Annotated in this window: 59 protein-coding genes, 1 tRNA gene and 1 pseudogene (2 of these 61 cut by a window edge); 33 read left to right on the forward strand and 28 right to left on the reverse strand. The window is 31.6% G+C overall.

Going from position 1 to position 57,671, the window contains the following annotated elements; all coding sequences use genetic code 11:
- Positions 1–973 carry the 5' portion of a 3-dehydroquinate synthase II gene (locus MFS40622_RS03430; RefSeq protein ID WP_012980283.1) on the reverse strand. 113 nt of this gene lie to the left of the window's left edge, so the window shows 973 of its 1,086 coding nt (coding positions 1–973); it begins with the start codon at positions 971–973; the stop codon falls past the left edge of the window.
- Between the two features lie 191 nt (positions 974–1,164).
- Here MFS40622_RS03430 and MFS40622_RS03435 point away from each other — a divergent pair, with 191 nt between their 5' ends.
- A complete protein-coding gene (locus MFS40622_RS03435) occupies positions 1,165–1,623 on the forward strand; it encodes a hypothetical protein (RefSeq protein WP_012980284.1) in 459 nt (152 codons plus the stop codon).
- A gap of 4 nt (positions 1,624–1,627) precedes the next feature.
- On the opposite strand, the gene hxlB is transcribed toward MFS40622_RS03435, so the two are convergent.
- Both hxlB and MFS40622_RS03445 read right to left on the reverse strand, forming a co-directional pair.
- The gene (gene hxlB / locus MFS40622_RS03440; protein WP_198003854.1) at positions 1,628–2,170 is read right to left on the reverse strand and encodes a 6-phospho-3-hexuloisomerase; all 543 of its coding nucleotides are present in this window, start codon (positions 2,168–2,170) and stop codon (positions 1,628–1,630) included.
- Positions 2,171–2,257: 87 nt separating this feature from the next.
- Positions 2,258–2,368, reverse strand: a tRNA-Trp gene (locus MFS40622_RS03445).
- Between the two features lie 73 nt (positions 2,369–2,441).
- Between MFS40622_RS03445 and sucD the strand changes: the two genes are divergently transcribed.
- Positions 2,442–3,308: a succinate--CoA ligase subunit alpha gene (gene sucD, locus MFS40622_RS03450; protein ID WP_012980286.1), complete on the forward strand. Its 867-nt coding sequence runs from the start codon at positions 2,442–2,444 to the stop codon at positions 3,306–3,308.
- 26 nt (positions 3,309–3,334) lie between these two features.
- Here sucD and MFS40622_RS03455 read toward each other — a convergent pair whose 3' ends face one another.
- Positions 3,335–3,925: a DUF4352 domain-containing protein gene (locus MFS40622_RS03455; protein ID WP_232217826.1), complete on the reverse strand. Its 591-nt coding sequence runs from the start codon at positions 3,923–3,925 to the stop codon at positions 3,335–3,337.
- Between the two features lie 158 nt (positions 3,926–4,083).
- Between MFS40622_RS03455 and MFS40622_RS03460 the strand changes: the two genes are divergently transcribed.
- The 6 genes from MFS40622_RS03460 to MFS40622_RS03485 all read left to right on the forward strand — a co-directional run bounded on the left by MFS40622_RS03460 (position 4,084) and on the right by MFS40622_RS03485 (position 11,089).
- Complete coding sequence (locus MFS40622_RS03460; protein ID WP_012980288.1) at positions 4,084–4,422, forward strand: MJ1244 family protein; 339 nt, start codon at positions 4,084–4,086, stop codon at positions 4,420–4,422.
- An 11-nt stretch (positions 4,423–4,433) separates the two neighbouring features.
- Positions 4,434–4,760 carry an MJ1244 family protein gene (locus MFS40622_RS03465; protein ID WP_012980289.1) on the forward strand — a complete coding sequence of 109 codons (327 nt, stop codon included), beginning with the start codon at positions 4,434–4,436 and terminating at the stop codon, positions 4,758–4,760.
- Positions 4,761–4,774: 14 nt separating this feature from the next.
- Positions 4,775–5,146, forward strand: a complete 372-nt coding sequence (locus MFS40622_RS03470; protein ID WP_012980290.1) for a DUF134 domain-containing protein — start codon at positions 4,775–4,777, stop codon at positions 5,144–5,146.
- A complete protein-coding gene (atwA, locus tag MFS40622_RS03475; RefSeq protein WP_012980291.1) occupies positions 5,143–6,747 on the forward strand; it encodes a methyl coenzyme M reductase system, component A2 in 1,605 nt (534 codons plus the stop codon). Before MFS40622_RS03470 ends, atwA begins: the two co-directional genes overlap by 4 nt.
- Positions 6,748–6,808: 61 nt before the next feature.
- Positions 6,809–7,858, forward strand: a complete 1,050-nt coding sequence (locus MFS40622_RS03480; RefSeq protein WP_012980292.1) for an ATP-binding protein — start codon at positions 6,809–6,811, stop codon at positions 7,856–7,858.
- Positions 7,859–7,975: 117 nt separating this feature from the next.
- Positions 7,976–11,089, forward strand: a complete 3,114-nt coding sequence (locus MFS40622_RS03485; protein ID WP_048197447.1) for a hypothetical protein — start codon at positions 7,976–7,978, stop codon at positions 11,087–11,089.
- Positions 11,090–11,365: 276 nt separating this feature from the next.
- Here the strand turns inward: MFS40622_RS03485 and MFS40622_RS03490 are convergent, their stop codons facing one another.
- Positions 11,366–12,058, reverse strand: coding sequence for a hypothetical protein (locus MFS40622_RS03490; RefSeq protein WP_012980294.1), 693 nt, complete (start codon positions 12,056–12,058; stop codon positions 11,366–11,368).
- Positions 12,059–12,139: 81 nt separating this feature from the next.
- Here MFS40622_RS03490 and proS point away from each other — a divergent pair, with 81 nt between their 5' ends.
- From proS to MFS40622_RS03540, 10 genes are all read left to right on the forward strand, one after another.
- On the forward strand, positions 12,140–13,507 hold the full coding sequence (proS, locus tag MFS40622_RS03495) for a proline--tRNA ligase (protein ID WP_012980295.1): 1,368 nt from the start codon (positions 12,140–12,142) through the stop codon (positions 13,505–13,507).
- Positions 13,508–13,685: 178 nt separating this feature from the next.
- Positions 13,686–14,156: an acylphosphatase gene (locus MFS40622_RS03500; protein WP_012980296.1), complete on the forward strand. Its 471-nt coding sequence runs from the start codon at positions 13,686–13,688 to the stop codon at positions 14,154–14,156.
- Between the two features lie 4 nt (positions 14,157–14,160).
- Positions 14,161–14,835 carry an archaeal proteasome endopeptidase complex subunit beta gene (gene psmB / locus MFS40622_RS03505; protein WP_012980297.1) on the forward strand — a complete coding sequence of 225 codons (675 nt, stop codon included), beginning with the start codon at positions 14,161–14,163 and terminating at the stop codon, positions 14,833–14,835.
- Positions 14,836–15,063: 228 nt separating this feature from the next.
- A complete protein-coding gene (locus tag MFS40622_RS03510) occupies positions 15,064–16,968 on the forward strand; it encodes a beta-CASP ribonuclease aCPSF1 (protein WP_012980298.1) in 1,905 nt (634 codons plus the stop codon).
- A gap of 102 nt (positions 16,969–17,070) precedes the next feature.
- Positions 17,071–17,256, forward strand: a complete 186-nt coding sequence (locus tag MFS40622_RS03515) for a 50S ribosomal protein L37e (protein WP_012980299.1) — start codon at positions 17,071–17,073, stop codon at positions 17,254–17,256.
- Positions 17,257–17,363: 107 nt separating this feature from the next.
- A complete protein-coding gene (locus MFS40622_RS03520) occupies positions 17,364–17,795 on the forward strand; it encodes a translation initiation factor IF-2 subunit beta (RefSeq protein ID WP_012980300.1) in 432 nt (143 codons plus the stop codon).
- A gap of 9 nt (positions 17,796–17,804) precedes the next feature.
- Positions 17,805–18,593, forward strand: coding sequence for a hypothetical protein (locus MFS40622_RS03525; protein ID WP_012980301.1), 789 nt, complete (start codon positions 17,805–17,807; stop codon positions 18,591–18,593).
- A gap of 6 nt (positions 18,594–18,599) precedes the next feature.
- Positions 18,600–18,992, forward strand: coding sequence for a DUF2209 domain-containing protein (locus MFS40622_RS03530; protein ID WP_012980302.1), 393 nt, complete (start codon positions 18,600–18,602; stop codon positions 18,990–18,992).
- A 119-nt stretch (positions 18,993–19,111) separates the two neighbouring features.
- Complete coding sequence (locus MFS40622_RS03535; protein ID WP_012980303.1) at positions 19,112–20,032, forward strand: methanogenesis marker 7 protein; 921 nt, start codon at positions 19,112–19,114, stop codon at positions 20,030–20,032.
- A gap of 53 nt (positions 20,033–20,085) precedes the next feature.
- Positions 20,086–20,514: a hypothetical protein gene (locus MFS40622_RS03540; RefSeq protein ID WP_012980304.1), complete on the forward strand. Its 429-nt coding sequence runs from the start codon at positions 20,086–20,088 to the stop codon at positions 20,512–20,514.
- A gap of 173 nt (positions 20,515–20,687) precedes the next feature.
- Here the strand turns inward: MFS40622_RS03540 and MFS40622_RS03545 are convergent, their stop codons facing one another.
- Entirely contained in the window at positions 20,688–20,939 is a 252-nt protein-coding gene (locus tag MFS40622_RS03545; protein ID WP_012980305.1) for a hypothetical protein, read from the reverse strand.
- Positions 20,940–21,068: 129 nt separating this feature from the next.
- Here MFS40622_RS03545 and MFS40622_RS03550 point away from each other — a divergent pair, with 129 nt between their 5' ends.
- Positions 21,069–22,244, forward strand: coding sequence for a redox-regulated ATPase YchF (locus MFS40622_RS03550; RefSeq protein WP_012980306.1), 1,176 nt, complete (start codon positions 21,069–21,071; stop codon positions 22,242–22,244).
- Positions 22,245–22,263: 19 nt separating this feature from the next.
- On the forward strand, positions 22,264–22,686 hold the full coding sequence (locus MFS40622_RS03555) for an acylphosphatase (RefSeq protein WP_012980307.1): 423 nt from the start codon (positions 22,264–22,266) through the stop codon (positions 22,684–22,686).
- Positions 22,687–22,689: 3 nt separating this feature from the next.
- Here the strand turns inward: MFS40622_RS03555 and cobZ are convergent, their stop codons facing one another.
- Entirely contained in the window at positions 22,690–23,121 is a 432-nt protein-coding gene (gene cobZ, locus MFS40622_RS03560) for an alpha-ribazole phosphatase CobZ (RefSeq protein ID WP_012980308.1), read from the reverse strand.
- A 4-nt stretch (positions 23,122–23,125) separates the two neighbouring features.
- Positions 23,126–24,136, reverse strand: a complete 1,011-nt coding sequence (locus MFS40622_RS03565; RefSeq protein WP_012980309.1) for an ATP-binding protein — start codon at positions 24,134–24,136, stop codon at positions 23,126–23,128.
- 138 nt (positions 24,137–24,274) lie between these two features.
- Between MFS40622_RS03565 and MFS40622_RS03570 the strand changes: the two genes are divergently transcribed.
- Entirely contained in the window at positions 24,275–26,911 is a 2,637-nt protein-coding gene (locus tag MFS40622_RS03570) for a DEAD/DEAH box helicase (RefSeq protein ID WP_012980310.1), read from the forward strand.
- Between the two features lie 70 nt (positions 26,912–26,981).
- Here MFS40622_RS03570 and MFS40622_RS03575 read toward each other — a convergent pair whose 3' ends face one another.
- From MFS40622_RS03575 to cbiM, 4 genes are all read right to left on the reverse strand, one after another.
- Positions 26,982–27,815 carry an energy-coupling factor ABC transporter ATP-binding protein gene (locus MFS40622_RS03575; RefSeq protein WP_012980311.1) on the reverse strand — a complete coding sequence of 278 codons (834 nt, stop codon included), beginning with the start codon at positions 27,813–27,815 and terminating at the stop codon, positions 26,982–26,984.
- Positions 27,812–28,645 carry a cobalt ECF transporter T component CbiQ gene (cbiQ, locus tag MFS40622_RS03580; RefSeq protein ID WP_012980312.1) on the reverse strand — a complete coding sequence of 278 codons (834 nt, stop codon included), beginning with the start codon at positions 28,643–28,645 and terminating at the stop codon, positions 27,812–27,814. Before cbiQ ends, MFS40622_RS03575 begins: the two co-directional genes overlap by 4 nt.
- Before the next feature lie 161 nt (positions 28,646–28,806).
- The gene (locus tag MFS40622_RS03585) at positions 28,807–29,154 is read right to left on the reverse strand and encodes a PDGLE domain-containing protein (protein ID WP_012980313.1); all 348 of its coding nucleotides are present in this window, start codon (positions 29,152–29,154) and stop codon (positions 28,807–28,809) included.
- Positions 29,151–29,819 carry a cobalt transporter CbiM gene (gene cbiM, locus MFS40622_RS03590; protein WP_012980314.1) on the reverse strand — a complete coding sequence of 223 codons (669 nt, stop codon included), beginning with the start codon at positions 29,817–29,819 and terminating at the stop codon, positions 29,151–29,153. Before cbiM ends, MFS40622_RS03585 begins: the two co-directional genes overlap by 4 nt.
- 336 nt (positions 29,820–30,155) lie before the next feature.
- Here cbiM and MFS40622_RS09385 point away from each other — a divergent pair, with 336 nt between their 5' ends.
- The 4 genes from MFS40622_RS09385 to MFS40622_RS03605 are packed head-to-tail and all read left to right on the forward strand — an operon-like array spanning position 30,156 to position 32,684.
- On the forward strand, positions 30,156–30,308 hold the full coding sequence (locus MFS40622_RS09385; protein ID WP_083771411.1) for a Trm112 family protein: 153 nt from the start codon (positions 30,156–30,158) through the stop codon (positions 30,306–30,308).
- Positions 30,309–30,316: 8 nt separating this feature from the next.
- Positions 30,317–30,838 carry an RNA 2',3'-cyclic phosphodiesterase gene (gene thpR, locus MFS40622_RS03595; protein WP_012980316.1) on the forward strand — a complete coding sequence of 174 codons (522 nt, stop codon included), beginning with the start codon at positions 30,317–30,319 and terminating at the stop codon, positions 30,836–30,838.
- Between the two features lie 2 nt (positions 30,839–30,840).
- Positions 30,841–31,359, forward strand: a complete 519-nt coding sequence (locus MFS40622_RS03600) for a hypothetical protein (protein WP_012980317.1) — start codon at positions 30,841–30,843, stop codon at positions 31,357–31,359.
- Positions 31,341–32,684: a hypothetical protein gene (locus MFS40622_RS03605; RefSeq protein WP_012980318.1), complete on the forward strand. Its 1,344-nt coding sequence runs from the start codon at positions 31,341–31,343 to the stop codon at positions 32,682–32,684. Before MFS40622_RS03600 ends, MFS40622_RS03605 begins: the two co-directional genes overlap by 19 nt.
- On the opposite strand, the gene MFS40622_RS03610 is transcribed toward MFS40622_RS03605, so the two are convergent.
- Positions 32,673–34,229: a helicase HerA-like domain-containing protein gene (locus MFS40622_RS03610; RefSeq protein ID WP_012980319.1), complete on the reverse strand. Its 1,557-nt coding sequence runs from the start codon at positions 34,227–34,229 to the stop codon at positions 32,673–32,675. The two genes, MFS40622_RS03605 and MFS40622_RS03610, sit on opposite strands and share 12 nt — an antisense overlap.
- Complete coding sequence (locus MFS40622_RS03615; RefSeq protein ID WP_012980320.1) at positions 34,230–34,736, reverse strand: RNA-binding domain-containing protein; 507 nt, start codon at positions 34,734–34,736, stop codon at positions 34,230–34,232. It lies immediately after the preceding gene.
- Positions 34,737–35,073: 337 nt separating this feature from the next.
- Here MFS40622_RS03615 and MFS40622_RS03620 point away from each other — a divergent pair, with 337 nt between their 5' ends.
- The 4 genes from MFS40622_RS03620 to MFS40622_RS03635 all read left to right on the forward strand — a co-directional run bounded on the left by MFS40622_RS03620 (position 35,074) and on the right by MFS40622_RS03635 (position 39,816).
- On the forward strand, positions 35,074–35,532 hold the full coding sequence (locus MFS40622_RS03620; RefSeq protein WP_012980321.1) for a GbsR/MarR family transcriptional regulator: 459 nt from the start codon (positions 35,074–35,076) through the stop codon (positions 35,530–35,532).
- Positions 35,533–35,543: 11 nt separating this feature from the next.
- Positions 35,544–36,701, forward strand: a complete 1,158-nt coding sequence (locus MFS40622_RS03625) for an RND family transporter (protein ID WP_012980322.1) — start codon at positions 35,544–35,546, stop codon at positions 36,699–36,701.
- Positions 36,702–36,749: 48 nt separating this feature from the next.
- Entirely contained in the window at positions 36,750–38,474 is a 1,725-nt protein-coding gene (locus MFS40622_RS03630; RefSeq protein ID WP_156769990.1) for a COG1361 S-layer family protein, read from the forward strand.
- 208 nt (positions 38,475–38,682) lie between these two features.
- Positions 38,683–39,816, forward strand: coding sequence for an MFS transporter (locus tag MFS40622_RS03635; protein WP_012980324.1), 1,134 nt, complete (start codon positions 38,683–38,685; stop codon positions 39,814–39,816).
- Here MFS40622_RS03635 and MFS40622_RS03640 read toward each other — a convergent pair.
- Positions 39,778–40,311 carry an NTPase gene (locus MFS40622_RS03640; RefSeq protein ID WP_012980325.1) on the reverse strand — a complete coding sequence of 178 codons (534 nt, stop codon included), beginning with the start codon at positions 40,309–40,311 and terminating at the stop codon, positions 39,778–39,780. The two genes, MFS40622_RS03635 and MFS40622_RS03640, sit on opposite strands and share 39 nt — an antisense overlap.
- A gap of 97 nt (positions 40,312–40,408) precedes the next feature.
- Between MFS40622_RS03640 and MFS40622_RS03645 the strand changes: the two genes are divergently transcribed.
- Positions 40,409–40,681, forward strand: a complete 273-nt coding sequence (locus MFS40622_RS03645) for an ACT domain-containing protein (RefSeq protein ID WP_012980326.1) — start codon at positions 40,409–40,411, stop codon at positions 40,679–40,681.
- Here MFS40622_RS03645 and MFS40622_RS03650 read toward each other — a convergent pair.
- Together MFS40622_RS03650 and MFS40622_RS03655 are read right to left on the reverse strand one after the other, a co-directional pair.
- A complete protein-coding gene (locus MFS40622_RS03650) occupies positions 40,659–41,405 on the reverse strand; it encodes a class I SAM-dependent methyltransferase family protein (RefSeq protein ID WP_012980327.1) in 747 nt (248 codons plus the stop codon). The two genes, MFS40622_RS03645 and MFS40622_RS03650, sit on opposite strands and share 23 nt — an antisense overlap.
- A 5-nt stretch (positions 41,406–41,410) precedes the next feature.
- On the reverse strand, positions 41,411–42,349 hold the full coding sequence (locus tag MFS40622_RS03655; RefSeq protein ID WP_012980328.1) for a hypothetical protein: 939 nt from the start codon (positions 42,347–42,349) through the stop codon (positions 41,411–41,413).
- 127 nt (positions 42,350–42,476) lie between these two features.
- Here MFS40622_RS03655 and MFS40622_RS03660 point away from each other — a divergent pair, with 127 nt between their 5' ends.
- Entirely contained in the window at positions 42,477–44,384 is a 1,908-nt protein-coding gene (locus MFS40622_RS03660) for a lipopolysaccharide assembly protein LapB (protein WP_012980329.1), read from the forward strand.
- A gap of 8 nt (positions 44,385–44,392) precedes the next feature.
- Here the strand turns inward: MFS40622_RS03660 and aspS are convergent, their stop codons facing one another.
- The 10 genes and pseudogenes from aspS to ilvC form a co-directional block, all read right to left on the reverse strand.
- A complete protein-coding gene (gene aspS / locus MFS40622_RS03665) occupies positions 44,393–45,697 on the reverse strand; it encodes an aspartate--tRNA(Asn) ligase (RefSeq protein ID WP_012980330.1) in 1,305 nt (434 codons plus the stop codon).
- Positions 45,698–45,972: 275 nt separating this feature from the next.
- Positions 45,973–47,843 (reverse strand): annotated as a pseudogene (locus MFS40622_RS03670) (beta-propeller domain-containing protein).
- A gap of 80 nt (positions 47,844–47,923) precedes the next feature.
- A complete protein-coding gene (locus MFS40622_RS03675) occupies positions 47,924–48,400 on the reverse strand; it encodes a winged helix-turn-helix domain-containing protein (protein WP_012980331.1) in 477 nt (158 codons plus the stop codon).
- 29 nt (positions 48,401–48,429) lie between these two features.
- Entirely contained in the window at positions 48,430–48,825 is a 396-nt protein-coding gene (locus MFS40622_RS03680) for a Zn-ribbon domain-containing OB-fold protein (protein WP_012980332.1), read from the reverse strand.
- 77 nt (positions 48,826–48,902) lie between these two features.
- Entirely contained in the window at positions 48,903–49,076 is a 174-nt protein-coding gene (locus tag MFS40622_RS03685) for a CooT family nickel-binding protein (protein ID WP_083771422.1), read from the reverse strand.
- A gap of 5 nt (positions 49,077–49,081) precedes the next feature.
- The gene (locus tag MFS40622_RS03690) at positions 49,082–49,267 is read right to left on the reverse strand and encodes a hypothetical protein (RefSeq protein WP_012980334.1); all 186 of its coding nucleotides are present in this window, start codon (positions 49,265–49,267) and stop codon (positions 49,082–49,084) included.
- A gap of 239 nt (positions 49,268–49,506) precedes the next feature.
- Positions 49,507–50,685: a thiolase domain-containing protein gene (locus MFS40622_RS03695; RefSeq protein WP_012980336.1), complete on the reverse strand. Its 1,179-nt coding sequence runs from the start codon at positions 50,683–50,685 to the stop codon at positions 49,507–49,509.
- Positions 50,686–50,708: 23 nt separating this feature from the next.
- The gene (locus MFS40622_RS03700; RefSeq protein WP_012980337.1) at positions 50,709–51,746 is read right to left on the reverse strand and encodes a hydroxymethylglutaryl-CoA synthase; all 1,038 of its coding nucleotides are present in this window, start codon (positions 51,744–51,746) and stop codon (positions 50,709–50,711) included.
- A 9-nt stretch (positions 51,747–51,755) separates the two neighbouring features.
- Positions 51,756–52,454, reverse strand: a complete 699-nt coding sequence (locus MFS40622_RS03705; protein ID WP_012980338.1) for a helix-turn-helix domain-containing protein — start codon at positions 52,452–52,454, stop codon at positions 51,756–51,758.
- 114 nt (positions 52,455–52,568) lie between these two features.
- The gene (gene ilvC / locus MFS40622_RS03710) at positions 52,569–53,561 is read right to left on the reverse strand and encodes a ketol-acid reductoisomerase (protein WP_048197450.1); all 993 of its coding nucleotides are present in this window, start codon (positions 53,559–53,561) and stop codon (positions 52,569–52,571) included.
- Between the two features lie 235 nt (positions 53,562–53,796).
- On the opposite strand from ilvC, the gene MFS40622_RS03715 reads away from it, so the two are divergent.
- Positions 53,797–56,208 carry an AAA family ATPase gene (locus tag MFS40622_RS03715; RefSeq protein ID WP_012980340.1) on the forward strand — a complete coding sequence of 804 codons (2,412 nt, stop codon included), beginning with the start codon at positions 53,797–53,799 and terminating at the stop codon, positions 56,206–56,208.
- 13 nt (positions 56,209–56,221) lie between these two features.
- A complete protein-coding gene (gene dadD / locus MFS40622_RS03720) occupies positions 56,222–57,484 on the forward strand; it encodes a multifunctional 5'-deoxyadenosine/S-adenosyl-L-homocysteine/5'-methylthioadenosine deaminase (RefSeq protein WP_012980341.1) in 1,263 nt (420 codons plus the stop codon).
- On the opposite strand, the gene MFS40622_RS03725 is transcribed toward dadD, so the two are convergent.
- Positions 57,481–57,671 carry the final stretch of a hypothetical protein gene (locus MFS40622_RS03725; RefSeq protein WP_012980342.1) on the reverse strand. It continues 220 nt past the right edge of the window, so only the last 191 of its 411 coding nucleotides appear in the window; its start codon lies off the right edge, out of view — the gene reads right to left on this strand; the stop codon is at positions 57,481–57,483. The two genes, dadD and MFS40622_RS03725, sit on opposite strands and share 4 nt — an antisense overlap.

Here is a 57,671-nt window from a genome sequence, read left to right on the forward strand (position 1 = left end):
CTTTTTCATTAACTAATCTTATTGTCTCAGCGTTCTGTAGGATGGTTCTAATTATATCTCCCTTATATTCTGCTTCAATTAACACTAAAGGCCTTTTCTCAATCTTTACCCTGCCAACTATAGCTTCTCTTGCATTTCCATCCTTATCAACAATTAAAACTTTATCTCCTGCCTTTAATTCACTGAGATACTTTGTTTTATTTCCTGGGCATAAAATGTATGCATGAACAGGGCCGGCATTAACTCTGAATGGCCTTGTAGCTACATAAGGGTTTTCTACTGTTTCAGAATGCACCAAGAATAAAGCCCTTGAGTAGGAGCCAATTAACATCCCCTCTCCAATCTCCATTAGTGAGCAGGTGTCAATACAAACCCTGTCTCCACTACCTATTGGCTCAACCTTTGTTATTGTCGCCACATCTAAGGCTACTTTCTCTTTATTCATCTCTTCAATTAATTTAGATAACTCCTTTATATCCTCCAAGTTTTTTGGATTTAAGAGGACTCCATCAGTTCCTTTCTCCAAAATTTCATAAGCAACCTTTGCTTCATCAACTGAATTAACGCTCGCTATAATCTTTACATCTCTATGGAACAAATCAGCTATTAAATTTTCTAACGGAATAATTGTCCAGTCTCTTCCCTCTAAGATGATGTTATCAACAAAACCAAACCTTGCAACTTCAGAGGCAAATTCTTCATCCTCCTTTGATTCTATTGGGATGTATATAGCTGTCTCTTTGCCTAAGTTCTTTGCCTCTTTCAAAAACTCTATATTGTCATCTTTGTTTATTAAAACGATATCAGCATCTAAGGAATGAGATGCAACTTTGATATTTCCAAGCTCTTTAATTTTTTCAATATCCTCTGGTTCAGCAACAACCACGGGAATTGATGACTCCAAAGCCATTTTTACAATTTCCTTTTTATCTTCCCAGTTATCTCCAATAACATTAACCCATCCGAATTTCATAGTTTCACCTTAAGTTATTGTTTTAGATTATTGTCTATTACACATATTTAGTTTCTTAGTTTAATAATTTTCTTATTTTTACAGTTACTTATATAATTATATTCCAAAAATAGGAAAATTTATATACTATTAGAGAATAATATATCATAGTTTATGATATACAATAACATACATAGATTGGAGGGATTAGTATGGAGGTTATAGAAAAGTTGTCTGAAATTTCTGGGATTGACAAAAAGTCATTGAGGAGGATATTAATTATATTGGAGTTTTCTTTAAGAAAAAAAGATGGCTCTCCAACAAGTTTCGCTGAGAAGTTTAATATAAAATCATTTAGCGATTTATACAATTATATAAGAGAGGTAAAAGCAAATTTAAAGAGAGACCATGAAATTGAGGGATTTATTGGATTGACTGAAATGTGGAAAAGTGTAGCTCCAAGAGCCCAATATTGGATTATGGAAACATTTGGAGAAGAAAATCCAAGAGACGCATTGTTTTCTGCAAGCGTATTTACGATGAGAACATTTGGAATAATGTTGGATAACTTACTATTACTAAAAAAGATAATTAAAATATTAGATGAGTATCAAAAAGAAGTTACGGAATATGTTTCAGCTCAGAGATTTGAGGCTGAAGATTTAGAATAAATATTTAAAGCAAGTTACAATGTCTTTTTATTATTTCGCTCTCATCTAAATTTAACCTTTTCATAAGCTCAGCTATAACTAAATCTAAAAATATTAAAGCTGTTTCTTCAAAAGTAGTTCCCATTGGTAAATATTTTGATTTTTTAACTTCCAATGGAATTGTTAAATCAGCAAAATCTATAATATTCCCACATTCACATACAATTGCGACAATATTATTATTTATACCCTTTGCCTTTTTGGCCACTGTTAAAACGCTCTCTGTTCTTCCACTACCTGATATTAAAATCAGTAAGTCATCTTTTTCATAAGAGGGAGTTGTAGTTTCTCCAACAAAATATGATTTAAAGCCAAGATGCATTAATCTCATAGCAAAACATCTTCCAATATATCCACTCCTTCCTACTCCAAAAACAAAGATTTTTTTAGCTTTTATAATCCTATCTATTAAAGAATTCAGCTTATTTTTCCATTCGTCGTTTGTATAAAACTTTTTTAATATCAATATATTGTTAAATACTATATCAAGTTCGTCCAATTTCGACACCTATCGAAGTTATTTTCACAAATGTATCCAAATCTATGAATTAATTATTGAAAAATAAATCAGAAAAATTCTAAGTTATTTAAAAAATGGTGGGGGTGCTGGGATTTGAACCCAGGTCCAGGGATTTCTCCTGCCATAGTCCAGTGCCCTATAGGCAACTGGAGTCCCCGATGATAGACCTGGCTACACCACACCCCCTCATCAACGACACATATAAAAAGTAAAAGGGGATATATAAATTTTACGGTTTAAAGGATTTCAGAGGGATAAAATGATTTTACTAACAGAGGATACAAAAGCAATAGTTCAAGGAATTACTGGAAAGCAGGGAAGCTTCCATACAAAGAAAATGTTAGATTGTGGAACCAAAATCGTTGGAGGAGTTACGCCAGGAAAAGGAGGAAAAGAAGTTTATGGAGTCCCCGTTTTTGATACAGTTAAAGAGGCAGTTGAAGAAACAGATGCTAATGCGTCAGTGATTTTTGTTCCAGCTCCATTTGCTAAAGATGCAGTTTTTGAGGCAATAGATGCTGGGATTGAGTTGATAGTTGTTATCACCGAACACATCCCAGTTCATGATACCATGGAATTTGTAAATTATGCTGAGGATGTTGGAGTTAAGATTATCGGGCCTAATACACCAGGTATTGCCTCACCAAAAGTTGGTAAATTGGGGATTATACCAATGGAGGTCTTACAAGAAGGAAGTGTAGGAATGGTTTCAAGAAGTGGAACACTAACTTATGAGATAGCTCATCAAATAAAAAAGGCTGGTTTTGGAGTTTCAACTTGCGTAGGGATTGGAGGAGACCCAATAGTTGGATTAAGATATAAAGAGGTTTTAGATTTATTTGAAAAGGATGATGAAACAGAGGCTATAGTTATGATTGGAGAGATTGGTGGAGGGGCAGAGGAAGAGGCATCTAAGTTTATAAAAAAGATGAAAAAGCCAGTTATTGGTTATATTGCTGGGCAGTCAGCTCCAGAAGGAAAAAGAATGGGGCATGCTGGTGCTATAGTTGAAAAAGGAAAAGGAACTGCTGAAAGTAAGATGAAGGCTTTAGAAGAAGCAGGAGCTTATGTAGCAAAAAATATATCTGATATCCCAAAGTTACTGACAGAGATTTTGAAGAAGTAAAAGAGATTTTAATATTTTTAATATTTTTATGGAAATTCCTCAATATATGGAATATCAGACATGTTTATTTCCCAAATTGCTGTGTGGGAATCAAAAATATTTTGAACATTTCTAAAGTTATAGATTATTTTCACTGTTTTTATATTCTTTGGAACTTTATAGATTATATAACCCTCTACATATCTATGTGGAGGAATTGTGGTAATTGTAAGTGCATCCTTAACATCAAGCACATTCATTTCACAGTCATATTTTTTGCCATTTTCATCAATAAGAAAGAAGTCCATATTTGAAATGTAGTAAGATGAATTTTCTCTTAGGTTATCTACTCTAACTTTTACTATAATAAAAGTTTCGTTATCTTTTATTTTTCTAAAACCCATAACTCCCTTAACCTTCTGGGTTTTGTATATTCTCTCAACTAGAATTCTAATATTAGAAGATTCAGTAGACTCACCAATTTTTAGATTTATTTCTTTTATAGAGTCTTCATCCACATAGATTGATATGTTTTTTATATCTTTTCCATAGAAGGACTTATATAAAAAATTTGATATATTAGCCCCCACAAGTAATAATATAATTAGTGATATCCCCAATATTATTAAAGACTTCAAGCCCAAAACTTAATCACCCTAATACAATATTTCAAAAAACTATTATTATTTATTGTTTTGCTACTTATATATAATAGTATTAGGAAAACTAAATGAAAAACTTTATATTCTATATGTTTAACAGTTAAAATGTAACTTTTCCACATAAGGGGGATATTATGACAAAGAGAGTTTTGTTTAAATTGTTTGTTGAAGAGAAAAATGTGGGCAAAGCAATAAATATCATGACCTTAGCAGGAATTACAGGATTTTTCTTACATAAATATAGAGGATTGTCCCCAGATAAATTTAAAAATTTAAGTAAAGAGGAGTTGGAGGATATTGAGAAAGTTTATGAGATTATAGAGAAAGGGTCAGATAGGGCTGTCGTTATTGGGACTGTGGTTAAAGAGGAAAAAGCTAAAAAAATAGAAGAACTATTAAAAGAAAAAATGAACAATGAGAGATGGACAGTAATGAAGGTTCCAATATTAAAAGTTAAAGTCCATAGGGTTTAAAGGTGGGATGGATGAAAATTCTGTTGTATTTATTCGTTGAAAGTGAAAATGTTGGAAAGGCAATAAATGCTCTATCAGAAGGAGGAATTACTGGATTTTTCTTATACGATTATAAGGGGATGTCCCCACAAGATTGGCAGGGATTTTTGTTGGATGAAGACCCAGAAATGGCTATAAAAGCGGTTAGCGATTTAGCACAAAATGCTGTGTTGATTGGAACAGTTGTCAGTGAAAATAAACTCATGGAAATTGAAAAGCTAATCGATGAAAAATTAGCTGATTGTAAATATACAATAATTGAGATTCCAATTGAAGGGATAATTGTAAATATGCCTTAAAATGAGGAGATTATATGAGTAGAAGAGGAAGACCAAAGATTCCAAGGTTTATATCTGAAGAACCAAAATTTAGAATATTTAAACCACATGGAACTTCTCTTACAGAGGTGGATAAAGTTATATTAAGGGTGGATGAGTTAGAGGCAATTAGATTGGTTGATTATCTCGACTACACTCAAGAAGAGGCATCTAAGCTGATGGGTATTTCAAGGAGAGTGTTGTGGAGCTTATTGACAGAGGGCAGGAAAAAGATTGCAGATGCATTAATAAATGGAAAAGCCATTGTAATTGAAGGAGGAGAATATAAGATTAGAGAATGTGGTTTCTGTATGAGGCATAGATTTGGTATAAAAAAGCACTGTAGAACTTGGAGGGAGGAGCTATGATACTATTGGAAGTTAAAAATGTCACAAAAAAATTTGGAGATAAGGTAGTTTTAAAAAACATATCATTTACATTAGAGGAAGGAGAGTCATTAGGGATTTTGGGAAAGAGTGGAGCTGGAAAATCAGTTCTGTTGCATATGTTAAGGGGAATGGATGGTTATGAGCCAACTGAGGGACAAATAATTTATCACGTCTCTTACTGTGAAAAATGTGGCTATGTTGATGTCCCTTCAAAAGCTGGAAGCCCATGTAAAAAATGTGGAAATGAGCTAAAAAAAATAGAAGTGGATTTTTGGAATGACAAAAAATACACCTACAATTTAAAAAGAAAAATTGCTATAATGCTTCAGAGAACTTTCGCTTTATATGGGGAAAAAACTGTTCTTGAAAATATCTTAGAGGCTTTACATCAAGCAGGTTATGAAGGAAAAGAGGCAATTGATTTGGCAGTAAAGTTAATTAAAATGGTTAAGTTAGAGCATAGAATAACACACATTGCGAGAGATTTAAGTGGAGGGGAAAAGCAGAGAGTTGTTTTAGCAAGACAAATAGCTAAAGAGCCGTTTATATTTTTAGCTGATGAACCAACTGGGACTTTAGACCCTCAAACTGCTAAATTGGTTCATTCTGCCTTAAAAGACCTTGTTATTAAGAATAAGATAAGCTTAATTTTAACATCTCACTGGCCAGAGGTTATTGCTGAGCTAACGGAGAAAGCAATCTGGTTAGATAAGGGAGAAATTATAATGGAAGGAACTTCAGAGGAAGTTGTTAATAAATTCATGGAAACAGTTAAAGAGTTTAAGAAACCAGAAATAGGTGTAGAGATTAAAGAAGATATTATAAAGTTAGAAAATATCTCAAAACACTACTGTTCTGTTGAAAGAGGAGTTGTCAAAGCAGTTGATGGTGTAACCTTAAATATTAGAGAGATGGAAATCTTCGGTTTAGTAGGAACAAGTGGTGCTGGAAAAACAACATTAGCAAAGATTATCGCTGGAGTTCTTCCTCCATCAAAAGGTAAGTATTGGTTTAGAGTTGGAGATGAATGGGTTGATATGACCAAACCCGGCCCTATGGGAAGAGGAAGGGCTAAGAGATATATTGGTATATTATTCCAAGAATATGCCCTCTATCCACACAGAACTATACTGCAAAACTTAACAGAGGCTATAGGTTTAGAGCTTCCAGATGAATTTGCAAGGATGAAGGCGGTTTATACATTAGTGTCAGTAGGATTTAGTGAAGAAGAGGCAGAGGAAATTTTAGATAAGTATCCTCATGAATTGAGTGTTGGAGAAAGGCATAGATGTGCTTTAGCACAAGTTTTAATAAAAGAGCCAAGGGTTGTTATCTTAGATGAACCAACAGGAACAATGGACCCAATAACAAGAAATACCGTTGCTGAATCAATCCATAAATCAAGGGCTGAGCTGGAGCAAACATATATTATTGTTTCACACGACATGGACTTTGTTTTGAATGTCTGTGATAGAGCTGGATTGATGAGAAATGGTAAGTTAATTAAAGTTGGTAAGCCAGAGGAGATAGTTGCTTTATTAACTGAGGAGGAGAAGCAGGAGATGTTTGGGCAGAAGTGATTTTAAATACTTTTTTATTTTTAAGACTTTTAAAATATTAATAAGATATTGGTGGTTTTTTATGAAGTTTTTTGATAGGGAGAAGGAGATTCATAAGATTTTGTCTATTATTGAGGGAGAGCCAAATTTGATTTATTTTATCTATGGCTCTATAAATAGTGGTAAAACTGCCTTAATAAATGAGATTATTAATAATAGGTTAAATAGGGATAAGTATGTTGTGTTTTATATAAATCTTAGAGGAATTTTTATTTCTAAATATGATGATTTTATTGAGGTCTTGTTTGAGGAGTATGAGGATGATAAAAAGCCTATTGAAATTATAAAGAGTTTAATAAAAGATGTTCCTTCTCTATGTGGCATTCCAACACCAAAAAATACATTAGAGGAAATTCTAAAAAAGAAGACTACTAAAAATGTCTTTAAGTATATAACTAAAGTATTAATGGATATTAAAAAAGAAGAAAAACAACCAATTTTAATTATAGATGAACTGCAAAAGATTGGAGATTTAAAAATAAATGGATTCTTAATCTATGAGTTGTTTAATTATTTTGTCGATTTAACTAAAGAGTTACACTTATGTCATGTCTTCTGCCTATCATCAGATAGTTTATTCATAGAGAAGGTTTATAATGAAGCAATGTTGGAGAATAGAGCAAGTTATATCTTGGTGGATGATTTTGATAAAGAACATGCTTTAAAGTTTATGGATTTTTTAGCTGAAGAAATTTTAAATAGAAGACTCTCTGATGATGAGAAGGAACTTATTTATAGCTATGTTGGAGGGAAGCCAATATTAATAGAAACAGTTATTAACAGCTTAAGATATGAAAGCTTAGATGAGATTTTAGATTTTATGCTTAAGGATGCCACTCAAAAACTAAAATACTTCTTAGAGGATGTTAAGGAGGAAGATGAAGAGCTTTATAAAAAAGTTGTTGATGCATTAAAAATATTTAAGGAAAATTATGAGGTTGAAGATATAACAATAAATAAAAAGATTAGGGAGCTTTTAATTAAAAGAAATATCTTATTTTTAAATCCTATTGAAGGAACTTTAAAGCCTCAGAGTTTTTTAGTCTGGAATGCTATAAAAAGATTGTTATAAAATCTCTGTAATCTCTTTTTTTACTATTAATAATTAAATATCGAAAGATATTTATTGTATTAATCTTTAAATCTTAATATAACCACACACTGCCTCTTTTAAGTAATGGTGTTAAAAATGGAGATGAAATGGTATGTTAAAAGAGGTTTTGAAGATGATTTAATCAATGCTTTAAACAATTATGGCTCAGCTTGTATCTTGGGCTTGGCTGGAATGGGTAAAACTACCACTGCAAGATACATTTATACAAAGCTAAGGAGAGAAGGAGTTAAAGTTGTTTATCTAACATCCGATGAAGAGTCAAAAACCATTAAATTTAAAGTTACAAGAGATGAAGAGGAAGAGATTAGATGCATATCTTTAAAACATGTTTGGAGTGGGAAAGGAGATGAGGCTGAAGTTTTAGCTTATGCAATAGCTAAGGCAATTGAAGGAACATATCTTGGAAAAATTGGCAGATTATTAGAAAAATTTACTGGTAAAAAACTTGAAAAACTTGAACATATTGAAAATATAAAGCTTAAAATAAAATCTTCAAGTGATGAAGCTAAAGAAATTGTAGATAAAATTTATGAATGGGTTGAAAGTGTTTTTGGTAAGGAGTTTATTGATACCTTAGGATCTGTTGGGGTTAAATCAAAAATAGAGGAGTTTTTAAAGAATAATGAAAATAGTGATTTGTTTTATCTTCTTTTAGAGTTGTCTATGCTTATGACTGTTGGAGTGGCTGGCAGTTCTGTTATAAAGTCAGTTAGGGAATTGATGAAAAGAGAACCTAAAATTAAAGAGGATGTTGTAATAATAGTGGATGACTTAGCAGACTTTAATGAGTATGAGCTTAAAGAATTTGTTAAGTTTTTGAGAGATAAAGAAATTAAGATTTTATTCGTTAAGAGGATTGACGATAGCAGTGATGAAGGATTTAAGAGATATTTAAAGATTGTAAAATTTTTAAGCAATAAACATAAAGGTTTAGATTTAAATGATGTGCTGTTTAAAGGTGCTAATGACTTTTTTGATGTTGATTTAAGAAAAAGGATTTTTCTAATAGATTCTGCTGAAAAGGAAGAGTTTATAAAGCTATTGGAGGCTAATAACTACTCTGCTAAAATAATTGGGGAAAAGCTAAATATGGAGTTTGATGAAGCTTTGGACTTGATATATAGGGCATCTGCTGGAACTATATGTATAGCTTTGTATATGCTTGAAATGGGATTCTCTGCCGAAGACATGAAAAGAATTGCTGAGGCTGAAAGATATTACTCTTGGTCTGAGATTGCAAAATATGAAGATGAAGATGAGAAAAGAAAGATGATTGAGTCTAATAAAATGTTGAGATTTAGTGGGCTTTATGAGATTTATGAAAAATTGATTGAGAAGAATCCATGCTATATAGCTTTGATAATTAATGATTTGGCTGAAGATGAGCTTAAAATGTTTTGTGAGGATGAAAGAATTAAAAGTAGATTTAGTGGTAAGGCTAGTCCCCGTAAGGGCGAATATTATTGGATGTTAGAGGATTATGAAGAAGAATTGATAAAAGATGGGAATCATACTAAGAGGAAAGTTTATAGGGTAAAAAACCATTGGAAGAAATTTAATGTTTTTATAGATGCATTATGTGATTTTCATGAAAATGGAGAGGAAATAGAAGAAGATTTAAAGATTATAAGGGAAGTTTTATTGGATATTTTAGATAAAGAATATGAAGAATTGGGAGAATTTACAGACAGAATGATATTATTTAGTTTAGATAACATAAAGTGGTTATTTGGTAAAGGGATTATAAAACCAAAATCTGCGTTTATATGGTGTGGATCGGCCTTAGCTTATTTACCAAGAGTCGTATTAGAATTTTTACAAATTGTAATGGATATGTGGGAAGAAAATAAGAATGAAATGACTAAAGATAGAGAAACTTTACTTCATACTTTAAGGTTTGCAAGGACTTTAGCAGAATTTGGTAGAAATTTATTTGAAAATGAAAATTATCATAAAGAAATCTTTAAGAAAGTTATCAAATTTTTAGATATTAAGGGAGATGATGTCATTTCTTTATGGAAAGTTTGGATATATTCCAGTTTAGCATATGGTTTAAAATTGAACAATTTTATAGAAGATGGAGATTGGTGTATAAAACAAGCTGAAAATATTTTAAAGGATATTAATAATAGTGATTTAAAGATATTGGCAGAAATAAAATTTTTGATGACAAAAGCTCGAATTGAAATTTATGAAATTGGAACTTATAATAGGAGAGTCGTTAATATAGATACTATCAATATGTTAAATAATGTGTTAAGCAATCTTATTGATACATTAGATAATTTAACATTTAAAGAAAGTATGGATGAGATTTTTAGACCTTTTGGAGGTCATGCTGAGGAAATATTTAGACATTTAGTAAATGTGTGGAAAGGAGATATTTATTATTATTTAGCTCGTGCAAACCTTTATTTAAACTTAGAAGAATCTGAAAAGTTTTTCAGAAAATGTGTCAAACTTTCAGAGACTCTTACTAATGAATTAATTGCTCTTAATTTTATTGGAAAAATAAACGTCCTAAAGTCTTACAGTTTTGATTTTATTATTGAAAATAAAACATGTAATTTTGAAAAACTCTGGAATTTATGTAAAAAGTATGAAGTTAAAATTAATAACGAAACTCTTGCACGCACATGTGCTAGATATCTTATATTCACTATATTAACAAAGAATTTGACAATAACGATAAAAAAAGACCTTTACGATTATTTATATTTAGATAATACAGCTAAAACATTATTTTATGGACTAAGCTGGATTTTAGGATATAAACTTAAAGATTTAAAGGAAATTATAGAGATGTTAAGAGATTATGATTTGAGCATGTTTCCAAGTGTTAATAATATTAATAAAAATAAAATTGAAGTTGAAGAAATGTATAACAGTTTTTTAAATGGGAATAAAGAAGATTACAACGAATATAAAAAGCTTGCTTGGAATAAAATTGTTGAATTTACTCAATCTTTAGTAAGAATTATGTTTTTTTACATTATTAATGATTTAAAAACTGCAAAGAATTTAGCAGAGGTGGTAAGTTCAGAGTATCCAAAAGTCCCAAGTGAGCTTTTTAAAGAACTAAGTAAAGCAATAGAAGAAGAAATTAATGCTAAATCATGTAGTGAGAAAGAGATAGCCAAAGAAAAAGTTAAAAAAGCATTTGTAAAGTTGTTTTATTTTGCAGTATAAATGTTTATATACCAAATGCCGTTTTAAACTGTTTAGTTTTTTGTGAGTATTTGTGAGTGTATGGGAGTATTGAGTTTTCGAAATGTTTATATATTATTTTTACGCGTAGTTTATAGTGTCAATCTAATTAACCCCAAGCCACCCTAAACCTCTTTTAAAAATATTAAAGCAGCCAACTAATTGTCAAATTGATGGGTGGAGCTGGGATCCCCACGACAGGGGCAGAGGTTTCTATTAAGAGGCTGATGACGCCCAAGTCCAATGTGAGGCATTTACTCACCAACGCTCACATTGGACAGACCCCTTTATAAAATTCAATATCTCTTCTTTATTTAGAATAATTGGATAACCAACAACTATATCATTATTATCTTTAATTCTTTTTAAAACTTCTCTATCCTCTAAAGACAATATAAAATCTCTCCAATTTCCTTTATAATTCCTCCTTCTATTTAAATAACCCTTCATAGATTTCAACACATTCTCATCAATCTTTGTAGCAAATGGGACATATACAGCTTTCTTTGAGTTTATATTGCATTTCTGCCCATATAAATAATAAGATATAAGGTTGTATTCCTCAATAATATCTTTAACTAAACTCTCTACTCCTTCAGTCCCCACCCAAACATCTTTGCCATACCCAATAGCCTCTCTAACAACATCTAAAATTCTATTGTTGCTGAATCTTCTCTCCCTATCACTTAAATATTGCTTATTTCCTAAAACAACACACAAATCAAAATCATAAGATGCATAAAGCTCTAACAATTTAAAAGCATCTTCTTTCTTAGCTTGAACTGTCATAACAACCTTAGATATCTTTTCTAACCCTTCTAAAATATCTTCATCAACTATAGCTACATTTTCAGCATCTATAATGTAATAATCAAAATACTTCTCAACAAACCTTCCAAACTCTACAATATCCTCATCTATTTTGCTTGGCTTTATGGCAATGGCTAACATAAAACTCACCACAAAAAACTTTAAATAACTAACTATCATTTTAAATAGAAATTAATTAAATTTATTAATAAAGGTGATAGCTTGGAATTTTCAGAGTGGTATTCCGATATATTAGAAAAAGCTGAAATTTATGATGTTAGGTATCCAATAAAAGGTTGTGGAGTTTACCTCCCTTACGGATTTAAAATTAGGAGATATACATTTGAAATAATAAGAAAGCTATTAGATGAGAGTGGGCATGATGAAACATTATTCCCAATGCTAATCCCAGAAGATTTGTTAGCTAAGGAGGCAGAACATATAAAAGGATTTGAGGATGAGGTTTATTGGGTAACTCATGGAGGAAAAACACCGTTAGATGTTAAATTAGCTTTAAGACCCACTTCAGAAACACCAATCTATTACATGATGAAGCTTTGGGTTAAAGTTCATACTGATTTACCAATAAAAGTTTATCAGATAGTTAATACATTTAGATATGAAACAAAGCACACAAGGCCTTTAATTAGATTAAGAGAGATAATGACATTTAAAGAAGCTCACACTGCTCATTCAACAAAAGAAGAGGCTGAAGAGCAGGTAAAACAAGCTATATCTATCTATAAAAAATTCTTTGACACTTTGGGCATTCCATACTTAATCTCAAAAAGACCAGAGTGGGATAAATTCCCTGGAGCAGAATACACAATGGCTTTTGATACCATATTTCCAGATGGGAGAGTAATGCAAATAGCAACTGTCCATAATTTAGGGCAAAACTTCTCAAAGACTTTTGAGATTTTATTTGAAACACCAACTGGAGGTAAAGATTATGCCTATCAAACATGTTATGGAATCTCTGATAGAGTTATAGCTTCAATTATAGCAATACATGGAGATGAGAAAGGGCTGATTTTGCCACCGATAGTAGCTCCGATACAGATAGTTATAGTTCCATTAATATTTAAAGGAAAGGAAGAAGTTGTAATGGAAAAAGCTAAAGAGTTGTATGAAAAATTAAAAGGCAAATATAGGGTTTATATTGATGATAGAGATATAAGGCCTGGAAGAAAGTTCAACGATTGGGAGATAAAAGGTGTTCCATTGAGAATTGAAATAGGACCGAAAGATATTGAGAATAAAAAGATAACACTATTTAGAAGAGATACAATGGAGAAATTCCAGGTAGATGAAACACAGTTAGAGGAGGTAATAGAAAAAACTTTAAATAATATTATGGAAAACATTAAGAATAGAGCATGGGAAAAATTCGAAAACTTTATAACTACCCTTGAAGATATAAATCCTGATGAAATTAAAAAAATACTATCTGAAAAGAGGGGGGTTATCTTAATTCCATTTAAGGAAGAAATATACAATGAAGAACTTGAAGAGAAAGTAGAAGCAACTATTTTAGGGGAGACAGAATATAAAGGTAATAAATATATAGCAATAGCTAAGACATATTAAACACCTTTTGATATTTTGCATTTAACTGTTTTATTTTATTATAGAAGGGGGTAACGACATCAGAAATGATATTTGACATCTATAAGAAGGAGATACAGTTCATAAAGTTTGATTAAAAGAATCTGAAATCTAAAATGAAGAATAAATAAAATCCCCTTTAATTTTAAGGTGAATAACAATGCCTAAAAAGAGAATTTTAATATTTGGAGAGGTGCATGATGTTGGCTATAGGCCGTTTTTATTAAAAGTTGCAGGACTTTTTGATATAAAAAGGTTTTATGCTGATAATTTAATTATTGGTGATAAAAAAGCTGTTGAAGTATTAATTGATGATGAAGAGGATAAGGTATCTCTGTTTATTGAGTATATTAAAAGGCATAAGCCAGAAAACGCAGACGTTGAGAAGATAGAGATTGAAGATTATGATGGCTACGTCTGCAGTATAGATAGTTATTATAAATACTTAACTGCTTTACAATTAGAGAAGATAGCAACCTATGGAGGATTAATGTTAAAGTTACAAAAGCTAACATTAGAAGAACTTGAAAAAATAAATGAAAACCTAAATACAAGAATAGACGACATTGAAGAAAAACTATTAAAACTTGAAAAATCAATTATCAAAAGAAGAAATAGACACTTAAGGTGAAAGAATGGATGTAATGAAAGGGACAACAACCGTTGGTTTAATCTGCGATGATGCAGTAATTTTAGCAACTGACAAGAGAGCATCATTAGGCAATTTAGTAGCTGACAAAGAGGCAAAAAAATTATATAAGATAGATGATTACATAGCAATGACCATTGCAGGAAGTGTTGGAGATGCCCAAGCGATAGTTAGGCTATTAACTGCCGAGGCAAAACTATATAAAATGAGAACTGGGAGAAATATCCCTCCATTGGCATGTGCTACCCTATTAAGTAATATATTACACTCAAGTAGAGTTTTCCCTTTTTTAACTCAAATAATTATTGGAGGATATGATTTATTAGAAGGGGCTAAATTATTTTCATTAGACCCATTAGGGGGAATGAATGAAGAGAAAACATTCACTGCAACAGGTTCAGGCTCCCCTATAGCCTATGGGGTTTTAGAAGCTGGATATGATAGGGAGATGTCAGTTGAAGAAGGAATAAAGTTAGCTATAAATGCATTAAAATCAGCAATGGAGAGAGATACATTCTCTGGAAACGGCATATCCTTAGCTGTTATAACAAAAGAAGGAGTTAAAATATTTGAAGATGAAGAAATTGAAAAAATCTTAGATGGTATGAAAGCTAAATCTAAGAAAAAAACCACGAAGAGAGGTAGAAGAAAGAGCAAATAAAACTAATAAACTATAAACTAAATAACTAAAAATTATTGAAATTTAAGTTAAAAAGATTAAAATTTTAAGAAAAAATAAAAGGATATAAAATTTCCATTTAATTCACTAAATTTCTATTTTATACTATATTTTTAATTTCAACATTTTTTCGTAACAATTACATGCATATTATCAAAATTTTCAATTTAAAACACGCAGAGATTTTAAAAGTTAAGGAGGAGGATTATTTTGTCAGCAGAGGAAGTTTTAGAAAACATAAAGAGAGAGATAATAAAGAAATCACCAAAAGAGGCGAAGATAGTTGATGTTCAGTTTGAAGGCCCTGAAGTAGTTGTCTATGTAAAAAATCCAGAAATTTTTACAAATGAGATTATTAAAAACCTTGCTAAGGATTTGAGAAAAAGAATATCCATAAGACCAGACCCATCTGTTTTAGTTGAGCCAGAAATAGCTAAAAAGAAAATTTTAGAGATTGTTCCTGAAGAAGCAGAGATAACAAACTTTGTTTTTGATGCAAACACTGGGGAGGTTATAATAGAATCAAAGAAACCTGGGTTAGTTATAGGTAAAGAAGGAAAAACATTGGAGATGATTAAAAAAGCAATAAGATGGGCACCTAAGCCAGTGAGAACTCCACCAATACAATCAGAGACAATTAAAGCAATTAGAGCTACACTTTATAGAGAAAGAAATGAAGTTAAAGAAATTTTAAGAAGAATTGGAAGAAGAATACATAGGGATATAGTTGTTAGGGGGGACTATTGGATAAGAGTATCTTTCTTAGGAGGAGCAAGAGAAGTTGGAAGGTCTTGTTTATATGTTCAAACACCAGATACAAGGGTTTTAATTGATTGTGGTATTAATGTAGCATGTGAAGATAAGGCATTTCCTCACTTTGATGCTCCAGAATTCTCAATTGAAGATTTAGATGCTGTTATAGTTACTCATGCCCATTTAGACCATTGTGGTTTTGTCCCTGGTTTGTTTAGATACGGCTATGATGGCCCTGTCTATTGCACGAGACCCACAAGAGATTTAATGACTTTATTACAAAAAGATTATTTAGAGATTGCTAAAAAAGAAGGTAAAGAAGTCCCTTACACATCAAAAGATATAAAAACGTGTGTTAAGCATACAATACCAATTGATTATGGAGTTACAACAGATATAAGCCCTACAATAAAATTAACTCTACATAATGCAGGGCATGTTCTTGGCTCAGCTATTGCCCATTTACATATAGGAGAAGGATTGTATAATTTAGCATACACTGGGGATATCAAGTTTGAGACATCAAGATTGTTAGAGCCAGCTGTTTGCCAATTTCCAAGATTAGAGACGTTGATTATTGAATCTACTTATGGGGCTTATGATGATGTTTTGCCAGAGAGGGAAGAGGCAGAGAGAGAATTGTTAAGAGTGGTTAGCGAAACAACAGATAAAGGAGGAAAAGTTTTAATCCCAGTATTTGGTGTAGGAAGAGCTCAAGAGCTGATGCTTGTCTTGGAAGAAGGATATAACCAAGGAATATTTAATGCCCCAGTGTATTTAGATGGGATGATTTGGGAGGCTACTGCTATACACACTGCATATCCAGAGTATTTGTCAAAAGAAATGAGGCAGAAGATATTCCATGAAGGAGATAATCCATTCTTGTCTGAGGTATTTAAGAGAGTTGGAAGCACAAATGAAAGGAGAAGAGTTATCGATAGCGATGAGCCATGTGTAATCTTAGCTACATCTGGAATGCTTACTGGAGGGCCGAGTGTTGAATATCTAAAACACTTAGCCCCTGATGAGAAAAATGCAATAATATTTGTTGGTTACCAAGCAGAGGGAACTTTGGGTAGGAAAGTGCAGAGAGGCTGGAAAGAAATTCCAATAACAACAAGAAATGGAAAGACGAAATCAATTCCAATCAATCTACAAGTTTATACAATTGAAGGATTTTCTGGACATAGTGATAGAAAGCAGTTAATTAAATATATTAGAAGGTTGAAGCCATCACCAGAAAAAATCATTATGGTTCATGGAGAGGAGAGTAAGTGCTTAGATTTTGCAGATACTGTGAGAAGATTGTTTAAAAAACAAACTTATGTGCCAATGAACTTGGATGCAATAAGAGTTAAGTAAAGGTAAAGTTTAAATAGCATAATCTGCTATTATCTCAATCAATGTTTTTATAATAATAAAAAGAGAATAAAACACAAATCAAGGATTTTAAGGTGATAAATTATGTCAAAAGGTACTCCATCAATGGGTAAAAGAAACAAAGGTTCATATCATATAAGATGTAGAAGATGCGGAAGAAGAGCTTACCATGTAAGGAAGAAGAGATGTGCTGCTTGCGGATATCCAAATAAAAGAATGAGAAAATACTCATGGCAAAACAAAAAAGTTAATGGTAGAAGAATAAAATAAATTATAATGGATTATTTTTTCTTTTTTATTTGGGTGAATTTCATTACACTTTACACTGTAGATAGTTTTTTATATAAATTATAAAGTTATCTTATTTTGGTGATAAAATGAGCGACCTTGAGAGTATAGATTATTATGATTACAAGGCATTATTAAAGAGAGCAAGAAGTCAAATTCCAGAATATGTTTTCCAAAAAGATAGATTTGAGCTTCCAGAAATTGAGATATTAATAGAGGGGAATAGAACAATAATAAGAAACTTTAGAGAGTTAGCTAAAGCAGTAAATAGAGATGAAGAATTCTTTGCTAAATATCTTTTAAAAGAGACTGGTAGTGCAGGTAACTTAGAGGGAGGTAGGTTAATACTACAAAGAAGAATCAGCCCAGAGTTATTGAAATCAAGAATTAATGATTTCTTGAGGGAGTATGTTATCTGTAGAGAGTGTGGTAAGCCAGATACCAAGATTATTAAAGAGGGAAGAGTTCATTTACTCAAATGTATGGCTTGTGGTGCTATAAGGCCTATAAGAATGATTTAAGGGAAAATTATGAAAGCAAAAGCCATTGAGATTTTTAAAAAATACCTCTCTTTAAATATTATAAAAAAGATTTTAATAACCTATTTTTTATGTTGGGCAGGGTTTTTGTTTTCTTTCTCGGTAGGGAAGTTTCTTTTATATTTATCGTCTATTTTAAAATCCAATTTTATATCTGAACCTGCTAAATTAGCTCAAAGTGTAGGAACTGCAAAATTTAACGCTGTTTCCTCAGCTGTCTCAAATACTGTTGGGGTGAAAAATGCTTACTTAGCTTATGCTCTTTCATATATATTTTCTAATTTTATGGGATGCATAATCATAATGTTTGCCCTTGGAGCACTTGCTTATCTATATAAGAAAGATCTAGAAAAAGCCAAAACATCTGAAGAAAAAGAGGAATTATTAAAAGATTATCAAAGATATTTATTTATACTATTCATTTTCACTGTTATAAACCCATTAACTGGACTGATTGGGGTAAATCTTCAATATTCTGATTTGGTTGCTGTCCTTCCTCATGGATTTTTTGAATTTTTTGGATTTGCAATAGCAGTTGTTGTTGGGGTAGAAATGGCCAATAAAATACTACCAATAGTCAAAAGAGAAATATCCAATAAAAAAATAGCCATTCTTGTAGTGTGTTCCTTTATATTTATCTTTATAGCTGGAATGTTGGAGCCAATAGATTGGCTTATCTATACCTATGCAAAACTCCATGGAATTTCTCTGTTATCTGCTTTTGCAACGGCATATAAAAACTTATTTTTGTATTTAATTTCGATGCTTTTTAAATCTTGAGGTGAGATGATTAAAGTATTAGCAATAGACATATCTGGAAGACACCATGAAGATAATGTATTTTTTAGAGTTTATGCTGGAGTTTTAGTTGAGATAAAGGCAGATAGAATTGTGCATGTAGAAAAAATAGATGTTATGGTTAAAGAAGAAAAAACTCAGAAATTGAGAGATATTGTTAAAGAAGTTAAAGAACTTATTGAGAAGATTGGGGAAGAATTTGATTACATTTTATGTGAAAGAGGGGAATTTTTTAACTTGTCTAAGGATATTGTCTCAGCAATTTTGAAAAAGGAAGTTATATTTCCAAAGACAAGGGGTGAGTTAGAGGCGATAAATATAGCCCACCATGTTTCTTATTCTGTTAGAAAGCTGCTTATGGAAGAAAAGAAAAAAAGTTAACTTTGTGATTTTTAGGTTGTGAGATTTAATTTAAAATTCTATTTGTTAGTTTGGATAAAAAATAAAAAGCTGAACATAATAAAATAGTTTTTAATGAACCTGAAAGTTTGGTGATTCTAATGTATGAGATAGTTAGATACGAAGGAGGGGTTTATAAAAACAACATCTTTAAAGAATGGATTGAGGACATTGGAGGTTTTGTCATTCAGGAGCATGTTATGCAGTTAGATGTTTATATGACCTTGGCAATTCCTCAAAATGAACTTGAGAACATTAAAGAGGAAGCTAAAAAATACAAAGGTAAGATTATAGAAACCCCATTGGCAGGGACTGAGATAGCTGTTGTAGCCCCAAGTTTATCAAGACATCACCTCCCACACACAGCTTGCGATATTTCAGAATATTTGAGGAGGTTTGGAGCCAAGCCAAATATGATTGGTTTAGCAAGAGGGGTTGGAAGAGATATAGCCCAATTGAGAGAAAAAGAGAAGAGGTTGATAGAGGAGCATGATTTGGCTGTTTATGTAATGGGTAATTTTGAAGATTGCATTAAAAATAAAACCCATCTATTTGATGTAGATATTCCAGTTGTTGTTACCGGAGGGCCTGAGAAGATAGATATTCCTTATCCATACGTTGGAAATCTTGGGAGGAGGAGCCATAGGTTGAGGCATGGAGAGGAGATTAGGGCTTTAAGAAAGATGGTTGATGTGATAACAGAACTTATAAATGAGAGAAGGAGAGAGTTATCTTACGACCCTCCAATTGTTCCGCCGGTAGTTGTTAAGGATGAAATTGAAAAGCAGGTTGAGGAAGTTTATTCAATTCTATCTCCAATGCCTATTGTTACTCAATTGGATGGATTGAGGGTTAAACTGGATTATGATAAACATGCAGATAAAATTAGAGAGGTTAAAGTTAAAAACTACAAGTTGGGAGATATTGCTGAGATTAAAAGAAGTGAAATGAAAAACTATATATTAATAAAAATAAAACCAAAATCAGAAGTAGAATTTGAGATGTATAAAGACAAAGCTTAAGTTAGGTCATATTTATTTATTTTAGGTATTAAATAACATTACGAGGGAGAAACATGGAGAACTTTAATTTTAAATGTTATGATTTGGATGAAAAGGAAATTCCCATTCCTCCAGGATTGCCCCAATCAATAATTGCCAGATTATTAGAGATTTGTAATGTAAAATTTGACATTAGGGAAGATGAAGTATACAATGTAAAATATCCTGTATTAATTGGAAAAGAGAAGGACTTAGAAGAGGCTAAAAAATATTTAGAGCTAATTACAGAATCAAAATTAGCTTTAAGAGACATTGCAAGATTAGCAAGGAGATTTAAAGTTAAAGCTAAGATTTATACAGATGATGAAGATTTTAGGTATATTTTAGATGTTTTGAGTAGCGATATAGCCAATAAAGATTATATAGAGGTTGTTGAAGATATGCCAGAAGGAGAGAAAGAGGTTATTGAAATTGGAAACAAAAAAATATACGTAGGAATATAAAACCTTTTAAGATTTTATTGAAATTTTTTACCCCTTAATCTATTTTCAATAGGGTATTTAATAAATACGTAAAAATTAAATACATAAAACTGCGGAAATTTCCATCTAAACCTAATAAAAGTAGATATATACACTGCGGGAGCTCTATTAATTATTAAAAAATAAAAAATTAATTATCCTTCCAAGGTTAATAAATATTTTCTTGCCCCCTGCATTCCAAGCTGTAATTTTATCGCTTTTATAAGTTCATAGACATCTTCAACAGTCTCAGCATCATACAATGCCTCTTTAAACTTCTCCCTTTTTGATGGTTCTACCAAGTTCAATAAGTATTCAACTGTAGCAACCAACTCAATGTATTTTTTCTCTCTATTCATTAAATTATCTAATTCATTTAGTATCTCTTGAATTTTTCCAGATGGCATTTATTTCACCATATACATGATATCTAACTTTCAGGATAATTTTGTTATATGTGATATAAATATTTTAATACGAGTGGTTTCTATTTAACTAGTAACATTAAAAATACTTTTTATGGTGATAACTTGGCAATGATTGGATTAGTAGGGAAGCCAAACGTAGGGAAATCAACAATGTTTAATGCTTTAACTGAAAAACCGGCAGAGATTGGTAATTATCCATTCACCACTATACAACCAAATAAAGGAATTGCCTACATAACAAGTCCTTGCCCATGTAGAGAGTTGGGAGTTAAATGCAATCCAAGAAACTCAAAGTGTATAGATGGAATTAGATATATTCCAGTAGAAGTTATAGACGTTGCCGGTTTAGTTCCAGGGGCACACGAAGGTAGAGGGATGGGAAATAAGTTTTTGGATGATTTGAGGCAGGCAGATGCGTTTATATTGGTAGTGGATGCCTCTGGAAAGACAGATGCTGAGGGAAACCCAACAGATGATTATGACCCAGTTGAAGATGTTAAATTTTTACTAAATGAGATAGATATGTGGATTTATGGAATTTTAACTAAGAATTGGGATAAGTTGGCAAGAAGAGCCCAGCAAGAAAAAAACATAGTCAAAGCTTTAAAAGACCAACTAAGTGGGTTGAATATAGATGAGGATGATATAAAAATTGCTATTAGAGATATGGATGAAAGCCCAATTAAATGGACTGAAGAAGATTTATTAAATTTAGCTAAGAAACTTAGAAAAATCTCAAAACCAATGATTATAGCCGCGAATAAAGCAGACCATCCAGATGCAGAGAAGAATATTGAAAGGCTAAAGAAGGAGTTTGAGGACTATATTGTCATCCCAACATCTGCTGAGATAGAGTTGGCTTTAAAAAGGGCTGAAAAGGCTGGCATTATAAAAAGAAAGGGTAATGACTTTGAGATTATAGATGAGAGTAAAGTGAATGAGCAGATGAGAAGAGCTTTTGATTACATAAAGGACTTTTTAGAGAAATATGGGGGAACAGGAGTTCAAGAATGTATAAATAGGGCTTACTTTGATTTGCTAAATATGATTGTTGTGTATCCAGTTGAAGATGAGAATAAATTTTCAGATAAACAAGGGAATGTTCTACCAGATGCATTTTTGGTTAAGAAGGGAACTACTGCAAGAGATTTAGCATATAAAGTGCATACAGAGTTGGGAGATAAGTTTATCTATGCAATAGATGCAAAAAAGAAGATTAGGATTGGAGCTGATTATGAGCTAAAACATAACGATATTATTAAGATTGTTTCTGCCGCAAAATAAATAAATTTTTGGTGTCTTTATGGCTACAACTTATGAAGTGAGGATTTATGGAAGGGTGAAATGTGCTGAATTTATAGATAAGGTTGAGAGTTTAGGGAGATTGTTGAATGTAGATGGAGTTATCTATATTTATAAAGACAGTGTCAGGATTTTAGCTAATTTTCCAAATGAGAAAAAGAGACAGCTCTTTAAAGAAATTATTAAAGATTTAGAAGATGATGATGGTTTAATAAAAGTTGAAAAGATAGAAGAAAGAGAGCTAAATGTATATATTGAATTTCCAAAGGGGTTAAATAAGATTTCAACGAATGAATTGGAAGAGATTAATAAAAAGTTAGATAAGACAATTAATTATCTGGATAAAATTAGTGATGCCTTAGAAAACCAAATAAAAGTCTCAAAGGAGATTAGAGATATATTGAAGGACACTTTTGAGGTTTAACCTTTATTCAAATACTTTACTCATACATCCAGCCAACAACCCAGCTATAGCATCATCTAAGAACATAAATCCTCTCTTATCCAACTCTCCAATAATTCCGGGTTTTTTAGCATCATAGAATCTAAAGTTAAAAATTGCCTTAGTCCCAGCAATCTCATTTGCTATAGCTAAGCCTATAACCTCATCAACATACACATAATTAGGGTCTTCGTTATAATTAAATGGCAAATTGTTGGTTTTGCCTTCTCTATCTAACAAAATTGCCGCAATCAATAGAGTTGAGACATTGGGATTGGCTAATTGCTTTAATAAAATTTCTTTAAGTTTCTCTCTAACTTTATCTTTCTCTTCATCATTACCAATATATAAGGCCATTCCAGCATCTAATAAACTGTCAATGGTTATTCCAAACTCCTCTAATTTTTTAATAATCATTCTCTCACTTTGTAAGTATTTCTTTTATAGCATACCATTCAATTATCGAAGTTGGCTTAATTATCCCATTTATAACATCATAAAACAATATTTCGTTCTCAATTAAAAATTTAACTTCATCAAAAATCTCATCTTCAAAGTTATCAATATCTACCTTTATCTTATTATCAAATTTACTTAAAACCTTTAATAAATTCTCCTTCCTATCTTTATTTGACTTTAATAAATACTTCAATCCATCTGCTTCAACGTTAATCCATTGTTTTATGGTTTGTTCAACAGACAAACCTAATTTTTTATTATTTATCAATTGGGAGATTTCATAAGGTAGAGATAAATATTTCAAACAATAATTAATCTCCTCCTCACTAAAGCCCTCATCTTTTAAAATATTTCTTATGCTTCCTTTCCTCAACCAATCAATTAAATAATACTCAGAGGCATTTTTTAATGTTGAATTCCTATAGATTTCATCAATAAATAAAGTATCGGAAGTTAAACAAATAACATGACATAGATGTTCCATCTTAGTTAAAGAGACAAAGAGATTAAATAATTCATTTAATAATGATTTGTCCCCGTTGAAGTAGATATTTTTTAATTTCTGTAATTCATCTATAACTAAAACTGGTTTCTTTCCATCTTTTATAACTTCAGCTATTCCTTCATAAATCATATCAAATACATCATTTAAGCTTAGTTTAGAAAAATCATAATCCTCTTCAATACCTATTTTAAAAACCTTCAAATCAAAAATTAAACTATTTTTTACATACTTTTTATCATCCTTCTCAAAAAATATTTCTAAAAACTCCTCTTTGCTATAAGTGGCATGTCTTCTTAGATTATAGTAGAAAAATATTATATCACTATCTTCCAACTCCTTAATAACCCTCCTCATTACCGTTGATTTACCAGATGATTTTGGACCATAAACAAATAAGATAGAGTTTGGTTCTAACTGACAATAGGTTTTTAAATACTGCAATTCTTTCTCTCGATTATAGAATTTCATAAAAATCACCATGGGACATTATGATATTATGCTCTATTGCATGCAATCCTCCAGCAATTCCGTATTAAAGTGATTAATGTTATTATAACCTTAAATAATAAATGATCTATCTAAGAGAATCTTATAAAGATGATTAGTATGGAAGAGGTATTTAAAGGCATTGAAAAAGAAATTATAAAGATTTACAGAATTCCAGAGAGGAAGGGTAGATTTTCCAATTTTAAATTTAAAAATAAAGAGGTTAATGAGCTAATTGATGCCTTAGGTTTTAAGCTATATTTACATCAAGTTAAAGCTTTAAAATACCTATACAACAAAAAAGATGTGGTTGTTACAACATCAACAGCAAGTGGAAAGAGTGAGATTTTTAGATTGGCAATATTTGACAACTTCTTATCAAATCCCAATGATAGGTATCTGCTGATATATCCAACAAGGGCATTGATAAACAACCAATATGAAAAATTCTCTATAGAGAACGAGCTATTTTATAAAATAGCCAATAAGAGAGTTAAGGCAGAGATATTAACTGGGGATGCCAGTTTAGAGAAAAGAAGAGAGATTTTAAAGGATAAGCCAAATGTTTTATTTACAACTCCAGATATGCTTCACTATCAGATATTAAAAAACCATTCAAGTTATTTATGGCTTTTAAAGAATTTAAAGCTCTTAGTTGTTGATGAACTCCATGTTTATAGAGGAGTTTTTGGAACAAACATGGTTTATGTTTTTAAGAGATTGCTAAAGTTGTTAGAGAGGTTAAATAATAATTTGCAGATACTCTGCCTCTCTGCAACTTTAAAAAACCCAAAAGAGTTTGCCAAGCTGTTGTTTAATAGAGATTTTGAGGTTGTTGATAAAAGCCATAATCCTTCATCAAGGAAGTATTTAGCTATTTTAGAGCCAAAGAATTTAGATAACAAGCAGTTGTTGAGGAGATTGGTAGAGAACTTAGTAGATAACAATATAAAAACCCTCGTATTCTTTGATACAAGGAAAGAGACAGAGAAGTTAATGAGATTTTTGCTAAATTCTAAGGTATTTGATAAGCTCTCTACCTATAAAGGCACTCTGCCAAAGTATGTTAGGGAGGAAATAGAGGAGAAGTTTAAAAATGGAGAGATATTGGCTTTATTAACAACAAATGCATTAGAGTTGGGAATTGATATTGGAGATTTAGATGCTGTTATAAACTATGGTATTCCACCAGATGGCATCTTTTCATTAATTCAGAGGTTTGGTAGGGCTGGAAGAAGAGATAGGGAGGCATTAAACATCATAGTTTTAAGGAAGGACGGTTTAGATTATTATTACAAGGAGCATTTAAATGAGCTTTATGAGAGGATTAGGAAGGGAATCATCGAGTATATGCCAGTAAATGTAAAAAATAGATTCGTTGCTAAGAAGCATCTGCACTATTTAATCTCTGAATTAAAAATAGTAGATTTTGATGAATTTGATGACTTTGAGAAAGAGATAGTTAAAGAGCTTGAGAAAGAGGGCAAAGTAAAGGTTTACAAAAACCCAATAACCAATAATATAGAGGTAAAAAGCATAAAAGAGCCAATTTATTCATCAATAAGAACTGCAAGTGATGAGAGCTATTATTTAGTTTTAGACAAACCATGGATAAAATTTAAATTGCTAAATAAAACCCAAAGTGAGATTTTGAGATTTATAAATTGGCTTAAGATTAAGGGCTATGTTGTTGAAGAGGTTGATAAGGATGAGTATTACCGCTCTTTAATTACTGGGATGCCTTATTTTTCAAGAGGGAAGCTGTTTATAGCTAAGGATAAGATAGGCATTGGTAAATTTCACTTTATATTTGCCGATGAGCTAAATATGTTTTGGGATGTGGAAGCACTGCAGAAGAAAGAGGAAGAGATTGATATATTGGATATTTATGACAAAAAGAGTTATGGAGATGTAGAGATTTACTATGGAAGATTGAGAGTTAGGAAGATTTATGAGGGCTTTATTGTTAGAGGAGTTGATGTTGATAAATACTATCAAGAACTATTAGCCTTAAAAGATAAAGGCATCTTAGATGCAGAGATTGAGCTTTTTAAGGACTTCTTTGGTTTGAATTTTATAAGTGTTAAGTTTAACAAAGAGGTTGTTAGAGACTTTGAGACGGATGGAATTTGGTATGTATTTCCAGAGTATATTAGGGAGGTTGCAAATGAAGAGTTTTTTGAGTTCTTAGACAAGATAGAGGAGGATGATTTGGCTATCTCAATCTATATGGATAAAAAACTTAGCAGAAAGGAACTGTTTCCAATTTATTTAGGAGCTACCACCCATTATATAAAGAATGTGATTAAAAATAGAGTTAAAAAGCATTTAAATGTTAAAAAAGACACCAAAAAGGTTGAAGAGCTAACTTATAAGATAAAAAAACTTATTGACAGCAAGGACGGAATTGCTGGAGGATTGCATGCAATAGAGCATAATATCATAAAAATAACTCCAATCTTTACCTATATAGACAGCAGAGAAATTGGTGGCTATAGTTATGAGAGATTTAGTAGGAATCCATTTAAAGATAGGGCTGTTATATTTATCTATGATGGAAATGAGGGTGGTTTTGGATTGGCAGAGATTTTATATGAGAACGCTGAAAAACTGCTTAATAAAAGCTTAGAACATTTAAAAAACTGCAATTGCATAGACGGATGTCCTCTCTGTATTTATTCAACAAAATGTGGAACGTTTAATGAGTTTTTAGATAAATGGCAGGCAATAAGGATTTTGGAGAAGCTACTTAATTAAAAAAGGCTAAGTGTATATGAAATAAAATAATGTTGTTGTGGTGATAGCTTTACTAATACAAGATTTAAAATTAGTTTTTTAACATTTTTAAAAGAACTTCAACGGCTTCATCTAATGTAACAGGTATTTCATCTATACTACAACCCATATTCTTCAATTTAATAAAAAGCTTAGATATTTCAGGAACATCCAAATTTAACTCGTCTAAATTTAATGAAAACAAATCCTTTACTTTCCCTTCGAATATAACTCTTTTGTTCAATACATAGCACCTATCTGCCAAGCATGCTAAATTTATATCATGAGTAACTAAAACTACAGTTTTTCCATTATCTTTAAATGATTTTATTAAACCAATAATTTCAGCTCTGCTCTTTGGGTCTAATGCCGATGTCGGTTCGTCCATTAAAATAACTTCTGGTTCAATAGACAATATACAAGATATTGAAACCTTTTTCTTCTCTCCACCACTTAAATTGTAAGGATGTCTATCCTTTAAATGATAAATTTTCATATCTTTTAATGTTTTATCTGTAACTTCTATTGCCTTTTCTTTTGAATATAGGTGGAGAGGAGAGAAAGCCACCTCATCCCAAACAGTTGGATTGAAAAGCATGACATCAGGATTTTGAAAAACAAATCCAACTTTCCTTCTGAATTCTTTCATCAGGTTTTTATCTCTTAATATTTCGTCAGTTAATTTTTTACCTTCAAAATAAACTTCTCCCTTATCTGGAAACACCAATCCATCTAGAATTTTTAATAATGTGGTTTTACCTGCCCCATTTGGTCCTAAAATGGCCACTACCTCATTTTTGTATATATTTAGACTCACATTATCTAAAGCAATAGAACCATTGGGGTATCTATATGAAACTTCAGCAAGTTTATATATTTCTTTCATAGTATCCCTCTATCAAATAATACAAGTAAAGCAGTGGTAATTATTGAAAATAACAAAAATATGATATCTTTCATTTTAATCTCTTCTCTGTAAATATGCTTTATCTCTCCACTATACCCTCTCGAAAGCATTGCATAATATGTATCTTCTCCCATTTCATAAGTTTTTATAAATAATGCTCCAATGGCTTTTCCTGCTTCTTTCCAACTTTCTACCATTCCCAATTTATTAATAACTCTTGATTTTCTTGAATACATCATATCTAATACAAAATTTAGGAGTAGGAATATATACCTATAAGCAAGGTTCGTTATAGTGATAACAACCTCTGGAACTCCTAATTTATGTATAGCAGAGGTAACTTTATTCCACTGTGTTGTTATAGGAATGAGAACTGCAAATGACACACAGGTTGCTACCCTTAAGGTAAAGGTTATAGCATATAATATTCCCTCATAGGTAATAGAAATATGAGGGGTATTTAAAATAACAAAAATATCTTTTCCTGGAGTTACAATATTAAACATCACTGGAATGACAATTATTCCAGCAAAAATTGGGATAAAAATATAGACTCTCTTTAAATATAGGGTTATGGGAATATTAGACAAATATGCAAGCAGCAATGCGATGAAATTAAATATAATCAAAGTTGAAATATGCTTAGATAGGACACTTCCAATAAGAAACACAACTAACGCTATTATCTTTACCCTACTTTCTATATTCTGTAAAAATCCCGGTGTTCTTGTGTATTTTTCAAAAAATATACTCTCATTTAAATATTTTATTACATGCTCAATAGTTTTATCAAACAACTTATTGTTCATATTTTCACGAATAATTTTTTTAGTTTTTGCTTCATGGTTAAAATCCTAGGTAATTATGTAATGTAGTATAATACTATAAAAGCTATAAAAGTTATTATAATCAATCATTCTAAAAATAAAATAATAGGAGACAGATATAATAAAATTAAAAGAGCAAAAATTTAACCTGTAGACGCCTTTGGATTTACAATTTTAACCAAAGCATAATAACTTCCAACACATAGTATTACTCCAACTATTGCAGATATTATATATCCAATTGATGCGTGAAGTTTATCGTCCCATCCTGGAATATCATAGTCTGGAAGAGGAGCATAACTCCAAATATCAGCTAAATGGAGTAATCCACTAACTTTGTCTTCCCCCACTTTTTCAGCAAGTTCACTGGGGTCCCATTCTCCCCATGCATCCCCATAATTCCATACTAATAATATCCCAAGAGGACAAAGAATTATCATAGCAATAATTACGTAAAGAAATTTTTTAACTAAGGGGTCTTGCCAGTTCATGCGTTCACCCCACTAACTTGTTGTTCTTTTGATGTGAATAAATCTGGTCTTACTTTCTTCACATACCAAACAACTATTGCAGTAACCACCGCTGCTGCAGGCCCTGCTGTTACTAAGTGAGCAAATGCCATCGCTGGAACTGAAACAGTGAATGGATATGGACAGTAACCTGGTTCTATAAATGGCTGTAATCCAAACTCAAAGCCTGCAACAATTGCTGCTGCAACAATTCCAACATATGCTCCAATACCACTTGCAATTACTTCTCCAACTTTATCTTTCAAGAACTTATAAACATAATAACCAACAAATGGTAAAACAACACCCATATTAAAGCAATTAGCACCAATACATGTAATTCCTCCATCTCCAAAGAATATTGCCTGTATAACTAAAACAATAGATATTGCTATTGTTGCTATCCATGGATTATCCATCAATATTGCTATCAATGTTCCTCCAACCATGTGAGCTGTTGTTCCATCTGGAACTGGAAGGTTGAACATCATAACTAAGAAAGAGAAAGCCGTCAAAACCCCCAACAATGGCAACTTTCTTGGGTCTAACTTTTTAAGCTCTAAAATACTCTTATACCATAGTGGTATCATTATCAGATAGAAAATGGCACATGTTATTGGGCCAAGGTAGCCATCTGGTATGTGCATGGTTTCACCTTTTATATATTATTATTAAGTTGCATTAACATCATACTTAATATTTGTAATATTATTTAAACTTTTTTGTTTAAAAGTTATTAAAAATTTTTTGAATTTAGGTAAAAAGATATTACATAAAATTAAAATTAAAGAAATTGAATTACTAAATCTTATTTTAACGAGATTTTTAATATTTGAAGATTATAAGCTTTAAGATTGTTTGATTATAGAACTTCCGTAGGAGTAAATTTTTGTTGAATAAATAATGTCGGCATCAAAATACCACATTCAATATAATTCAATAATATAAACTGCAGAGGTCTATGTTACATGGAATGTGATATCATGAACTGGATTGAAAAATACCTAAAAATATTACAATGTCCATACTGCAGAGGGGATTTACATTTAGATAAGGATAAAAATAAGTTGGTATGTAAGAGATGTAATAGAGTTTATGATATAGTTGAGGACATTCCTATACTGCTAAGATATTGAGGGATAGAATGAGGTTGTTTTTAGCAATTGATATCCCAAAAGAGATAAAAGAAGAAATAGCTAAGTTTCAGGAGCAATTTAAAATGAAAGGGATAAAGTTGGTTGAAAAAGAGAACTTACATATAACAGTTAAATTCTTAGGAGAGGTTGATGAAGAAAAATTAAAAGAAATATTGGATTTAGATTTATCAATCCAGCCAATAAAGATAAAGTTAAAAACCTTAGGAACATTCCCAAACTCTAACTACATAAGAGTTATATGGATTGGAGCTTATAACAATAATCTTGTAGAGATTTTTAAAGAAATTGATAAAAAACTATCAAATTTAGGTTTTAAAAGAGAAAGGGAATATATCCCTCATTTAACAATAGGTAGAGTTAAATTTATTGACAACAAGAAAAAATTAAAGGATAGGGTTGAAAAATACAAAGATATTGACTTTGGAGAGTTTGAGGCAAGGCATATAAAGCTCTATAAATCAACCCTAACACCAAACGGGCCAATCTATGAAGTGATAAAAGAGTGGTAGCAATGAATGAAAATCAACAAAAGATACACTATATTATCAACTTATTAACAAATGGGGATAAAAAGAAGTGGGTAAAGCAGACAGTTTTATTTGCTCTCATTTATTATTTTATAAAGTTAAATGTCTTTAGGGGTTATGACTATGCCCCAACTCCATTTATGTGGGAGGATGAGATAAAGTTTATAAACATCTCCTATGAGGCAATAAATGATTTAAATTTTCTCTTAGATAATAATTATTTAAATGAAATTCTATTATCAGTTAGGGGCTTGAATGAGTTTATTGTTGGATACAGCATTGGTAGAAAGATAGATTATAATTTCAGCCAAAAAGATAAAGAGATTATTGATAACACGTTGTTAGAGGATGAAAAATTAAAAGAAATTCAAATAACAAAAAATGGGATAATAATAAAGTCAAAAAATGAAGAAATAAAGATAAATATTACAAAGATTGATAAAATTAGCTATAAATCAAAAAGCCACATAATGAAGGTATCATTATGGGATTCAAATATTTAAAAATAAAAAATCCAAAGGTAATTTTAACTGAGTGGATTCCCTTTGGAAAAAACTACATGACAGAGTTTATAGATAGGATTACATTGAAAGAGTATCAAAGAAAAAGAATAAAATACTTTACCGCATCAGAGGAAAGAGATATAAGATATAAAGCGGTTTTTGAAACATCCGATTATCAAACAACAGTAAATATCATTGAATTTATTCCAGAGACATCTGTGAAGTTTACAGCTGAAATCATTGGAAATGGGAAAAAAGATGTTTTTATATATGTTGATTATCTTGGAAGATGTATCTATGCCTCTGAAATAACCAAAGCTGGAGATGAAGAGGAGATTATAAGCTTAGATAATCTTTCGTTTGTAATTCCTGACTTAATCTTAGATTCCTCAAGGATTATGTCTCATTTAATCGCCCCTCCACAAAGATATCTGTTAGAAACTCTCTATGGGGAAATAAAGGTATATAAGCACGTTACTGTTTTAACAGAAACAGCCATTAGTATAGATGAAAACACGTTAGTAGAGATTAGTCAAGTTATTGGGGCTGTGAAAAATATCCTTGAGATAGATGATGGAGTAATAATCTTTGGCGACTTTGGAATATTCATTTCCAATCCAAACCCAGAGAAGTTTGAAAAATTTATCTATTATTATCCATTTATAAGGAGTATTACTGGGGTTTCGAGGGATTTGTTTTTTAAACTTAACAATATAGCCTCTAAGTTGGAGGTTATAAGTAACAATCTTGAGTCGGGGATAGATTTAGATGATATAACTGAGATTAGAGGGGAGTTGAGTAGGATAGATAGGGAATTGGCAGTAATAGAAATTGTCTGTGGATATTTAAAAGAAATTATAGAGTTTTTAAACTCCTCATATCCTCCAAACTTTGGGGACTTTGATTTAATGATTTTGGAGAAGGTTGAGGCAGAGAGAAAATTAAAACGCCTTATTTATAGAATTGCAGAGATAGAGAACATTTTAGCAAGTAACAGCAGTTTAGCAACAAGCTTAACAAGATTATTAACAACAATATCTGAAGATTTAGAGAGAAAGATAGCCAATCAATTGGCTGAAAATACAAAATACCAAGTGGCACTTGGAGAGGCTATGGAAGTTTTAGAAATTGGGATTTTTGGAGTCTATGCCTTAGAAGCAGCTCATATCTTATTATTGACTTCTGGAAAAGATGAAATACTCCACCACATTAAAATATTTGGGTTTCCATTGGAATTTTGGATAATATTGACTGTTACAATCCTTGGAATTTATGTTGGAAAAATTGTGATTGAATACAGAAAAAAGAAAGTTTTAAGAGAATAAATCATCATCTCCAAAGGCATTTTTTTCAATATCATCTTCTTCCACAATACCTTTATCGTTATTTCTACCTGTTAATATTTCATCAATCCTTAAATCCTCTCCCCCATAAATTCCGTCAAATTTATCTATCTTAACAATTGCAGGAACTTTAATGCAAGGGCCTAAAATTATCGCCTCTCCAATATTTAAACTTGTTAATTGTTTTATTAAATCCTCACTTAAATTTTCTGATGCCATTTGAACGTGTTTCTGGTCTGTTGGCTCAATAAGCTTAGATATTATTAAATTAGAGCATTGAGAGAGAGTTTCAGCATCTAAGGTTTTAGGTCTTTGGGAAACTAAGCAGAGACCAACACCAAACTTTCTTCCCTCTCTCGCTATTCTGCTTAGATGATACTTAGCCCTTGTCTTTCTACTCTGTGGAGCTATTAAGTGAGCTTCCTCAAAAATCATGAATATAGGCTTAGCTCTGTGTCTTCCTTCATTAATAATAATCTTTTTTCTATTGTCTAAAACCTCTTTTGCTATGTAGGACACAACAATATCAACCGCATTTTCATCTAACTCTTCCATTGGTATTATATTTATATGGCATCTTCTGATTTCATTTACTGGATTGTAGTGGAGGGTTATGAGTTTTTTCCTAAACTGTAGCATATTTTCCAATCTAAATATTGCCGTTTGAATACTTCCAACATCTTTTTTAAAATCCTCGTTGTCCATATAACTTCTTAATTTTTCAATTATTGCTTTAACATACTCTTCAGCATCCTTAAAATCTTTTTCTTCAAACTTTTCTTTAATTTCTTTAACTGCTCTTGCAACATAAGGTCTCTGTTTTGTTGCTTGCGGGTCTATCCCTGCCAAATCACATAAATCGTCAGCATCTATATGATAGATGTTTATTTTTGGTTCAATAATATGTTTTCTCAAATTCTCACTGTTGCAATATATATCCCTATACTCCCCATGCATATCAAAAACTAACACTGCCCCCTCTCCATTTTTATAATCCATCAATTTATTTAGCTCTCTTAACAAAACAGCTACTGTATTTGACTTCCCCATTCCAGTCATTGCCAATATAGCTAAATGTCTTGTCCATAATTTATTTACATCTAATTTGACTTCAACATCATCTCTCGTAACTAAATGTCCAATCTTTAAATGTCCCTTGCCAAACACTTCTTTCAATATTTCATCATCTGCCCTGTAAATTGGAATTCCTGGTTTTGGAGGGATTCTTGGCAACTTTAAAGCCCCATCTTTATTTAATTCTTTAATATCTCCTAAAACCTTTATCTTCCCTAAAATGTAGTAGGATGAATTATCTTCAAACTCTCTAATCTTCTCTAAATGCTCTATGCTTAAAATATCTTCTAAAGCCATATTTCCTTGGATAGTGCTTTCTACCATTCCCAATAATTCAGAGTTATCATAGTTTATCTTAACATAATCCCCAACTTTTGGAGCTTCTTTAGCCAAAAATGTTAATTCATCAATCCTTGTTTCTCCTATTGTATAACCAATAATCTCATTTTCCATTTAATCACCGGATGTATTGTCTATTACTTTTATCTTTAAATTATTGTCTCCGTTTTCTTCTTTACTTCCCTCATTTTCTTCTTTTTCCTCTTCCTCTAATTCATCTTCGTTAATTATAATCCCTCCTTTTGTTCTTGGAGCAATGTCTTTAATTATCTTCATAATGTCCTCATTCTCATCAGCCAATATTTTAACAAATATCCCTCCGTGTGTGTCTATGTCAAAATTCACAGCCCCTACATAAGCGGCTTGTTTATTCAAATAGAATTTTGTTGCATTTTCTGTCATTCCTTTCTCTAAAACTAACCTTGCAGCATCCAATATTGCTTGGCTTCTTAAAAGCTCTTTTAACTTCTCCACACTCTTAGTTTTTCCTTCCCATTTTCCAAACTCGTTATCTTCTTTAATAAAGTTTAATTTTGCTCTTGGGAATATATTTAATATAGCTTTTTTAACTTTATATTTGTCTTCAGTTGGTTTTACTTTTGCTTTAATAATCACTTCCATCATCTCACCCTTAGATTACTTAGGTGAAACCGAAGCTTTAGCTTCGACTACAAAACCATTAAAAGGTTTTCATATAGTTTTTTCTAAAGTTTCTTTCAAAATGTTTTACAAAAAACTATAAATAATTTTTTCATCATATTTAATTATTTCTTATATTCGATTATTCTATTTGATTGATTATAAAAATCTTTATATACTATCTTAATATTTACTTTATTCAGAAAATTTTGAACATTCAATACCAAAAATTTATATTAAAAAAGATAGGAGGTGTATATAAATGGAAGTTTTTAATTAAGTGTCGGTTATCATATCAAGATTAAAGGGGGATAATATCATGAAAGAAGATGTAAAAAGAATTATTATTGAGCTGTTTTCTGAACTTGCAAAGATTCATGGGTTAAACAAATCTGTAGGGGCAGTTTATGCAATTCTCTACTTATCTGATGAGCCATTAACAATCTCAGATATCATGGAAGAACTAAAGATTAGTAAAGGAAATGTTAGCATGTCTCTAAAAAAACTTGAAGAACTTGGATTTGTAAAAAAGGTTTGGATTAAAGGAGAGAGAAAGAATTATTACACTGCTGTTGATGGTTTTATTTCCATGAAAGACATTGCTAAGAGGAAATATCAACTTATTAAAAAAGCCTATGAACAATTAGAAGAATTAGGGGATAAAGATGATAAAATAAAGAAGACTATAAAACATCTGTCAAGAATGAAAAAAATTTCAGAGCGAATTTTAGAATTATTTGATGAACTTGAAAAAGAGAATATGAAAAATATCAAATAAGGTAGATAAATATGTTAAAAGAAATTTTAAGAAAGATTGGGGAATTCTCTGCAAAAAAACCACTTCTTGTAATATTAATAGTCATTATAATAAGCATATTTGCCGCGTCTTATATTCCACATATAAAGAAGCAGACATCCTATGAAAAGATGCTTCCACAAAATCTTGAACCTGTAAAAGAACTTTATGAGGTTAGAGACGAATTTGGAGGGACAGATGTTGTCGAAATAGCGGTTAAGATAGTGCCTTCAGATTGTAGTGATAAAGTAGTGGATATTAGGGATCCAAGGGTGCTAAATGCTGTTAAAATGCTTGAGGAAAATTTAAAGTCGGTAGATGGAATAACACGAGTTTCTTCCCCAGTTGACGTATTGATAAAGTTAAATGGTGGAACTGTCCCTCAAAGTATAGATACAGTTAAAAAACTACTAAGAAAAATTCCAGAGTCAGAAAGAGAGCAGATGTTTAACAAAGACTATTCTATGATGGTTATTACCGCATTTACTGATGTTGGAGGTGATGAAAAAAAATGTGATGCCTTGTATAAAGCAGTTAATGAAAGAATAAAAGAAACTCCCTGGCCACCAGGAGTTGAGGCGGTTCAAACAGGTTCCATTGCTTTAAGAGCCATACTTGGGGATTTAATGAATGAAAGTCAGGAGATAACAACTTCAGTAGCATTTTTAGCTATAATGTTAATCATAATACTACACTTCAAAAGGATTACTTCTGTTATTATATTGACTCCACTGGTCTTTTCTCTCATATGGACTGGTGGATTTATGGGATTAGTGGGCATACCACTCGATATGGCTACTTCAGCAGTAGGTTCATTAGTTTTAGGTTTAGGGATTGATTATGGGATATACTTTGGAAGCAGATATAATGAAGAAAGAGAAAAAGGAAAAAGTCCAGAAGATGCAGCAATAATAACGGTTACATATGCAGGTTCTTCAGTTTTAGCAAGTGCAGCAACTACAGCGGCAGGACTACTTTCTCTAACTATAGCCCCATTACCAATGATGGCAAATCTTGGAAAAGTCTGTGCTGCAGGTATTATATTCTGTTGTATATTGACGATATTCTTCTTACCGGCTGTTTTAGTGCTTGAGGATAAATACATCTTGCCAATAATTGCAAGAATAAAAACCAAATTATTAGGAAAATGAAAATAAAAGTCAGAAAATAAATAAAATAAAGATAAAATGGTGATTTTAATGGTTAAACTTAAAAATCTACAATTTAATGGTGTAAAAAAGTTAAAGGAGGTATTTAGACTAAGCAGGATAAGAATAATATTTATCCAAATAATACTATTAATGGCTATCTCATCAGTTGGAGCTATACAAATTGGAGAGTTGGAATATCAACCAAATATTGTACATCCTGGAGATGATGTAGATATATGGATTAAGATAACTAATGACAATTACAATAATGAACTTAAAAATATTGTTGTTGAAATCACCCCTCACTATCCATTCGAGTTGAAGCAAGTTAATCCAGTTAAGGGAAAAGCATACATAAGCCACTTAAATGTTGGAGAGAGCGATACTGTCCATTTCAAACTACATGTTAATGAAAATGCTCCTTCAAACAATTATGAAATAGATGTTAAAGTAAGTTATGATGAAGTTGAAAATGAAAATGGCAAAGAAATCATAAACCACTATGAAGTTACTAAGGTCTATCACTTACCTGTTTATGGTGTTGCAAATTTTGAAGTCTTTGGGAACTTTTCATTAATTCCTGCAAAAACCCAAACTGTCCCAATCATAATATCAAATTTAGGAACCGGAAAGGCTAAGGATGTTAATATATATATAGGATACGAGTTAAATTCTGTTAATGCGGGAACGCAGTCAACTGAAATTTCTGCTTATGGAACTACAAAGACAGTTGAAGAAAATATATTCTACCCTACAGTAATCCCTATACAAAATCTTCCTATATCTCCAGTAGGTATTACTAAGTTCTACCTTGGAACAATAAAGCCGGGAGAATCTAAGGAGATATTTGTTAAACTATATACGTCAGACAAATTGAGTGAAGGTAGCTATCAAATTCCAATAGTAATAACATGGACAGGGGAAGATGGTAGTAAGAAAGCGACTCTTGTATCTCTTGGAGCTTATGTTAAAGGAGATATTGCCCTCGGAATATCAAACGTTATAACAGACCCAGTTGAAATAAAACCAGGAACGACCTATGCAAGGATAGACGTTACCATAACCAACAATGGACATCAAGAAGCAAAAAATGTTGTATTACATCTAATAACAAAGAAACCATTTAAAGATAGTTGGAGTAACTGTAATATAAAAGATATTGGAAACTTACTACCTGGAATGTCCAAGACAGTGTCTTTCTATGTAGATGTTGACAAATATGCAAAAGCTGGACATTATAAACTTCCAATTGAGATAACTTATCTTGACACTACAGATAACGAACATAGCACTGAAAAATTTATAGATATATACATAAAACCGAAACCGTTATTTGAAATATTAACAAAAGAAGTTAATGTAACTGCTGGGGAGGATAACGTCGTATATATAAAAATAAAAAATATCGGAAACGAAAAGGCGGTTGAAGTCAAAGTTTCTGCAATCAAAAACTCTGGACAACCATTTGATTATCCAGTTAAAAGTGATACTGTTGGGACGCTATACCCTAACCAGACAGGTGTTGCCACAATTACAATACATCCAAATAAAGACGCTCCATCAAAACCTTATTATATAACATTAGAAATAAGATGTGCAGGAGATAGTGAAGAGGGGGATAACAACGTTTATGTCTATCAAAAACCACTAAAAGTAGTTGTTAAAAATAGTAACTCGGGGGAATTTGGAATATTAATAGGAATAGCATTACTGGTAATAATTACGGGAGCAGGATACTATTTGTATAGAAAGAAAAAGAAAACTAATGAATAATTTTTAATTTTTCATAATTTAGCTTATTTTTAATAGGACTTTCGCAGAATAAATCTTTAAAGGAAATTAGCTTAAAGATTTTGTTTAAATACTTTAGCAACTACAATACAATAAATTGTAGAACTTTTATTTTAAATTCAAATTCAATCCGTAGTTTTAACCTAATTTTCTATTTTTTATTTTATTTTTATAATGGAAAGGTGATATTATGGGTGTTTTTAAAGATATATCTATAGTATGGTTTGTAACATTTGTCACAATGTTGGGAGTTGGACTAATAGCTCCAATTATGGCAGTTTATGCTCAAATACTTGGAGCTACAAATTTTGAGATTGGATTAATTTTTAGTGCATTTGCAATAGCGAGAACAATAGTCCAAATTCCAATTGGAGGTTTATCAGATATATACGGGAGAAAAATCTTTCTCGTTGGTGGGACACTATTTTATGGGCTATTTACGTTCTTATATAATTTTGTACATTCTGTTTTTGGATTAATCATTGTTAGAATTTTCACGGGAATGTTTTCAGCGTGTGTTACTCCAGTTGCTGGCTCATATGTTTCAGTTGTAGCTCCAAAGGAAAGATTAGGAGAATACATGGGAGTTTTTAATTCAGCAATAACATTGGGTTTTGGTATTGGCCCATTAGTTGGAGGAGCCATGGCTGACATTTATGGAATTGAAATGCCATTCTATTTTTGTGGATTTTTAGGAATCTTAGCCTCATTAATATGCTATTTTAAATTAGAGGATATTAAAGTCAAATCAACTCATAAAAAGAAAACATTTTCTTATGACTTTTTTAAAGATAAGAAATTTTTAATAGCTTTTGTTCTGAATATTGTTGTTCTTATGATAAATTCTGGAATCATTGCTTATCTTTCAATATATGCCTACGGATATGGTATTTCCTTAGGAAAAATTGGCTTTATGCTTGCAGCAACAAATTTACTATCCACTTTATTACAAAGGAGAATTGGAATGCTTTATGATAAATTTGGCGTTTCGGTAATTCCTTTAGGAGTTACGCTAATGGTTCTAGGATTATCTTTTCTATCAGTATCAACAACATTTTTATCTATCTTATCGTCCCTAATACTTCAGGCAATAGGAATGGCTGTTGTTGGAGTTTCATTAAACTCGCTGGCAATTAAAGATGTACCAATTTATAGAAAGGGAGAGGCAATGGGAATCTTTACAACAAGCATAAATTTAGGAATGTTGTTTGGGACAATAATCTTTGGAATCTTGGCTGATTTATTTGGACTCGCTGAGATGTTTAGAATCTCTGCCTTATTCTGCCTAATTACTGGAATCATTGGCTATTTGAAGATAAGATAAAATCTCATCTAAAATCTCTTTGTAAAGCTTGTTTCTATTTTCTATACTTAAACGATATATTTTCCCTTTGTTTTTAAATTTATTGACCCAATTTCTGTGTAAGGTAGCTAATAATGGTTTATTGTTGTTAATAACTTCATCAACAACTTTAGAAAATGTTTTACTCTTAAATTCCATAGCTCCAAGTTCATCAATAATTATTATGTCAGCATCTTTCAAAGCTCTTTTTATAGCTTCAACTCCAACTTTATCTAAATTCTCTACAAAAACAACATATTTTCCAACTTTTACATTTCCGTCTCCAACATAAGCTAATATAGCCTCCTCATTGGTGTCTAAGGTTATTATCTTAAAACCTACTCTTTTGCCATTTTTTCTAATTTCCTTAGTTATAAAGCCTCCAACTTTATATCCAAAATCCTTTAATTTTTCAGCTATCTTTAAAGCCAGTGTAGTTTTTCCAACTCCTGGCATTCCAGTTATAAATATTTTCATTGTTATCACCACAATCTTTAAATTTAATATATACAGTCTTAAGTTATAATCATTAATTCACTAACAGATTCTAATCAAATTTAAAAGAGGAGAGAAAATGAGTAGGGTTGTTGTTTCAGTTATTGGGCAGGATAGAACTGGAATAGTTGCTGGAATTTCAAAGGTCTTAGCTGAAAATAATGTAAATATCTTGGATATAAGTCAAACAATTATGGACAATCTATTTGCCATGATTATGCTCGTTGATATATCAAATGCTAAAGTTGATTTTGCAACACTAAAAAATGAGCTTGAAAAGGCTGGAAAAGGATTAGGCGTTCAAGTTATTGTCCAACATGAAGATATATTTAAATACATGCATAGAATTTAGCATCTACAACAACATGCCAAACACCTGGAGCATATTTTTTTATCTTTCTAATTTCATAATCTATCAGTTTATAGCCATTTTTTTCAGCATAGTATTTTAATCTCTCTATAGGCCTCTCAAACATAATCTTTTCAGCCACTGTCTCGTGGTAGTGTATAACTCCCGTATTTTTCAAAAATTCAAATGCTTTATCTAAAAATTTATGAGTTTTATGGACATAGCCCATAATTACTCTATCAGCAACGTCTTTAAGCTCCACTTCCCTATTATCAGCCAAAATTGGGATTACATTATTTAATTTGTTTAGTTTGATGTTTTCACATAGATAGTGATAAGCTATAGGGTTTTTTTCAATTGCATAAACCAACTTCGGTTTTGAGTATTTAGCCAATGGGATTGTGAAGTAACCAATACCAGCAAACATATCAACGACTACCTCATTTTTATTGCTTATAAATGCCATTCTCTTTCTCTCTTCAATATTTCCCTGACTCCACATAATTTTAGCTACATCCAACTTAAATAAACAGCCATATTCTTTATGGATTGTTTCTGTCTCTTCTCCATATAGGATTTTTACATGTGGAGTTCTAAATTCACCGGTTATTTGGGTTGTGTATAGCACGATAGTTTTGCATTTAGTTTTTTTAACGATTTCTTTAATTTCATCCTCACTTAATTCTCTTTTAACAATAACAACATCTCCAATTTTTTGGTATTTCATGGTTTTCACACTATTAGGGTTATTATTATAAATAGAGCAGTTATAAAAACTCTCACTAAGGTGGATATCATCATCAAATTAAACCCATCTTTAAATCCATATATGCCCATATAGTAAGGGGCTAAAAACCTCAATGCTGGAATGCTTGATAGTATAGAGCCGAGAAGTAAAGCCCTAACAACCTCAACATCATTTAAAATTCCTCTATTTAAAAATTCTCCAGCTAAAACATAAGCTCCTATATAGTTTATTGGCTGTGTAACTGCCACAGTAATTTCTTCAACAGAGAACGGTAGATAGTAGGCTTTATTTTTTATAACCTCAGTTAAATAATCAAAAAACCCAAACTCTATTAGGAATGAAGTTATAATTGAGGCTATTGTTATATTTTTTATTATTGGAATGCCATACTTTATGGTGTTTTTAAAAGATTTATAAAAGACGTCCTTGTTTAATTTTATCTTTTTGTCAATGTTATCTTCTTTATATTCTCTATTTTTTAATGTTATCTTTCCAATAGCCATAAAAATTAGCGTCTGAATAAGCCCAATTAAAACTAAAATTATAAAATAGACAATTCCAAAAAATCCTAAGGTTGCAAGCAAAATTGGAAGTAGAGAATCCCAATGCCTAAGCATAGCTGGAAATGCATCTATTAAAGATGAGATATAGAGTTCTTTTTTATTTATAATTCCCTTTTTATAAAAATCCACGAGCATTATATTTGCCATTCTTGGGTCGATAAATGATGTTGTTATGGCTATTCCACACTCCTCTGGAAGATTTGCAAACCTTGTAAATACTTTTCCAATAAAATAGATTTTTTTGATGATATTACTCTCTATGAGAATTTGAGAGACAAACAATCCAACAATAAGCGTAGGAACACTATAATACAAAAAAGTAACTGTTAGTGAGAGAGTTTGAATTATTTTTTCTATCATAAGTTGATATTTGGCTTTAGTATTTATAAAAGTTTTTGGAGTTGTTAGATTTTGACAAATAATAACTTTTATATATTGATATAGGGCTATATTATGATGTTATAGTTTAGCAGAGTGGGGGATTACTTTGAGCTGGGAAGATTTTGTTGAAAAAGGAGAAGAATATATAGAAAAGGGGGATTATGATAAGGCAATTGAGTGTTTTGAGAGAGCATTAGATGAATGTCCTGAAGAGGGAAAATGGATAACATTAAAATGTTTAGCCCTTTGCTATCGTTTAAAGGAAAATTATGACAAAGCTATTGAATATTTTAAAAAAGCATTAGAAAAATGTCCCAAAGATAAAAAATGGGAAATATTGGAAGATTTAGGAGTTTGTTATTATTCAAAGGGAGAATATGGCAGGGCAATTGAATATTTTGAGAAAGCATTAGAACTTTGTCCAGATGAGGAAAAATGGAGGATATGGATAAGTTTAGGAGATTGTTATTATAATATAAGAGATTATGACAAAGCAATTGACTATTATAAGAAAGCGTTAAAAATGTGTCCTGAAGACAAAAAATGGATAATATTTATAAGTTTGGGAGGTTGTTACTGCTTAAAGAAGGATTATAACGAAGCTATTAAATATCATAAAGCATTATTATCTTATTCAGAGAAGAATTATGATAAAGTATTTGAATATTTAAATGAAATGTTAAAAATATGTCCTGATAGGGAAAAATGGAGAATATTAGTAGGTTTAGGATTTTGCTGTTATATCAAAGGAGATTACGATAAAGCAATTGATTATTCTAAGAAAGCATTAGAACCTTGTCCAGATGAAGAAAAATGGAGGATATGGTGTATTTTAGGAGCTTGCCATTATTTAAAAGGAAATTATGATAAAGTAATTAAATGCTTTGATGAACTTTTAGAATATTCAAAAAAATATCCAAAAGTTAAAGAAAACATTGAAAAAGATATTATATTCTTAACTTATAGGTATCTTAAAGAAGAATTAAACGATAAAGAGAAAATAGAGAAGAATTTTAAAATAATAATTAGAATTATAGAAGAAATACATAAATTTAAAGAGAAACTTAAAGTAAAATATGATGAAAATACAGTTATCGCACACTATACAAAACCTGAAACTATCATAAGCATATTAAAAGCAAAATATGACAAAAAAGAAGATAAAAAACCCTATTTTAGATTATATAATGCCTGCTATATGAACGACCCAGAAGAAGGAAAAACGTTCCTAAGAATGATTATCGAAAATAAGTTAAGAAATTTAAAAAAAGCTTATGAAATCAAAGAAATAAAAGATGAAAAAGGTAAAATCAGAGATATAATTATTGAAGAGAATCCCGAATTTCAAACATTCATTGGTAGTTTTATTGTAGGCAATGAGGAAGATATTGATAAGTTATTCTTCTGGAGAACCTACGGAAAAGATAGTGAAAATGAAGAGGCAAAAGGTATCTGTATATGTATAAAAAAAGAATTTTTTGACCAAGATTCAGATAATCTACCAAATTACTTAGAGAACATTAAGCCCAAAACTGTTACTAATTTTACAGATGATGTTAACTCTAATAAAACAAATAAAGAAACTAGTACAGATGACGAAAAATTCTGCCTATATAAAGTAATTTATGAAGATACTAAGGATTACAAAAAACTAAAGAAAGTATTAAGGAATATTAACAAGTATGCAAAAGATTTAGATTTAGACGATGAAACAATCAGAAATCTACTAAAATCACTACTTGATGACCTTAGATATTTAGTAAAATCCAAACACTACAAAGAAGAAAAAGAATATAGAATCATAAAAACCTACAACATAAATTACAAAAGAGATAAGATAAAAATTGACTATACCAAAACTCCACCAAGATTATACATTGAGATAGAAAAGGACTTCATAGAATATATTGATGAAATCATCTTAGGACCAAGAATGGAGAATAAAGAAGCATGGAAAACATATCTAAGCTACCACAAAATAAAAGTTAGAGAATCAAACTGCAAGTTTAAATAAAAATCTAATTATGGAGTTAATCTTTGCCTATCTCTTGGGAATAAGACACACTCTCTAATATTCTCTTGCTGTGTTAAAACCATGGTGAATCTATCAGCTCCTAAACCCCATCCTGCATGTGGAGGCATTCCATACTTAAATGCCTCTAAATAGTATGTAAATCCATCTGGGTTTAATCCCTTCTTCTTAATATTCTCAACTAACAAATCATACAGATGAATCCTTTGAGCTCCAGAGGAAATCTCCAAATCTTTATACATTAAATCAAATGCCTTACAAATCTCTGGGTTATCTTCATGAGGCATTGTATAGAACGGCCTAATTTCAGAAGGCCAGTCTGTTATAAAGTAGAGTCCTCCCATCTCCTCTCCAATAGCTTTTTCAGCCTCTCTACTCAAATCCTCTCCCCAGCTAATCTCAACACCTTTTGCATTTGCAATGTCAATAGCCTCATCATAGGTAATTCTATCAAACTTTTCTGGTGGCAATTCAAACTCTATTCCCAAAGTTTCAATCTCCTTCTTTCTGTTTTCATAAACATCTACAAATGCATTATAAACAACTTTCTCTAATATATCCATAGCATCTTTGTCATCAGCAAATGCCATCTCAATGTCTATTGATGTTGCCTCATTCAGATGCCTTCTTGTGTTATGCTCCTCAGCTCTAAATATTGGAGCTATTTCAAATACTCTATCCAATCCTGTAGCCATTAACATCTGCTTATACAACTGAGGACTCTGCCCTAAAAATGCCTCTCTCTCAAAGTATGAGATAGGGAAGAGTTCAGTTCCTCCTTCAGTGCAACTTGCTACTAATTTTGGAGTATTTACTTCAATAAATCCTTCATTGTATAATGTGTTTCTTACTGATTTTAGCATTTCACTTCTAATCTTAAATATTGCCTGAACCTTTGGCCTTCTCAAATCTAAAAATCTGTTTTCTAATCTTGTATCCAACTCTGCTGGAACTTTTTCAGCTGGGTCTAATGGAAGAGGTCTTTTGGCAGTATTTATGATTTCCAACTCTAATGGAAGTATTTCAAATCCGTTTGGAGCTTTCTCATTTGCTATAACTTTCCCTCTGACAGCTATAACATCCTCAGCTCCAAGTTTCTTTATTTGACTAAACAACTCATCTCCAACTTTCTGTTTTGGTGCTACAATCTGCACTGTTCCCTCTCTATCTCTCAAAATGACAAATATAATCTTCCCTAAGGCTCTAATTGAATGAACCCAACCCATTACAATAACTTCTTCTCCATCCATTTCTGGTGTAATCTCTGCCGAGTAATGTGTTCTTCTCCACTTCATTTAATCACCTTATAAAGTTTAGAGTGTTTCTTAATCCCATGGAACTTTTAAGGTTAATATAGTGTCCTTCAAAACTCTTTGGAATAATTAATGTATAAATGAATACCTTCCCAAAGGAAGGTATTCAAATCTTCTTTATAAATTTTATTAATTTTGAAAGACACTATAGTTTAAATGGTTTTTATAGTTTCCTAAGATTTTATTTATTTGTATATTTGAGTTATTTAATTCATTTATAAATAAAAATAATATAAATAATAACTACCTACTACTTTCTACTTTATAGTATAAGGTAAATAGTTCCCAAATTCAATCTTCCTAACTAATTCCCAGCTCTTTTCATCTAAAATGTGCATTTCTGAGAATGAGAAGGTGTATAGATAATCATTTATAAATAAAGCTCTCAAGACACCTGTTTTATGTTCGTCATCTTTAACCATCTCTATCTCTTTATTTTTAACTTTAAAGATATAAGCATGGTTATTTACTGGTAGAAAGAATATCTTATACTTCTCATCCCATAAAAATGCATGATAATCTCTTAAAGCTGGACTCCACCATTCTTTGAGTTTATATTTATCAATCTCTCTAAGTTGGAAATGTCAAACAATGAGATTTTTAACCTTCCATCATCATCCTTTCCAATGCCTATGAATAAATTATTGCCTATTGGATGTAAATATGTGGAATATCCAGGAATCTTTAGCTCCCCCAAAATCTTTGGATTCTTTGGGTCTTTTAAATCAATAACTAACAATGGATCTGTTTCTTTATATGTTACCACATAAGCTTTATCTCCCATAAACCTAACTGCATAAATTCTCTCTCCCTTCTCTAATCCAGTTAGTTTTCCAACTACATTTAAATCTTTATCTAATATGTAGATGTTGTTTGTCATCCTATCTCTGAATCTCCAATCCCCTATTGTTGTTGCTACTCTTAAATAGCCGTTATATTCATCCATGGCAAAGTTGTTTAAAAGATGCCCACTTACCTTTCCACTCTTCACTTCAAAGTTATCTAAGTCAATTTTAGCTATTCCAGTGTATTCATATTCTTCCCAGTGCTTTTCCAAATATTTTTCAAAATCGTTCTGCATTTTTTTCATTAGGTTGTGTCTCTTTTCAGATGGAAGGGAGTTTAAATATTTCCCAATTGTTTCAGTTATTTCGATAAACTTGGCATTATCTCTAAAGTCTTTATTTTCAATAACCCTTTTTATCTTGTTGGCAATTTCTGTTGGGAAATATTTATCAGCATTTTCATGTAAAAATTCAAGCATTAATTTTTGTTCATTAACTTTTAGATTATAGGCAAAGTATAAGTTGTTTTTTGACATGTATAAGGTTGTTCTATAGCTTCCAGCAATAGCTATTGAATTCTCAACTTCTCCAGTTTTTATATTTATTTTGCTGATTATATAAGTTATATCGAAATCTCTCATGTAGATTGGTGGCAATTCTGGAATATAGTATTTATCATAACCGATTTTATAGCCGTTCCATACAATTGGGCAATCAATAGAGTCTTTTCTAACCACCAAGTATAGCTTATTGTTATACAACCTTGAATCAACATAACTCTCATTTAAATTTATTTGCCAAATGATTTTTGGAGATTTTGGATTTGAGATGTCGTAGGAAGTTATTTTATCTCTACCGATAACAATCAGTGTGTTGTTTATTAAATAGAGGTATCCACTTTGGGAGATGTTGTTTATAATCTCCGCCTCTTCTGGTGGAAGAGGCTTAATTAAATAAACCTTTCCTTGGAAGAAATTTTGAGAGAAAGCTATAATATTACCATTCGTTTTTAGTATATCTGCCTCATCAACTCCTTTAACTTGGACATTTGTCTCTGAGTATCTTTCTGGTTCAGTTGAAATTTTTTCTGTATCAAGAGCTATCTCAACTGCCGCTTTCTCTGTTCCTTCAACTGCATATCTATAAGCCCCAACATAGTAATGTCCATAACTCTCTTCAACATTTTTCTTAAAATCCTCAAATTTTTCTTTAGATTCAACTGGAATTAATTTAAAATCTCCTTTTTTAAATAAACTTCCGTTTTCTTCTGGCTTTTCAAAGCATCCACAAATTAGAGAAGAAATTAATACCATAGATAGTCCAAAAGCTATTAGCTTCTTCATAGTTTCACCAAAAACTCAATTATCTAAGTTTATTTATATGTCTAAAAAAGATACTATAAAAGAGTTTTCAAATTGTTCGGTTATCTCCGAATGATTTTATAAGCTAAATAAATTATAAAAATCAATAAAAAAGCAGATATGATTAAAAAAATTAAAAATAATGGCTCTTGATGGGGAGTTGTTGATACCTTAGATACAGTATAAACCCTCTCCTCAACAGTTGTTTTTGATACAACATATATTTCTCTTGCTTGCAATTTTATTTGCTTAAATGCATAATAAACCCACATTCCAATTAGAGCAAAGATACTGCCAACTATTAAAATCAACGCCTCTAAGTTCTCTAAAACCTTTTTACCTTTGTTAGTTATCTTGTAATAAACCCATTTGCTGTGACTCTCCTTATCAACCAATCCCATTTTATATAAAGCATTTAAATGCTCACTTATTGTTGATTTTGACTTACCTAAAATCTTTGATAGTTCAGAGACCGTGTAATTCCTCTCATTTAGCTTTTTTAAAATTTCAATCTTTGTTTTTGAAAATAGCAGTTTCATATTCCCACAAAAATAAAAATAAAGTTAAATTAGCTCTCAACTGGTCTAAACTTATATCCATAGGTTATAACTCCATCATCACCATCCTCTTTTATCTTCCTAAATACTGCCTCAACCGGCATGCCTATATAAACATCTTCTGGCTTGCAATCTACTATCTGCCCAGTTATTCTTGCACCCTCCTCCAACTCAATGATTGCTATTACATAGGGAGCTTGCTTCTCAAAGTCCTTTGGTGGGACATGAACTACTGAATATGTATAAATCTTCCCTTTACCACTCAACTTTATCTCTTCAAACTCTGTCTTTCTTCTACACTTTGGACATATCTCCCTTGAAGGGAAATAAACTGTCCCGCAGTTTTTACATCTAACTCCAATTAGGTTGTATCTCTCTTTTATGTGTCTCCAACTTCTTACAACCATATTTATCCCTCAATAAGATTTTATCCCATGAAACTTTTAGTAAAAGTTAATAAAAACTCTCTCATCCAGTAATTAGCTTATCCCTCAATGAATATCTTATTCTCATTCAAATCAATCTTTTTAATCTCTCCTACAAACTCTTTCCTCTCTCCAAATAAATCAACTGCTATAACTTTATCTCCCTTTTTTTCAACAACCATAACATCTTCCATAACCAACTCTCCATTAAAGTAAAGGTTGCAACTACACATAATCATCAACTCGCATCCTCTTCTTCTTCAACATCAACCTCTAATGCTCCATCCTCATAGCCATAGAGTTCATAGATTTTTGATGATATGTAGAGGTCAATGAGCATAATTAACCTGCACTCTCCTCCAACCCACATTACACATCGGTCTTTTTTGCAGATGTCTTTTATAAATGGGCAGAACTTATCCATTTAGCTCATCCTTCTTATTTTTATTAAATGGCAGATAAGGGATATTTAACTTGGTCTTATCGTATATTATAAACCCTATTGCAAACAGACATGCAAATATTATTGTTGAAACTCATAAGAATATTGTCAGCCCATCAAATAGATAGTACCAAATAATAAAGTCCAATATTACGAATAAAATACTTCCAACTATCAAAGTAAGTGCTTCTTTTTTAAAATTTTCCATAATCTCATCCTAATTATTTTTTATCAGATAATATATGAACACAGACAGTTCCTCCAGTTCCTCCAACGTTTACCGTTATCCCATATCCGTTTTTAATCTCTACCTGCCTATCTTTAACTTCTTTATCTTGCTTTAACTGCCAATAGATTTCTCCAACCTGTCTAATTCCAGTTGCCCCCAACGCATGTCCTGCAGCTTTCAACCCCCCACTTGGATTTATAGCTGGGAAGCCATCATAGTCAATAGCTATTTTTTTATCATAAACTACCTTCCCAGCCTCTCCTTTTTTGCAGAAGCCGAGTTCTTCCATTAATATTAAGCCGTTTATAGCAAAGCAGTCATGGACTTCAGCAACATCTATATCCTTAGGTTCTATATTTGCCATTTTATAAGCTTTTTCACTTGCCACTCTTGCAGCTTTTAAGCTTGTTATACTCTCTCTGCTGTGCAATGCAATGGTATCGGATGCCTGAACACTTGCTTTAATATAGATGATGTCATCTTTGCTAACAAACTCTTTAGCTTTCTCTGCTTTACATACAATAAGGGCTGCAGCACCATCTGAAACTGGTGAGCAATGTAACAATCTTAAAGGCTCTGCAACTGGTGAGGAGTTGAGAACTTGCTCCAATGTAACTTTAAATGGGAATTGTGCATATCTGTTTTTTGAGGCATTTTCATGCATAATAACGCTCCACATTGATAGTTCTTCCAAAGTTAAGCCATATTCATACATATATCTTTGAGCCATCATCGCATATAATGATGGGAAAGTAGCTCCAAACAAAGCCTCCCATTCTTGGTCTGAGGCTGATGAGATAGCAGAGGTTGCATCAACGACATCTGTCATCTTTTCTACTCCTCCAACTAAGACAACATCACTTGCCCCACTTGCTACGTTTAACACTGCCTGCCTCAAAGCTAAACTACCAGATGCACATGCCGCCTCTACTCTTGTTGAAGGTATTGGGTTTAGACCTGCATGCTCAGCTATTAGAGAGGCTATATGCTCCTGCCCAACGAACAAACCAGCACTCATGTTTCCAACATACATCTCATCTATGTCCTTCCCATCTATACCTGCTGACTCAACTGCTTTAACTCCTGCTTCAACAATTAAGCTTCTAAAACTTCTTTCCCATAACTCACCAAACTTTGTTTGTCCATAACCAATAATTGCAACATCCCTCATTCTTCCACCTAAAATAAGTGTTTTTACATCTTAATTTTCTTTCTGAATTTGGCATATATTGCATAGTCAATGTATTCTTTTCTTTCTAAGTAATAAGCTGTTTTTGGGGCTTTGTCTTTAACTTTATTTATTTTTGAGGTTACTGTTATATCAAAGGCATCGCTTCCAGCTCCACTTCCATAAGAGACGGCTAAAATTCTTTCCCCTCCCTCACAGTTATCTAAAATATTTGACAATCCCAAAGGAACAGCTCCTGAGTAAGTATTGCCAATATAAGGAGTTAATAATCCTATTTTATACTGATCCTCTTTAAATCCTAAAATCTTAGCAACTCTGATGTAGAATTTTCCATTTGGTTGGTGGAATACGCAGTAATCATAATCCTCCGGCTTCGTTCCCATCTTCTCCATTAATCCCTTAGCTGCGTTGATTACATGCCTAAAGTAAGCTGGTTCTCCTGTAAATCTTCCTCCATGTCTTGGATATGGCTTTCCTTCTCTTCTCCAAAAGTCGGGGGTGTCTGTTGTGTAGGAGTAAGTGCCGTTGAATTCAGCAACAACATCTGATTTTCCTATTATATACGCTGCTCCCCCAGCTGCTGCCGTATATTCTAACGCATCTCCTGGAGCTCCTTGGGCTGTATCTGCCCCAATAGCTAAGCCGTATTTGATTAAGCCGCTCTCAACCAATCCCATGCACATCTGGATTCCTGCTGTCCCTGCTTTACATGCAAACTCTAAATCTGCTGCGGTTAGCTCTGGAGTAGCATCAATTGCCTCAGCAACTATTGTAGCTGTTGGTTTTACAGCATAAGGATGGCTCTCACTTCCAACATAAACAGCTCCAATGTCTTTTGGGTCTATATTTGCTCTTTTTAAAGCATTTCTTGCTGCTTCAACTGCTATTGTGGCAGTGTCTTCATCTAAGCTTGCAACTGCCTTTTCATAAACTAATAATCCATTTTTTATTGCATTTGGGTCTTTATTCCAAACTCTTGCTATTTCCTCAACTTTTATTCTATACTTTGGAATGTATGCTCCATAACCAACAATACCAACCATACTTTCCCCCTATTTTATTTCGTTTAGCCTCTTTATGAGTTCTTTTGTATCTAAGTGGGTTGTTATTAATGGGATGTTATCAATCTCAGCCAATTTTAAAGCTAAGTTATCTATTTTATTTTTATTTATCCCTTGCAGAACAACAACTCTTGGCTTCATTACGCTAACTCTAACGGCAACCATTGGGCTTCTTCCAGTTGAGACATTTGTAAATATTAAAGCTCTTTCAGTAGTCCATCCATACAAATGGTAGAAATCGTCTCCATTCATCTCTAATATTGCCTTTATGCTATCAACGACTGTATGCCCATATATTGGAGTGTCTAAGTTTTCCCCAATGGCAATTTCTCCATCAATGATGTTTATGAACTCTTTGAGAGTTATTGGATTTTCATATTCTTTTATTGACAATATTGCCTTCATTGAAGGGCTTTTATCTAAAATTCTCTTTAATGCCTTTATTGTCTGCCCTCCTTTGTCTTTATCTATTTCTATTAGAGCCAATACATACTTTTTTATGATATTTACTCCCGGGTTTTTTCTTCTGCCAACTTCATAATCACTTATAACAGAGGGAGATACATTTAGATATTTAGCCAATTCAATCTGTTGGATGTTAAAGAGGTTTCTCCATTTTTTTAAAGCCTTTCCAGTATTTTCAGCTAAAACAATATCCCCTATTATATACATTGCCACTTTCTCCTCCATATCAATCACAATAATAAAAGTAGAGGCAAAATTATATAAAGTTTTTGATTTTGTTGAAATATATTATGTCTATTGTCGAATGATGAATTTAAAAAAAATAAAAATATTAAAAGCTTACTCCTTCTCCAATCCACACATCTTTCTCAACTCTTTTCCAACCTTCTCAATTAAATGCTCTTTTTCTAATCTTCTTAAAGCATTTAACTCTGGGAAGCCAGCTTCTCTTTCTAAGCTCCATTCTTTTGCAAATTTACCTTCTTGAATCTCTTTCAATATCTCTTTCATTGCCTTTCTTGACTCTTCATTTATAACTCTTGCTCTTCTTGTTAAACCTCCGTATTCAGCAGTATTTGAAACGTTCTCCCACATGCCTTGTAATCCTTTCTGGTAGATTAAATCAACAATCAGCTTTAACTCATGGCATGTTTCAAAGTATGCCATCTCTGGAGCATAGCCAGCCTCAACCAATGTTTCAAACGCTGCCTTAATTAACTCAGTAACTCCCCCACATAAAACAACCTGCTCTCCAAATAAATCTGTCTCTGTCTCTTCTCTAAATGTTGTTTGTATTACACCAACTCTTGTTAATCCGATTCCCTTAGCCATTCCTAAAGCTATCTGCAAAGCATCTCCTGTATAATCCCTCTCAACAGCAACTAATCCTGGAACTCCAAATCCTTCCTCATAAGTCTTTCTAACCATAGCTCCTGGTGATTTTGGAGCTACCATTGTTATATTAACGTTCTCTGGAGGTCTTATAAATCCAAAGTGTATGTTGTAGCCATGGGAGAAGCTTATTGTCTTTCCTTCTGTTAAGTAAGGCTCAATCTGCTTTTTATAAACCATTGGCTGGACTTCATCTGGTATCAATATATGGATGATATCTGCCTTCTCTGCTGCCTCTTCGATAGTCATAACTGTATGCCCATCCTTGATTGCCTTATTCCATGATGCCCCATTAGGTCTTAAACCAACTATAACGTTTAAACCACTATCCTTCATGTTTAAAGCTTGAGCCCTTCCTTGGCTTCCATAACCAATAACTGCTATTGTTTTGTCTTTAACCGCATCAAAGGTTACATCCTTATCATAGAATATTTTAACCATTTTTATCACCATATTGCCTTTTTATTAAATACTCGCTACATCTATTAGCCATAATACTATTTTAAGGTTTTCGGTTAATTTGATATCAGAAATTGACACCAGAAATACCGGACTGTAATAATAGGATTTAAATAGTATATATAATAGATGTAAATTATATGTAAAATAAACTCTCTCCAGTTATTTTACAGATTAATCCTTAATCCTTTTAAAATTAGATGACATGGTGAAATTTATGAAAATAAAGTCAATAACTGCTAAGAATTTATTATCATTTGATAACTTTAAAATAACATTTGAGGATGGAGATGTTGTCACAATCTTCGGCCCCAACAATGTAGGAAAGACAAACTTATTTAGAGTTTTAAAACTACTAAAAAACATTATAAATGAAAAAATATCAGCAGTAGATTTGGAAACATATTTACACAATAAGACTTTAAAAGCGGCAAAGATAGAAATAGATGTGGTATTTGATAAGAGTGATAAAGAGATTATTGCTAAATTTCTTAAAATTTTCTTCAAAATAAACGCCCCAGATTTGATGAAATTATGCAACAACTTGAAGTTAAACATTGTAGATAGTATTATCGATTACTTTTCAGCAGGGTCGTATATTTGGGAGTGTTCTGAATTAAGATGTTATAGGCCGTATTTTATGCTTAGATTGAGAAGTTTGGAAGAAAATATTAAAAAAATAAGAACATATTTGAAAGAACGTGAATTATCAGAGGTTACACCAGATTTAATTGACCATAGTAAGATAATACGTGAATTAGACCGAAACGTTGAGGTTATAGAAGTTATAAACGATTTAAAAAATATTATAACCTCATCTATGAATGCATTAATTACAATCTATGGAAAAAATGAAAAGTTATTCTTTAGCACATTGATTAACGGTGAAGAGGGAATCACAACAAGAATTGGTGATGGAGATATAGAAAATACCATTGAAATTCCAATAGATAAGTTTATAGGCGATATTGAGAAATATGAAGATTGTTTCAAAAGATTAACAATGGATGAAAATATATTAAGAGCGTTTATTGTTTTATTGGCTTTGCATGAACTTTTAGCTAATAAGATGTCAATATATGTTAAGAAGGTTTTAGAATATTCGAAAGAAAATCCATGGGACAAGGAAATTATTGAAGATTTAAAATATATCGCAAGATTCTGTGGATTGAATTATGAAAACATACATGAAATTAGTGATATCTCATTAAATGATGTTTTATTGAAGATATATGAGAATGATTTGATATTCTATGAAGACTATTCATCAAATGAAGGTAAGGTAATGATTCCAGATTATATGATAATTGAATTACTCGCTGGATTAAAAAACAACAATTCGGAAAAGAAAGTAAAATCTGAAATATTAAGATTATTTAAGACATCTACAATAAAAGATGATTTATATTTGGGCATTTTGAGCATACCTTCTGAAAACTGGATACCCAGTTATTTGTTCTACTTGAAGAATAATGCAAACTTAAAATTAAGAAAAAGATATATTAAAATTAAAGAGATGTTTGAATACATATTTAATAGTGAAAATCTCAGCTTTGATGTGATTTTAACTAATAATAGGCCAGATATTGTAGTATATTCAGAGGATATTGAGATACCTCTAAACATGGTGGGGCTTGGAATAAAGAAGATTTTAGAAATTCTAACTTTAATATTTGGACATGAGGCAAAGGTTATTTTACTTGATACTCCATTTAATCAACTTCATCCAAAGTATCAAAAGAGACTTTCAAAGATTCTTGAAAATGCTAAGGATATCAACTCACAGATATTCATAATTCTACATTCTCCATACTTTATAAATAATAAATTTATATTTAACACATTCAGATTTTACAAACCTGGGAAATCCACCAAGTACATATGTATTAGAAGTGTAATTAAAGAATTGGAAAAAATGTTTGGAAAGATAATTTTAGAGAGAACCACCAGAAAGATACTACTATCTGATGCAGTAATTCTTTTAAGCTCTGCTTTGAGAGATATTCCTTTATTCGACTTAGCTGAATATGTGGATATACCGATAGATGAACATAATATTGAAGTTATCCGCCCACAAAATGACCTAAGTTTTGGAAAATATTATGCTTTACTCGAATGTTCTTCCATTCCGTATGCTCTTATACTTAGAAGTTGGACACTATACAACCTCTATGAAGAAGTAAGAGAAGGAACAAAAGTTAGATACAGATTATTAGAAAAAGGAAGATATGATAAAAAAGTAGAAGAACGTCTTAAGTTCTTTAAAAATAGGCATCCATTTTGGATGTCTGAAGAAGAGTTCAATAAGGTTATGAATATTTACATTAGAACTCTGGAAGCACATAGAGAAAAACTTATTGAGTTAGGATACACATATTTGTCTTCTAAAGAAGAAGTGATTAAATACTGTATAGAACCATTAAGGAATGAGTTAGAGGACATTCTAAGAAAGAAGTTATTTATATTTACCGTCCCTATGGATTTCATAATCGAAACAGAAGACTTGAAAAATATTCAAATTGATAAAGATAAATATATCGTCCATAACTATGTTGGCTACAAAAGAGATGTATTAAAGGAATTCAAAGAATTCTTTGAGTACTTCGTTAAGTTCCACAATTTACAATAAAAAAGGTGAAACAGTGATACTAATAAAGGATGTATTTGTGAATGGGAAGAGACAAGATATACTAATTGAAGGAAACAAAATAAAAAAGATTGGAGAAGTTAAAAAAGAAGAACTTGAAGATGCTGAAATCATTGATGGAAAGAATAAGATTGCAATTCCAGGTTTGATAAATACCCACACTCATATACCAATGACTCTATTTAGAGGAGTTGCGGATGACTTGCCATTAATGGAGTGGTTAAATAATTATATTTGGCCTATGGAGGCAAAGCTAAATGAGGAGATTGTCTATTGGGGAACTTTATTGGGATGTATAGAGATGATTAGAAGTGGAACAACAACATTTAATGATATGTATTTCTTCTTGGAGGGGATTGCTAAGGCAGTAGATGAGAGTGGAATGAGGGCAGTCTTAGCTTACGGAATGATTGATTTATTTGATGAGGAAAAGAGAGAAAGAGAGCTTAAAAATGCTGAGAAGTATATAAACTATATAAACAGCTTAAATAACAGCAGAATTATGCCAGCTCTTGGCCCTCATGCTCCATATACTTGCTCTAAAGAACTTTTAGTGGAAGTTAATAACTTAGCTAAGAAATATGGTGTCCCTATTCATATACATCTAAATGAAACATTAGATGAGATTAAAATGGTTAAAGAAAAAACAGGAATGGAGCCATTTGTCTATCTAAACTCATTTGGCTTCTTTGATGGTGTTAGGGTTATAGCTGCTCATTGCGTTCATTTAACAGATGAAGAAATTAAGATAATGAAAGAGAAAAACATAAATGTTTCCCACAACCCAATTAGCAACCTAAAATTAGCATCTGGAATTGCCCCAATTCCAAAACTCTTGGCTGAGGGCATAAATATAACCTTAGGAACTGATGGCTGTGGAAGTAACAACAACCTAAACCTATTTGAGGAGATAAAGGTCTCTGCAATTTTACATAAAGGATATAACTTAAATCCAACTGTTGTTAAGGCAGAGGAGGCATTTAACTTTGCTACAAAGAATGGAGCTAAGGCATTGAATATAAAAGCTGGAGAGATAAAAGAAGGATATTTAGCAGATATTGTTTTAATAAACTTAGATAAACCCTACTTATACCCAAAAGAAAATATTTTATCCCATTTAGTTTATGCATTCAACGGTTTTGTGGATGATGTTATCATAGATGGGAAGATAGTGATGAGCAATGGCAAAATCTTAACTGTTGATGAGGAAAAAGTCTATGAAAAGGCTGAAGAGATGTATGAGATTTTGAGGAGTTAATTTTTAAACTCATTCAGCATCTTTATTAAAAGCAGTTTATTAGCAATTTTTATATTTTTTAGGAATAGCCCTCCTTTTGCATCATACCCAGCAATTAAAACATCCTCTCCTTTATATTTCAAAATAAATGTCTTTCTTTCCTTAACCAGTATATTAGCTATTTTTGAAATTTGATTTAAAAGAGATG

It is taken from the genome of Methanocaldococcus sp. FS406-22, assembly GCF_000025525.1.
Lineage (GTDB): Archaea > AGJL01 > Methanococci > Methanococcales > Methanocaldococcaceae > Methanocaldococcus.

What these genes read in the sequence shown, in the direction of transcription:
- MFS40622_RS03500 (WP_012980296.1), top strand. Translation starts at nt 13,686, where the DNA reads ATGCCTAAAAAGAGAATTTTAATATTTGGAGAGGTGCATGATGTTGGC.
- MFS40622_RS03620 (WP_012980321.1), top strand. Translation starts at nt 35,074, where the DNA reads ATGAAAGAAGATGTAAAAAGAATTATTATTGAGCTGTTTTCTGAACTT.
- MFS40622_RS03540 (WP_012980304.1), top strand. Translation starts at nt 20,086, where the DNA reads ATGGAGAACTTTAATTTTAAATGTTATGATTTGGATGAAAAGGAAATT.
- MFS40622_RS03555 (WP_012980307.1), top strand. Translation starts at nt 22,264, where the DNA reads ATGGCTACAACTTATGAAGTGAGGATTTATGGAAGGGTGAAATGTGCT.
- thpR (WP_012980316.1), top strand. Translation starts at nt 30,317, where the DNA reads ATGAGGTTGTTTTTAGCAATTGATATCCCAAAAGAGATAAAAGAAGAA.
- cobZ (WP_012980308.1), bottom strand. Translation starts at nt 23,121, where the DNA reads ATGATTATTAAAAAATTAGAGGAGTTTGGAATAACCATTGACAGTTTA.
- MFS40622_RS03575 (WP_012980311.1), bottom strand. Translation starts at nt 27,815, where the DNA reads ATGAAAGAAATATATAAACTTGCTGAAGTTTCATATAGATACCCCAAT.
- MFS40622_RS03460 (WP_012980288.1), top strand. Translation starts at nt 4,084, where the DNA reads ATGACAAAGAGAGTTTTGTTTAAATTGTTTGTTGAAGAGAAAAATGTG.
- MFS40622_RS03545 (WP_012980305.1), bottom strand. Translation starts at nt 20,939, where the DNA reads ATGCCATCTGGAAAAATTCAAGAGATACTAAATGAATTAGATAATTTA.
- psmB (WP_012980297.1), top strand. Translation starts at nt 14,161, where the DNA reads ATGGATGTAATGAAAGGGACAACAACCGTTGGTTTAATCTGCGATGAT.
- MFS40622_RS03530 (WP_012980302.1), top strand. Translation starts at nt 18,600, where the DNA reads ATGATTAAAGTATTAGCAATAGACATATCTGGAAGACACCATGAAGAT.
- MFS40622_RS03615 (WP_012980320.1), bottom strand. Translation starts at nt 34,736, where the DNA reads ATGGAAGTGATTATTAAAGCAAAAGTAAAACCAACTGAAGACAAATAT.
- MFS40622_RS03625 (WP_012980322.1), top strand. Translation starts at nt 35,544, where the DNA reads ATGTTAAAAGAAATTTTAAGAAAGATTGGGGAATTCTCTGCAAAAAAA.
- MFS40622_RS03630 (WP_156769990.1), top strand. Translation starts at nt 36,750, where the DNA reads ATGGTTAAACTTAAAAATCTACAATTTAATGGTGTAAAAAAGTTAAAG.
- MFS40622_RS03565 (WP_012980309.1), bottom strand. Translation starts at nt 24,136, where the DNA reads ATGAAATTCTATAATCGAGAGAAAGAATTGCAGTATTTAAAAACCTAT.
- MFS40622_RS03610 (WP_012980319.1), bottom strand. Translation starts at nt 34,229, where the DNA reads ATGGAAAATGAGATTATTGGTTATACAATAGGAGAAACAAGGATTGAT.
- MFS40622_RS03480 (WP_012980292.1), top strand. Translation starts at nt 6,809, where the DNA reads ATGAAGTTTTTTGATAGGGAGAAGGAGATTCATAAGATTTTGTCTATT.
- MFS40622_RS09385 (WP_083771411.1), top strand. Translation starts at nt 30,156, where the DNA reads ATGAACTGGATTGAAAAATACCTAAAAATATTACAATGTCCATACTGC.
- MFS40622_RS03520 (WP_012980300.1), top strand. Translation starts at nt 17,364, where the DNA reads ATGAGCGACCTTGAGAGTATAGATTATTATGATTACAAGGCATTATTA.
- MFS40622_RS03550 (WP_012980306.1), top strand. Translation starts at nt 21,069, where the DNA reads ATGATTGGATTAGTAGGGAAGCCAAACGTAGGGAAATCAACAATGTTT.
- MFS40622_RS03490 (WP_012980294.1), bottom strand. Translation starts at nt 12,058, where the DNA reads ATGTTAGCCATTGCCATAAAGCCAAGCAAAATAGATGAGGATATTGTA.
- cbiQ (WP_012980312.1), bottom strand. Translation starts at nt 28,645, where the DNA reads ATGAACAATAAGTTGTTTGATAAAACTATTGAGCATGTAATAAAATAT.
- MFS40622_RS03635 (WP_012980324.1), top strand. Translation starts at nt 38,683, where the DNA reads ATGGGTGTTTTTAAAGATATATCTATAGTATGGTTTGTAACATTTGTC.
- MFS40622_RS03715 (WP_012980340.1), top strand. Translation starts at nt 53,797, where the DNA reads ATGAAAATAAAGTCAATAACTGCTAAGAATTTATTATCATTTGATAAC.
- MFS40622_RS03605 (WP_012980318.1), top strand. Translation starts at nt 31,341, where the DNA reads ATGGGATTCAAATATTTAAAAATAAAAAATCCAAAGGTAATTTTAACT.
- aspS (WP_012980330.1), bottom strand. Translation starts at nt 45,697, where the DNA reads ATGAAGTGGAGAAGAACACATTACTCGGCAGAGATTACACCAGAAATG.
- MFS40622_RS03650 (WP_012980327.1), bottom strand. Translation starts at nt 41,405, where the DNA reads ATGAAATACCAAAAAATTGGAGATGTTGTTATTGTTAAAAGAGAATTA.
- MFS40622_RS03640 (WP_012980325.1), bottom strand. Translation starts at nt 40,311, where the DNA reads ATGAAAATATTTATAACTGGAATGCCAGGAGTTGGAAAAACTACACTG.
- MFS40622_RS03705 (WP_012980338.1), bottom strand. Translation starts at nt 52,454, where the DNA reads ATGGAGGAGAAAGTGGCAATGTATATAATAGGGGATATTGTTTTAGCT.
- MFS40622_RS03690 (WP_012980334.1), bottom strand. Translation starts at nt 49,267, where the DNA reads ATGGATAAGTTCTGCCCATTTATAAAAGACATCTGCAAAAAAGACCGA.
- MFS40622_RS03585 (WP_012980313.1), bottom strand. Translation starts at nt 29,154, where the DNA reads ATGAACTGGCAAGACCCCTTAGTTAAAAAATTTCTTTACGTAATTATT.
- MFS40622_RS03695 (WP_012980336.1), bottom strand. Translation starts at nt 50,685, where the DNA reads ATGAGGGATGTTGCAATTATTGGTTATGGACAAACAAAGTTTGGTGAG.
- MFS40622_RS03645 (WP_012980326.1), top strand. Translation starts at nt 40,409, where the DNA reads ATGAGTAGGGTTGTTGTTTCAGTTATTGGGCAGGATAGAACTGGAATA.
- MFS40622_RS03685 (WP_083771422.1), bottom strand. Translation starts at nt 49,076, where the DNA reads ATGTGTAGTTGCAACCTTTACTTTAATGGAGAGTTGGTTATGGAAGAT.
- MFS40622_RS03655 (WP_012980328.1), bottom strand. Translation starts at nt 42,349, where the DNA reads ATGATAGAAAAAATAATTCAAACTCTCTCACTAACAGTTACTTTTTTG.
- atwA (WP_012980291.1), top strand. Translation starts at nt 5,143, where the DNA reads ATGATACTATTGGAAGTTAAAAATGTCACAAAAAAATTTGGAGATAAG.
- MFS40622_RS03515 (WP_012980299.1), top strand. Translation starts at nt 17,071, where the DNA reads ATGTCAAAAGGTACTCCATCAATGGGTAAAAGAAACAAAGGTTCATAT.
- MFS40622_RS03700 (WP_012980337.1), bottom strand. Translation starts at nt 51,746, where the DNA reads ATGGTTGGTATTGTTGGTTATGGAGCATACATTCCAAAGTATAGAATA.
- cbiM (WP_012980314.1), bottom strand. Translation starts at nt 29,819, where the DNA reads ATGCACATACCAGATGGCTACCTTGGCCCAATAACATGTGCCATTTTC.
- ilvC (WP_048197450.1), bottom strand. Translation starts at nt 53,561, where the DNA reads ATGGTTAAAATATTCTATGATAAGGATGTAACCTTTGATGCGGTTAAA.
- MFS40622_RS03680 (WP_012980332.1), bottom strand. Translation starts at nt 48,825, where the DNA reads ATGGTTGTAAGAAGTTGGAGACACATAAAAGAGAGATACAACCTAATT.
- MFS40622_RS03465 (WP_012980289.1), top strand. Translation starts at nt 4,434, where the DNA reads ATGAAAATTCTGTTGTATTTATTCGTTGAAAGTGAAAATGTTGGAAAG.
- MFS40622_RS03535 (WP_012980303.1), top strand. Translation starts at nt 19,112, where the DNA reads ATGTATGAGATAGTTAGATACGAAGGAGGGGTTTATAAAAACAACATC.
- MFS40622_RS03485 (WP_048197447.1), top strand. Translation starts at nt 7,976, where the DNA reads ATGGAGATGAAATGGTATGTTAAAAGAGGTTTTGAAGATGATTTAATC.
- MFS40622_RS03435 (WP_012980284.1), top strand. Translation starts at nt 1,165, where the DNA reads ATGGAGGTTATAGAAAAGTTGTCTGAAATTTCTGGGATTGACAAAAAG.
- MFS40622_RS03525 (WP_012980301.1), top strand. Translation starts at nt 17,805, where the DNA reads ATGAAAGCAAAAGCCATTGAGATTTTTAAAAAATACCTCTCTTTAAAT.
- MFS40622_RS03675 (WP_012980331.1), bottom strand. Translation starts at nt 48,400, where the DNA reads ATGAAACTGCTATTTTCAAAAACAAAGATTGAAATTTTAAAAAAGCTA.
- MFS40622_RS03470 (WP_012980290.1), top strand. Translation starts at nt 4,775, where the DNA reads ATGAGTAGAAGAGGAAGACCAAAGATTCCAAGGTTTATATCTGAAGAA.
- sucD (WP_012980286.1), top strand. Translation starts at nt 2,442, where the DNA reads ATGATTTTACTAACAGAGGATACAAAAGCAATAGTTCAAGGAATTACT.
- MFS40622_RS03570 (WP_012980310.1), top strand. Translation starts at nt 24,275, where the DNA reads ATGGAAGAGGTATTTAAAGGCATTGAAAAAGAAATTATAAAGATTTAC.
- MFS40622_RS03600 (WP_012980317.1), top strand. Translation starts at nt 30,841, where the DNA reads ATGAATGAAAATCAACAAAAGATACACTATATTATCAACTTATTAACA.